At 67.4% G+C, this 56,910-nt stretch carries 53 protein-coding genes and 1 pseudogene (2 of these 54 only partly in view); 16 read left to right on the top strand and 38 right to left on the bottom strand.

The annotated features are described in order from the left end of the window. The 16 genes from AC5Y5W_RS05690 to AC5Y5W_RS05615 all read right to left on the bottom strand — a co-directional run. Window positions 1-438, bottom strand: partial view of a YggS family pyridoxal phosphate-dependent enzyme gene (locus tag AC5Y5W_RS05690; protein WP_500009113.1) — the 5' portion only. The gene continues 336 nt to the left of window position 1, outside the view; only the first 438 of its 774 coding nucleotides appear in the window; its start codon is at window positions 436-438; the stop codon falls past the left edge of the window. Further along, on the bottom strand, window positions 435-1,142 hold the full coding sequence (pgeF, locus tag AC5Y5W_RS05685; RefSeq protein ID WP_500009058.1) for a peptidoglycan editing factor PgeF: 708 nt from the start codon (window positions 1,140-1,142) through the stop codon (window positions 435-437). The genes AC5Y5W_RS05690 and pgeF overlap by 4 nt, the downstream gene beginning before the upstream one ends. Window positions 1,143-1,163: 21 nt before the next feature. Beyond that, window positions 1,164-2,309 (bottom strand): cell division protein FtsZ, encoded by a 1,146-nt coding sequence (gene ftsZ / locus AC5Y5W_RS05680; protein ID WP_500009112.1) that lies wholly within the window; start codon window positions 2,307-2,309, stop codon window positions 1,164-1,166. Between the two features lie 239 nt (window positions 2,310-2,548). Then, window positions 2,549-3,502, bottom strand: a complete 954-nt coding sequence (locus AC5Y5W_RS05675) for a cell division protein FtsQ/DivIB (RefSeq protein ID WP_500009057.1) — start codon at window positions 3,500-3,502, stop codon at window positions 2,549-2,551. Further along, window positions 3,496-4,956: a UDP-N-acetylmuramate--L-alanine ligase gene (gene murC, locus AC5Y5W_RS05670; RefSeq protein ID WP_500009055.1), complete on the bottom strand. Its 1,461-nt coding sequence runs from the start codon at window positions 4,954-4,956 to the stop codon at window positions 3,496-3,498. Before murC ends, AC5Y5W_RS05675 begins: the two co-directional genes overlap by 7 nt. After that, the gene (gene murG / locus AC5Y5W_RS05665; protein ID WP_500009054.1) at window positions 4,953-6,149 is read right to left on the bottom strand and encodes an undecaprenyldiphospho-muramoylpentapeptide beta-N-acetylglucosaminyltransferase; all 1,197 of its coding nucleotides are present in this window, start codon (window positions 6,147-6,149) and stop codon (window positions 4,953-4,955) included. Before murG ends, murC begins: the two co-directional genes overlap by 4 nt. Continuing rightward, the gene (gene ftsW, locus AC5Y5W_RS05660) at window positions 6,146-7,744 is read right to left on the bottom strand and encodes a putative lipid II flippase FtsW (RefSeq protein WP_500009053.1); all 1,599 of its coding nucleotides are present in this window, start codon (window positions 7,742-7,744) and stop codon (window positions 6,146-6,148) included. The genes murG and ftsW overlap by 4 nt, the downstream gene beginning before the upstream one ends. 6 nt (window positions 7,745-7,750) lie before the next feature. Further along, window positions 7,751-9,220 (bottom strand): UDP-N-acetylmuramoyl-L-alanine--D-glutamate ligase, encoded by a 1,470-nt coding sequence (gene murD, locus AC5Y5W_RS05655; RefSeq protein ID WP_500009052.1) that lies wholly within the window; start codon window positions 9,218-9,220, stop codon window positions 7,751-7,753. Window position 9,221: 1 nt separating this feature from the next. After that, window positions 9,222-10,301 carry a phospho-N-acetylmuramoyl-pentapeptide-transferase gene (gene mraY / locus AC5Y5W_RS05650; protein WP_500009051.1) on the bottom strand — a complete coding sequence of 360 codons (1,080 nt, stop codon included), beginning with the start codon at window positions 10,299-10,301 and terminating at the stop codon, window positions 9,222-9,224. Next, window positions 10,298-11,791: a UDP-N-acetylmuramoyl-tripeptide--D-alanyl-D-alanine ligase gene (locus AC5Y5W_RS05645; RefSeq protein ID WP_500009050.1), complete on the bottom strand. Its 1,494-nt coding sequence runs from the start codon at window positions 11,789-11,791 to the stop codon at window positions 10,298-10,300. The genes mraY and AC5Y5W_RS05645 overlap by 4 nt, the downstream gene beginning before the upstream one ends. Window positions 11,792-11,837: 46 nt before the next feature. Continuing rightward, window positions 11,838-13,370 carry a UDP-N-acetylmuramoyl-L-alanyl-D-glutamate--2,6-diaminopimelate ligase gene (locus AC5Y5W_RS05640; protein ID WP_500009049.1) on the bottom strand — a complete coding sequence of 511 codons (1,533 nt, stop codon included), beginning with the start codon at window positions 13,368-13,370 and terminating at the stop codon, window positions 11,838-11,840. Window positions 13,371-13,467: 97 nt separating this feature from the next. After that, the gene (locus tag AC5Y5W_RS05635) at window positions 13,468-15,366 is read right to left on the bottom strand and encodes a peptidoglycan D,D-transpeptidase FtsI family protein (RefSeq protein ID WP_500009111.1); all 1,899 of its coding nucleotides are present in this window, start codon (window positions 15,364-15,366) and stop codon (window positions 13,468-13,470) included. Window positions 15,367-15,431: 65 nt separating this feature from the next. After that, complete coding sequence (ftsL, locus tag AC5Y5W_RS05630) at window positions 15,432-16,478, bottom strand: cell division protein FtsL (protein WP_500009048.1); 1,047 nt, start codon at window positions 16,476-16,478, stop codon at window positions 15,432-15,434. Further along, complete coding sequence (rsmH, locus tag AC5Y5W_RS05625; protein WP_500009047.1) at window positions 16,478-17,488, bottom strand: 16S rRNA (cytosine(1402)-N(4))-methyltransferase RsmH; 1,011 nt, start codon at window positions 17,486-17,488, stop codon at window positions 16,478-16,480. Before rsmH ends, ftsL begins: the two co-directional genes overlap by 1 nt. A 265-nt stretch (window positions 17,489-17,753) precedes the next feature. Next, window positions 17,754-18,185 carry a division/cell wall cluster transcriptional repressor MraZ gene (gene mraZ, locus AC5Y5W_RS05620; RefSeq protein ID WP_499884621.1) on the bottom strand — a complete coding sequence of 144 codons (432 nt, stop codon included), beginning with the start codon at window positions 18,183-18,185 and terminating at the stop codon, window positions 17,754-17,756. Window positions 18,186-18,489: 304 nt separating this feature from the next. After that, window positions 18,490-18,891, bottom strand: coding sequence for an SCO2097 family morphological protein (locus AC5Y5W_RS05615; RefSeq protein WP_500009046.1), 402 nt, complete (start codon window positions 18,889-18,891; stop codon window positions 18,490-18,492). 203 nt (window positions 18,892-19,094) lie between these two features. Between AC5Y5W_RS05615 and AC5Y5W_RS05610 the strand changes: the two genes are divergently transcribed. Beyond that, window positions 19,095-19,688 carry a GNAT family N-acetyltransferase gene (locus tag AC5Y5W_RS05610; protein WP_500009045.1) on the top strand — a complete coding sequence of 198 codons (594 nt, stop codon included), beginning with the start codon at window positions 19,095-19,097 and terminating at the stop codon, window positions 19,686-19,688. A 24-nt stretch (window positions 19,689-19,712) separates the two neighbouring features. Continuing rightward, the gene (locus AC5Y5W_RS05605) at window positions 19,713-20,414 is read left to right on the top strand and encodes an LppM family (lipo)protein (RefSeq protein ID WP_500009044.1); all 702 of its coding nucleotides are present in this window, start codon (window positions 19,713-19,715) and stop codon (window positions 20,412-20,414) included. Here the strand turns inward: AC5Y5W_RS05605 and AC5Y5W_RS05600 are convergent. Then, window positions 20,411-21,307, bottom strand: coding sequence for a mycobacterial-type methylenetetrahydrofolate reductase (locus tag AC5Y5W_RS05600; protein WP_500009043.1), 897 nt, complete (start codon window positions 21,305-21,307; stop codon window positions 20,411-20,413). The two genes, AC5Y5W_RS05605 and AC5Y5W_RS05600, sit on opposite strands and share 4 nt — an antisense overlap. Before the next feature lie 207 nt (window positions 21,308-21,514). On the opposite strand from AC5Y5W_RS05600, the gene idsA2 reads away from it, so the two are divergent. Beyond that, window positions 21,515-22,594 (top strand): bifunctional (2E,6E)-farnesyl/geranyl diphosphate synthase, encoded by a 1,080-nt coding sequence (idsA2, locus tag AC5Y5W_RS05595; protein ID WP_500009110.1) that lies wholly within the window; start codon window positions 21,515-21,517, stop codon window positions 22,592-22,594. 5 nt (window positions 22,595-22,599) lie between these two features. Then, complete coding sequence (locus AC5Y5W_RS05590; RefSeq protein WP_500009042.1) at window positions 22,600-24,135, top strand: alpha-(1->6)-mannopyranosyltransferase A; 1,536 nt, start codon at window positions 22,600-22,602, stop codon at window positions 24,133-24,135. On the opposite strand, the gene AC5Y5W_RS05585 is transcribed toward AC5Y5W_RS05590, so the two are convergent. Continuing rightward, window positions 24,122-24,526 carry an Rv2175c family DNA-binding protein gene (locus AC5Y5W_RS05585; protein ID WP_499884154.1) on the bottom strand — a complete coding sequence of 135 codons (405 nt, stop codon included), beginning with the start codon at window positions 24,524-24,526 and terminating at the stop codon, window positions 24,122-24,124. The genes AC5Y5W_RS05590 and AC5Y5W_RS05585 overlap by 14 nt on opposite strands. Window positions 24,527-24,605: 79 nt before the next feature. Between AC5Y5W_RS05585 and AC5Y5W_RS05580 the strand changes: the two genes are divergently transcribed. Continuing rightward, entirely contained in the window at window positions 24,606-25,805 is a 1,200-nt protein-coding gene (locus AC5Y5W_RS05580) for a protein kinase domain-containing protein (RefSeq protein WP_500022218.1), read from the top strand. 10 nt (window positions 25,806-25,815) lie between these two features. On the opposite strand, the gene AC5Y5W_RS05575 is transcribed toward AC5Y5W_RS05580, so the two are convergent. From AC5Y5W_RS05575 to AC5Y5W_RS05565, 3 genes are read right to left on the bottom strand one after another with little or no spacing between them, the layout of a single operon-like run. After that, window positions 25,816-27,204 (bottom strand): class II 3-deoxy-7-phosphoheptulonate synthase, encoded by a 1,389-nt coding sequence (locus AC5Y5W_RS05575; RefSeq protein WP_499884156.1) that lies wholly within the window; start codon window positions 27,202-27,204, stop codon window positions 25,816-25,818. A 56-nt stretch (window positions 27,205-27,260) separates the two neighbouring features. Continuing rightward, on the bottom strand, window positions 27,261-27,755 hold the full coding sequence (locus AC5Y5W_RS05570; protein WP_499884157.1) for a polyadenylate-specific 3'-exoribonuclease AS: 495 nt from the start codon (window positions 27,753-27,755) through the stop codon (window positions 27,261-27,263). Window positions 27,756-27,791: 36 nt separating this feature from the next. Continuing rightward, window positions 27,792-28,688, bottom strand: a complete 897-nt coding sequence (locus AC5Y5W_RS05565) for a hypothetical protein (protein WP_500009040.1) — start codon at window positions 28,686-28,688, stop codon at window positions 27,792-27,794. Between the two features lie 61 nt (window positions 28,689-28,749). On the opposite strand from AC5Y5W_RS05565, the gene AC5Y5W_RS05560 reads away from it, so the two are divergent. Next, window positions 28,750-30,048, top strand: a complete 1,299-nt coding sequence (locus AC5Y5W_RS05560; protein WP_500009039.1) for a glycosyltransferase 87 family protein — start codon at window positions 28,750-28,752, stop codon at window positions 30,046-30,048. 18 nt (window positions 30,049-30,066) lie between these two features. On the opposite strand, the gene AC5Y5W_RS05555 is transcribed toward AC5Y5W_RS05560, so the two are convergent. The 5 genes from AC5Y5W_RS05555 to AC5Y5W_RS05535 all read right to left on the bottom strand — a co-directional run bounded on the left by AC5Y5W_RS05555 (window position 30,067) and on the right by AC5Y5W_RS05535 (window position 33,545). Further along, complete coding sequence (locus AC5Y5W_RS05555) at window positions 30,067-30,804, bottom strand: lysophospholipid acyltransferase family protein (protein WP_500009038.1); 738 nt, start codon at window positions 30,802-30,804, stop codon at window positions 30,067-30,069. Window positions 30,805-30,948: 144 nt separating this feature from the next. After that, window positions 30,949-31,332: a hypothetical protein gene (locus AC5Y5W_RS05550; RefSeq protein ID WP_500009037.1), complete on the bottom strand. Its 384-nt coding sequence runs from the start codon at window positions 31,330-31,332 to the stop codon at window positions 30,949-30,951. A gap of 46 nt (window positions 31,333-31,378) precedes the next feature. Continuing rightward, window positions 31,379-32,641: an ArsA family ATPase gene (locus tag AC5Y5W_RS05545; protein ID WP_500009109.1), complete on the bottom strand. Its 1,263-nt coding sequence runs from the start codon at window positions 32,639-32,641 to the stop codon at window positions 31,379-31,381. Continuing rightward, window positions 32,634-33,071: an SRPBCC family protein gene (locus tag AC5Y5W_RS05540; protein ID WP_499899166.1), complete on the bottom strand. Its 438-nt coding sequence runs from the start codon at window positions 33,069-33,071 to the stop codon at window positions 32,634-32,636. The genes AC5Y5W_RS05545 and AC5Y5W_RS05540 overlap by 8 nt, the downstream gene beginning before the upstream one ends. Window positions 33,072-33,155: 84 nt before the next feature. Continuing rightward, on the bottom strand, window positions 33,156-33,545 hold the full coding sequence (locus tag AC5Y5W_RS05535; protein ID WP_500009036.1) for a polyketide cyclase / dehydrase and lipid transport: 390 nt from the start codon (window positions 33,543-33,545) through the stop codon (window positions 33,156-33,158). A gap of 164 nt (window positions 33,546-33,709) precedes the next feature. Between AC5Y5W_RS05535 and AC5Y5W_RS05530 the strand changes: the two genes are divergently transcribed. After that, entirely contained in the window at window positions 33,710-35,509 is a 1,800-nt protein-coding gene (locus AC5Y5W_RS05530; protein WP_500022217.1) for an AMP-dependent synthetase/ligase, read from the top strand. 15 nt (window positions 35,510-35,524) lie between these two features. Here the strand turns inward: AC5Y5W_RS05530 and pimB are convergent, their stop codons facing one another. The 4 genes from pimB to AC5Y5W_RS05510 all read right to left on the bottom strand — a co-directional run bounded on the left by pimB (window position 35,525) and on the right by AC5Y5W_RS05510 (window position 39,007). After that, window positions 35,525-36,661 (bottom strand): GDP-mannose-dependent alpha-(1-6)-phosphatidylinositol monomannoside mannosyltransferase, encoded by a 1,137-nt coding sequence (gene pimB / locus AC5Y5W_RS05525; protein WP_500022216.1) that lies wholly within the window; start codon window positions 36,659-36,661, stop codon window positions 35,525-35,527. A 20-nt stretch (window positions 36,662-36,681) separates the two neighbouring features. Continuing rightward, complete coding sequence (locus AC5Y5W_RS05520; RefSeq protein ID WP_500022233.1) at window positions 36,682-37,482, bottom strand: hypothetical protein; 801 nt, start codon at window positions 37,480-37,482, stop codon at window positions 36,682-36,684. A gap of 31 nt (window positions 37,483-37,513) precedes the next feature. Next, window positions 37,514-38,647 (bottom strand): peptidoglycan hydrolase RipC, encoded by a 1,134-nt coding sequence (ripC, locus tag AC5Y5W_RS05515; RefSeq protein WP_500022215.1) that lies wholly within the window; start codon window positions 38,645-38,647, stop codon window positions 37,514-37,516. Window positions 38,648-38,773: 126 nt separating this feature from the next. Continuing rightward, the gene (locus tag AC5Y5W_RS05510; RefSeq protein ID WP_500022214.1) at window positions 38,774-39,007 is read right to left on the bottom strand and encodes a hypothetical protein; all 234 of its coding nucleotides are present in this window, start codon (window positions 39,005-39,007) and stop codon (window positions 38,774-38,776) included. 139 nt (window positions 39,008-39,146) lie between these two features. Here AC5Y5W_RS05510 and AC5Y5W_RS05505 point away from each other — a divergent pair. Further along, window positions 39,147-40,931, top strand: a pseudogene (locus tag AC5Y5W_RS05505) (DEDD exonuclease domain-containing protein); the annotation flags it as partial. On the opposite strand, the gene trpD reads toward AC5Y5W_RS05505, so the two are convergent. Then, the gene (trpD, locus tag AC5Y5W_RS05500; protein WP_500022232.1) at window positions 40,869-41,879 is read right to left on the bottom strand and encodes an anthranilate phosphoribosyltransferase; all 1,011 of its coding nucleotides are present in this window, start codon (window positions 41,877-41,879) and stop codon (window positions 40,869-40,871) included. The pseudogene AC5Y5W_RS05505 and the gene trpD overlap by 63 nt on opposite strands. 158 nt (window positions 41,880-42,037) lie before the next feature. On the opposite strand from trpD, the gene ctaE reads away from it, so the two are divergent. The 4 genes from ctaE to qcrB are packed head-to-tail and all read left to right on the top strand — an operon-like array spanning window position 42,038 to window position 46,393. Then, entirely contained in the window at window positions 42,038-42,649 is a 612-nt protein-coding gene (gene ctaE, locus AC5Y5W_RS05495) for an aa3-type cytochrome oxidase subunit III (RefSeq protein ID WP_499884169.1), read from the top strand. After that, window positions 42,646-43,497: a cytochrome bc1 complex diheme cytochrome c subunit gene (gene qcrC, locus AC5Y5W_RS05490; protein ID WP_499884170.1), complete on the top strand. Its 852-nt coding sequence runs from the start codon at window positions 42,646-42,648 to the stop codon at window positions 43,495-43,497. Before ctaE ends, qcrC begins: the two co-directional genes overlap by 4 nt. A gap of 47 nt (window positions 43,498-43,544) precedes the next feature. After that, window positions 43,545-44,756 carry a cytochrome bc1 complex Rieske iron-sulfur subunit gene (gene qcrA / locus AC5Y5W_RS05485; RefSeq protein WP_500022231.1) on the top strand — a complete coding sequence of 404 codons (1,212 nt, stop codon included), beginning with the start codon at window positions 43,545-43,547 and terminating at the stop codon, window positions 44,754-44,756. After that, window positions 44,753-46,393 carry a cytochrome bc1 complex cytochrome b subunit gene (gene qcrB, locus AC5Y5W_RS05480; RefSeq protein ID WP_500022213.1) on the top strand — a complete coding sequence of 547 codons (1,641 nt, stop codon included), beginning with the start codon at window positions 44,753-44,755 and terminating at the stop codon, window positions 46,391-46,393. Before qcrA ends, qcrB begins: the two co-directional genes overlap by 4 nt. A gap of 74 nt (window positions 46,394-46,467) precedes the next feature. Here the strand turns inward: qcrB and AC5Y5W_RS05475 are convergent, their stop codons facing one another. The 4 genes from AC5Y5W_RS05475 to ctaC form a co-directional block, all read right to left on the bottom strand. Continuing rightward, complete coding sequence (locus AC5Y5W_RS05475; RefSeq protein ID WP_500022212.1) at window positions 46,468-47,106, bottom strand: DUF2561 family protein; 639 nt, start codon at window positions 47,104-47,106, stop codon at window positions 46,468-46,470. Then, entirely contained in the window at window positions 47,106-47,975 is an 870-nt protein-coding gene (locus tag AC5Y5W_RS05470) for an MmpS family transport accessory protein (RefSeq protein WP_500022211.1), read from the bottom strand. The genes AC5Y5W_RS05475 and AC5Y5W_RS05470 overlap by 1 nt, the downstream gene beginning before the upstream one ends. 184 nt (window positions 47,976-48,159) lie before the next feature. Beyond that, complete coding sequence (locus AC5Y5W_RS05465; protein WP_500022210.1) at window positions 48,160-48,579, bottom strand: cytochrome c oxidase subunit 4; 420 nt, start codon at window positions 48,577-48,579, stop codon at window positions 48,160-48,162. A gap of 8 nt (window positions 48,580-48,587) precedes the next feature. After that, complete coding sequence (gene ctaC, locus AC5Y5W_RS05460) at window positions 48,588-49,640, bottom strand: aa3-type cytochrome oxidase subunit II (protein WP_500022209.1); 1,053 nt, start codon at window positions 49,638-49,640, stop codon at window positions 48,588-48,590. A gap of 216 nt (window positions 49,641-49,856) precedes the next feature. On the opposite strand from ctaC, the gene asnB reads away from it, so the two are divergent. Further along, on the top strand, window positions 49,857-51,824 hold the full coding sequence (gene asnB / locus AC5Y5W_RS05455) for an asparagine synthase (glutamine-hydrolyzing) (protein WP_500022208.1): 1,968 nt from the start codon (window positions 49,857-49,859) through the stop codon (window positions 51,822-51,824). 19 nt (window positions 51,825-51,843) lie between these two features. On the opposite strand, the gene AC5Y5W_RS05450 is transcribed toward asnB, so the two are convergent. Next, window positions 51,844-52,818: a carbohydrate kinase family protein gene (locus AC5Y5W_RS05450; protein WP_500022207.1), complete on the bottom strand. Its 975-nt coding sequence runs from the start codon at window positions 52,816-52,818 to the stop codon at window positions 51,844-51,846. Between the two features lie 169 nt (window positions 52,819-52,987). Between AC5Y5W_RS05450 and AC5Y5W_RS05445 the strand changes: the two genes are divergently transcribed. Next, window positions 52,988-53,665 (top strand): Rv0361 family membrane protein, encoded by a 678-nt coding sequence (locus AC5Y5W_RS05445; protein WP_500022206.1) that lies wholly within the window; start codon window positions 52,988-52,990, stop codon window positions 53,663-53,665. 19 nt (window positions 53,666-53,684) lie between these two features. Here the strand turns inward: AC5Y5W_RS05445 and AC5Y5W_RS05440 are convergent, their stop codons facing one another. Both AC5Y5W_RS05440 and AC5Y5W_RS05435 read right to left on the bottom strand, forming a co-directional pair. After that, window positions 53,685-54,041 (bottom strand): HesB/IscA family protein, encoded by a 357-nt coding sequence (locus tag AC5Y5W_RS05440; RefSeq protein ID WP_499884179.1) that lies wholly within the window; start codon window positions 54,039-54,041, stop codon window positions 53,685-53,687. Window positions 54,042-54,126: 85 nt separating this feature from the next. Further along, window positions 54,127-55,203: a glycerate kinase family protein gene (locus AC5Y5W_RS05435; protein WP_500022230.1), complete on the bottom strand. Its 1,077-nt coding sequence runs from the start codon at window positions 55,201-55,203 to the stop codon at window positions 54,127-54,129. Window positions 55,204-55,307: 104 nt separating this feature from the next. On the opposite strand from AC5Y5W_RS05435, the gene AC5Y5W_RS05430 reads away from it, so the two are divergent. Together AC5Y5W_RS05430 and cobT are read left to right on the top strand one after the other, a co-directional pair. Then, the gene (locus AC5Y5W_RS05430) at window positions 55,308-55,976 is read left to right on the top strand and encodes a DUF3043 domain-containing protein (RefSeq protein ID WP_500022205.1); all 669 of its coding nucleotides are present in this window, start codon (window positions 55,308-55,310) and stop codon (window positions 55,974-55,976) included. Window positions 55,977-56,008: 32 nt separating this feature from the next. Further along, on the top strand, window positions 56,009-56,910 hold the 5' portion of the coding sequence (gene cobT, locus AC5Y5W_RS05425) for a nicotinate-nucleotide--dimethylbenzimidazole phosphoribosyltransferase (protein ID WP_500022229.1). It continues 157 nt past the right edge of the window; the window shows 902 of its 1,059 coding nt (coding positions 1-902); its start codon is at window positions 56,009-56,011; its stop codon lies off the right edge, out of view.

Here is a 56,910-nt window from a genome sequence, read left to right as displayed (position 1 = left end):
CAGCGGTGCCGTTCGGCGATGCTCACGCAGCGCCGCACCAACGGCGCGGTCGAGGGCATCGACTATTCGGGCGCTGCTGACCGAATGGGCGGTGTGCGCCCAGTTGGCCAGCGACCCGACCTTGTTGCGCTGAATCTGGCCCACCATGTGCCACTCCACCCCGGGTCGATCGCGGCCCAGCAATCCGGCGACTTCATCCACCTTCGCCGCGGCCTCCTGCTCGCGGGATTCGCCAAAGGCGCGACACCCCAATCCCGACAAAATCGCCACATCTGTTGCGGGAAAGAATTTGGTTATCGGCAGCAGTTCAATTCCGTCCACATTCCGTTCAGCCGCGTCCGCGGCTGCCGCAAGCCGCGCCCGCAGTGCACGCAAAGCGTCGGCCAATTCCGATTCCCGCTCCCGGTGCGGTGAGAAGTTTGCCGCCGCCGCACTCATTGCATCCACACCACCGACGCCAGCCGCCCGGTGGGCGCGTCACGGCGATGGCTGAACAGGCTGGGGTCGTCCACCGTGCAGCGCGGGTCGACGTCGATGGCCGTTACGCCCAAATTCTTGAGCTGGCAAGTGATTCCGGCTCGAAGGTCCAATCCGGGCGTGCCGGCCGAGGTGGTGGTCCGACTGCCCGGCAGCGCCGCTTCGACCTCGTCGGCCATTGCGGCGGGCACTTCGTAGTTGCGGCCGCTGACCGCCGGGCCCAGCAGCGCGGAAACGTCCTTGGTCTGCGCGCCGAGGGTCAGCATGGCTTCCAGCGCACGGGCCACGACGCCGCCCGCCGCACCGACGCGTCCGGCATGCACGGCAGCGACCACCCCGGCACGCGCGTCGGCCATCAACACCGGCACGCAATCGGCACTCAACGCGGCCAGCGCCAGCCGCGGCGTTTTGGTCACCAAGGCATCGGTGTCGTTCACCGGTAAGCTGCGCGGCCCGTCGACCACCTCGACCCGGTCACTGTGCACTTGATTCATCCAGATCACCCGATCGGCACCGAGGCCGAGCGCTGCGGCCAGCCGGGCCCGATTGGCGGCCACCGCAGCGGGGTCGTCACCGACATGGTCACCGAGGTTGAAGCTGTCGAACGGCGGCGCCGAGACACCGCCCGACCGGGTGGTCGTCACGCGCCGGATGCGAACGCTCACCTGCCCAGTATCGTCGGCGGGCTAGCGCCGCATGAAAGGCGGCACGTCGACGTCCTCGTCGTCGTCGCCGCCGATATCCAGCGTCGAACCGTTGGTCTGCAACGGCATGCTGAGCGCGTCGGCCGGCTCGAACAGCGACGAGGTGACCTTGCCCGCCTTGGCCGACGCGATGGTCTGGGCTTGCGCCTGACCGCTGCCGACGATCGGTTTGCGACCCGGTCCGGTGGCGTCGAAGCCCGCTGCGATGACCGTGATGCGCACTTCGTCGCCCAGCGAGTCGTCGATGACCGTGCCGAAAATGATGTTGGCGTCTTGATGGGCAGCGTCTTGCACCAGCGAGGCCGCCTCGTTGATCTCGAACAGGCCCAGATCGCTGCCGCCGGCGATCGACAGCAGAACGCCCTGCGCGCCCTCCATCGAGGCTTCCAGTAGCGGAGAGTTGATCGCGACCTCGGCAGCCTTGAGCGCCCGGCCTTCGCCGCGGGCCGAGCCGATGCCCATCAGCGCGCTGCCGGCGCCGGACATGACGCCCTTGACGTCGGCGAAGTCGACGTTGATCAGCCCCGGGGTGGTGATCAGGTCGGTGATGCCCTGCACCCCGTTGAGCAGTACCTCGTCGGCGCTGCGGAAGGCATCCATCAGCGACACGGCGGCGTCGCCCATCTGCAGCAGCCGGTCGTTGGGGATCACGATCAGGGTGTCGCAGCTTTCCCGTAGTGCCGCGATGCCGTTTTCGGCTTGGGTGCTGCGTCGCTTGCCCTCAAACGAGAACGGCCGGGTGACGACGCCGACGGTCAGCGCCCCGAGCTTGCGCGAGATGCTGGCCACTACTGGAGCTCCGCCGGTGCCGGTGCCGCCGCCTTCACCGGCGGTGACAAACACCATGTCGGCGCCGCGGAGCAGCTCTTCGATCTCGTCTTTGGCGTCCTCGGCCGCCCGTCGCCCGACCTCGGGGTCGGCGCCGGCGCCCAGGCCGCGGGTGGAGTCGCGGCCGACATCGAGCTTGACGTCAGCGTCGCTCATCAACAGCGCCTGGGCGTCGGTGTTGATGGCGATGAACTCCACGCCTTTGAGGCCCTGTTCGATCATCCGGTTGACGGCGTTGACACCACCGCCGCCGATGCCCACGACTTTGATGACGGCCAGGTAGTTGTGCGGGGGGGTCATCATTGCGTCTTCCTCCCTAGATGGGACTCGGCTTGGTGTGGCGGTCCACTCCTGGCAAACCTCAACCTCAACTAGAGGCTTAGAGTTATGTCAAGTTGTTTCGCGCAAACAGAACGGTATGGGCACGGCGGACGCGATCGACGCAGGCGCGCCGAAACGTTGCGGGCGAATTTCGGCCAATTTTTGCCGGACCATGCCGAGCGTTGGAGTGGCGCTGCGGGCTGCGTGGCGGGTCGCGACTACTTGACCGTCGGCAGATCTGGGCTGGATACGTCGTAGGTCCGCCCCGGCTGGGTCAACAGCGCCGCCAGCTTCTCGGCCTTTTCCTCGGTGCGGTCGGTGGTCCCCCAGATCACCGTGCGCCCGTCGGCCAGCGTCAGCGTGATCGAGGCGACGGACGGCGCCGCGATCCGGCCCACCTGACCGGCCACCTCGGGGCGCAACGCGGTCAGTACCTCGAGCGCCGCCTTGGTGGCCGGGTCGTTCGGCCCGGGGTTATCGACGTCGATATAGGGCAACGCCGGCGGCGGCGGCGCGGTGGCGAAGTCGACCCCGTCGCGGTCGTAGAGATGCGGCCCGTCGGGAAAGTCTTTGACCACCACCGGAACCCGCTCGACGATCGTGATCCGCAGCGCCGACGGGTATTGGCGCTGCACCCGCGCGCTGGCCACCCGCCGAATCGCGGCCACCCGGTCGGCGACCCCGTCGGTGTTGATCTGCAGCAGCGGGGTTCCGAGTCGGACCTTCGCCGCGTCGAGCACCTCGTCGCGCGTCACCGCCCCGATCCCGGTCACGATGATGCTGCGCGCAGACATCACCGGCGTGAAGTAGAGGATCAGCCCCAGCCCGGTGGCGGCCAGGGCCACCAGCACCGACGCGAGCACCATTTTCAGTCCTCGAACCGCGCCCCGCGGAACGGGTTTGGGTTCGCTGAGACCGCCTCCGCGGGCCCGCCGCTTGGCCTCTCGTCGGGCCTGCTCGATCGCGGTGGCGCGGGCCTGCGCGGCGCGACGTTCGGCGCGTTCCCTGCGTGCGCGTCGCCGCGGACCCTCGACGGGCTCCGGTTGCCCGGCTTGCCCTTCGCCGCCCGCATCGTCGCCGGCCTGCTCGACCGGTTCCTGGTCTGACGCCGTAGCCGCGATCGGTTCGGTGACCGCCTCAGAAGTCGGGCTGTCGTCTGGTTCGCTCACCACAGCACCCCCGGCCGGCCCGGCGCGCTGCGGTTGGCCCGCACCCGCAGCGCCGTCACGATCTCCGGCCCGAGCATCGTCACGTCGCCGGCACCCATGGTGACGACGACATCGCCCGGGCCGGCCGCCGCGGCCACCACCTCGGCGACGGCCGAGAAATCCGGCAGATAGTGCACCGGCACGCTGACATGCTCGGCGACGCTGGCCCCGCTCACGCCGGCCAGCGGCTGCTCACGGGCGGCATAGACGTCGAGCACGAAAACCTCGTCGGCGCCGTTGAGTGCGCGGCCGAACTCGGCAGCGAAATCCTTTGTCCGCGAATACAGATGCGGCTGGAAAACCACCAACGATCGGCCGCTGCCGGCCTGCTCGAGCAGGGTGCGCACGGCCGCCAGCGTCGCGCCGATCTCCGTCGGGTGGTGTGCGTAGTCGTCGAATACCCGCACCGACCCCGCGGTCCCGATCAACTCGAATCGGCGGCGCACACCCTCGAAACCGGCCAGCCCGTCGAGCACCGCGTCGGGCGGCGCGCCGATCTCGACCGCGGCCAGCAGCGCGCCTAACGCGTTGAGCGCCATGTGCCGGCCCGGCACCGCCAGCCGCATCACCCGCGGATGGGCTTCCCCGGCCAACTGGACGTGGGCGACTGCGCCGGTGCCCTGCTGCTCCCACGACAGCAGCGCACCGCTCAACTGCTCCGGAGCGCCGCTGCCATAGCGAAGCACCCGAATGCCCAGCGGCGCAGTGCGTTCGGCCAACGCCGACGCGCCGGGATCGTCGGTGCAGACGACGAGTGCTCCGCCCGGGGCAAGACGCTCGACGAACGAGTCGAACACCGCGGCGTAGGCATCGGCGCTGCCGAAGAAGTCCAGATGGTCCGCCTCGATGTTGGTGACGACGGCGACGTTGGGCGTGTACTCCAGCAGCGAGCCGTCACTTTCGTCGGCCTCGGCGACAAAGCAGTCGCCGCTGCCGTGGTGGGCGTTGGTGCCCGCCTCACCCATCTCGCCGCCGACCGCGAAGGACGGGTCGCACCCGCAATGCTGCAGCGCGACGATGAGCATCGACGTCGTCGTCGTCTTCCCGTGCGTGCCGGTGATCATCAGCGTGGTGCGCCCGGCCATCAGCTTGGCCAGCACCGCCGGGCGCAACACCACCGGAATGCCGCGCCGGCGGGCTTCGACGAGCTCGGGGTTGGTTTTCGGGATCGCGGCATGCGTGGTGATGACCGCGGTGGCGCCGCCGGGCAGCAGATCCAGCGACGACGCATCGTGGCCGATCCGGATCAGTGCGCCGCGGGCACGCAGCGCCCGCACCCCGCGCGACTCCTTGGCGTCGGATCCCGACACTTTCCCGCCGCGGTCGAGCAGGATGCGGGCGATCCCCGACATGCCCGCTCCCCCGATGCCGACCATGTGGACTCGCTGCAGGTCGGGTGGCAGCGACTCGGCGCTCATCGCCGCCCCCGCCCGGTTCTGGCGCGCTTTCCGTCCCGCGCCTCGCGCGCGACGTCCAGCGCGGCGCGCGCCACCTGCTCGGCCGCGTCGGGGTGTCCGGCCAGCGCCGCGGCAGCCGTCATCGCCGACAGCCGCGGCGCGTCGTCCAGCAGTGCGGCTACCTGCTCGGCCACGAACCCCGGCGTCAGGTCGGCGTCGGCGACCAGCAGTCCGCCGCCGGCGTTGACCACCGGGAGCGCGTTGAGCCGCTGCTCGCCGTTACCGATCGGCAGCGGCACGTACACCGCGGGCAGGCCCACCGCGGAGACCTCGGCCACCGTCATCGCCCCGGAGCGGCAGATCGCCAGGTCGGCCGCCGCATACGCCAGGTCCATCCGGCTCAGGTAGGGCACGGCGACATATGGCGGGTCGCCGGGCGCTGGGGTGCGCAGCTCGATGGTGTTCTTGGCGCCGTAGGCGTGCAGCACCGCCACTCCGGCGGCGGCCAGCTCTGCGGCGGCCGCCGCGACGGCCCGGTTGATCGACGCGGCGCCCTGCGAACCGCCGAACACCAGCAGCACTCGGGCATCGTCGGCGAAGCCGAAATGCACCCGCGCCTCGGCCCGCAACGCCGTGCGGTCCAGGGCGGTGATCGCCGCGCGGACCGGCACGCCGACCACTTCGGCGCGCGGCAAGCCGGGGTCGGGCACCGCCGAGAGCACCCGCCGGGCGTTGCGGGCGCCGACCCGGTTGGCCAACCCGGCACTGGCGTTGGCCTCGTGAATCACCACCGCAACGCGACGGCGACGGGCGGCGAGGTAGGCGGGCAGCGCGACGTATCCACCGAATCCGATGATCACATCGGCATTGACATCGTCGAGCACCGCGCGGGTTTGGCGGACAGCGCGCATCACCCGCGCCGGCAACCGGACCAGATCTCCGGTCGGCTTGCGCGGCAACGGCACCGGGGTGATCAGCTCGAGACGGTAGCCACGCTCGGGCACCAGCCTGGTTTCCAGGCCCCGCGCGGTTCCCAAGGCGGTGATCCGGACCTGCGAATCCAGTGCGACCAGCGCGTCAGCGACGGCCATCGCGGGCTCGACGTGCCCGGCGGTGCCGCCGCCAGCGAGCACCACCGACAATGACCGGCCACCGGGCCGGCTTCCCGAGTCGCTGTTCACCCCGCTGGTCGGCTCTGTGACAGAGTCGTTCACCCGTAACGCTGACCTTCCAGTGCGCGAGCGCGCTTGCCGCGTAGCTGACGCTGGTCGGCGAAGCGCTGTTCACGTCCATAATGCCGCCCCCGCAAGCGGGCGGCGGCGCCTGCCTCCGGGTGCTGGCCCCCGGACCGGCGGGCGGCGCTTCCGGACCCCCGGACCCGCCGATCCATTTTCGGGGGTCTGCCCGATCGGCTGGCCGACGGGGCCCGGTCAGCTTTGCGCTGCTGCTTGGGTGGTTGCGGGCGGGACCGCAGGCGGTCGCGCAGCGCCTCAACGCGGGTGGGCGAATACGGCTCGGGCAACGGCAGTCGCAACAGCCGGTTCATCCGGTCGTCGCGCCCCGCGCGCAGGGCGGCAACGGCCTCGGGTTCGTGCCGGGCCGCGTTGGCCATCACTCCGATCATCAGAAGTGTTGTGGCCGTGGATGTCCCACCAGCTGAGATGAGTGGTAGCTGGATCCCGGTGACCGGCAGCAGCCCGATCACGTAGCCCACGTTGATGAACACCTGACCGGCGATCCACAAGGTGATGGTGGCGGTCAGCAGCCGCAAGAACGGGTCGGCCGAGCGCCGCGCGATCCGCATGCCGGTGTAGGCGAACAATCCGAACAGCGCCAGCAGTCCAAAGGCGCCGACGAAACCGAGTTCCTCGCCGATGATCGCGAAGATGAAGTCGTTGTGGGCATTGGGCAGATAGTTCCATTTGGCGGCGCCCTGACCCAGGCCGTCGCCGAATACGCCGCCGTTGGCCAGCGCATACTTGGCCTGTTTGGCCTGGTATCCGGAGCCCTGTGAGTCGGCGCCGGGATTCAGCCAGGATTGGACCCGGTCGGAGCGGTAACCCTCGGACACCGCGAGGATCGACGCCGCCACCATGACCGCGAGCAGCGAGCTGCAGAACACCCGCAACGGCAACCCGGCGTACCACAGCAGGGCCAGCAGGATGATGCCCAGTGACACCGTCTGCCCCAGGTCGGGCTCGGCGACGATCAAGGCCAGTGCGATCACCGCGGCCGGTACCAGCGGAATCAGCATTTCCCGCAGCGTGGCGCGCTCCATGCGTCGAGCGGCCAGCAGGTGCGCACCCCAGATGGCGAAGGCGATCTTGGTCAGCTCGGAGGGCTGCATCGAGAATCCGTGGATCACGAACCACCCGCTGGAGCCGTTGGAGATGGTGCCGATGCCCGGGACAAGCACCAGCACCAGCAAGACGATGGTGAATGCGAAGCCCGCGAAGGCGACCCGGCGCATGAACTGCACCGGCATCCGCAGCGCCACATAGCAGGCGATCAGGCCGACCACCGTCCACAGCACTTGCTTACCGAAGATGATCCAGGCTGACCCATCGGCGTCATAGGAGTGCACGCCAGACGCCGAGAGCACCATGGTCAGGCCGAGCGTGGTCAACAGCGCTGCCACGGCGATGATCAGGTGAAACGACGTCATGGGCCGGCCCAGCCAGGCGCCGAACCGGGTCCGCGGACCGCGTGACGCGCTGGTGGCGGCGGCGACCTTGTCGGGTGCGTCCGCCTCCGCCGTCTCCCCGCCCTTCGTGCCCCGGCGCAGTAACCGGGTCAGCGCGTTGCTCACCAGTGGCTACCGAGTCGTGGCACGTGCGGCGGCCGCGAATGCGTCGCCCCGGTCGGCATAACCGCTGAACTGGTCGAAGGATGCGCCAGCCGGCGCCAGTAGCACGGTGTCGCCGGGAGCGGCCAGATCGCGCGCGGCGGCCACGGCCGCGCTCATCACGCGACTGCCGACGGCCTCGTCGGGCACCTGAACAACTCTTGTCACAGGAGTAACAGAAGACTCAGCAGTCGCATGCATATCAATATCCTCGCCTGTCACAACCTGTACGACGGGGACATCGGGCGCGTGTCGTGATAACGCCTCGGCAACCGCGGCCCGGTCACGACCGATCAGCACCGCTCCGACCAGGCGATTTGCGATCCTGGCCACGGTCGTGTCGATCGACGCACCCTTGAGCAGACCGCCGGCGATCCACACCACCCGCGGGTAAGCCAGCACCGACGCCTCAGCGGCGTGCGGGTTGGTGGCCTTGGAATCGTCGACGTAGCTGATTCCGTCGACGACGGCGACGACCTCTGCGCGATGCCGGCCAACCTGAAACCTCGCCAGGGCGTCGGCGATCGCGTCGGCGCCGACCCCGACGCTGCGGGCCAGCGCCGCAGCGGCCAGCGCGTCGAGCACGCCTACCGGACCGGGCACCGGTATTGACGCGGCGGGCGCAAGCGCCAGTCCGTCGGAGCTGGCGGAGAAGAAAGCTCGGTCGATCAGCATGCCGTCGCGTACGCCGAGCTGCCCGACGGCGGGTTCGCCGAGGCGGAATCCGACGTGCACCGGGGCCGGCGCGCTGTCCAACAGCGCGGCCGCCCGGATGTCGTCCAGCCCGACGACGGCCACCCGACCGCCGAGCACCTGCGCCTTGGCGGCGGTGTAGTCGGCCATCGTGGCATGCCAGTCGAGGTGGTCCTCGGCGATGTTGAGCACCACGCCGGCCTCGGGCCGCACCGACGGCGCCCAGTGCAGCTGAAAGCTGGACAGTTCGACGGCCAGCAGGTCAGCGGGCTCGCGGAGCGCGTCCAGCACCGGTTTGCCGATGTTGCCGCAGAGCCGGGCGTCCAGCCCCGCGGCGCTCAGCATGGCCTGCAACATCGACGTGGTGGTGGTCTTGCCGTTGGTGCCGGTGACAGCCAGCCAGCGCCGGGGCGGCCCGTAATGACCGGATGCGTCGAGCCGCCAAGCCAGCTCGACGTCGCCCCAGATAGGGATGCCGGCCGCGGCGGCGGCCACCAGCACCGGCGCGGTCGGCCGGAAACCCGGGCTGGTGATCACCAGGGCGTAATCGCCAATACGCTCGGCGGCCGCCGACGGCGTCACGGTCGCCACTCCGGCGTCGGCGTGTAGCTGCCGGGTGGTCGGGTCGTCGTCGCACAGGATTGCCGTCGCACCCAGCGAGGCCAACGCGGTCAGCACCGACTTTCCGGTGATACCGCCGCCGGTGACTAGTACGGAGGCACCGGCAAACAGCGGGTCGAGCGTCACGTCAGTCGCCAGCGGCCGCGAGCCATTCGCTGTAGAACAGCGCCACACCCAGGCCGCAACTGATCGCGGTCAACAGCCAGAACCGGATGATCACCGTGGTTTCGGCCCAGCCGACCAACTCGAAGTGATGGTGAAAGGGCGCCATCCGGAACACCCGCCGCCCGGTAGTGCGAAACGTCAGGATCTGCAGCACGACCGAGACGATCTCGGCGACGAACAACGAACCGAGCACCACCGCGAGGATCTCGGTCCGGCTGGTCACTGACAGCCCGGCGATGATGCCACCCAGCGCCAGAGATCCGGTGTCGCCCATGAAGATCTTGGCCGGCGCGGCGTTCCACCACAAAAAACCGATACAGGCGCCGGCCGTTGCGGCAGCGATCAGTGCCAGGTCCAGCGGGTCGCGCACGTTGTAGCAACCCAGGCCCGGCGCGGTGGCGCAGGCGTTGCGGTACTGCCAGAACGTGATCAGCACGTACGCCGCGGTGACCATCGCCATCGCCCCGGCCGCCAGCCCGTCCAGGCCGTCAGTGAAGTTCACCGCATTGGACCAGGCGCTGACCATGACCACGCAAAACAGCACGAACAGCCCGGGAGCCAGTGTGACGGTGGCGATTTCACGCACATAGGACAGATCGGCGCTGCCCGGTGTCAGGCCGGCACTGTTGCGGAACTGCAGCACCAGCACCCCGAACAGCAGGGCAGCGGTGATCTGCCCCACCGTTTTGGCCGTCTTGTTCAGCCCGAGGTTGCGCGAGCGGCGGATCCCGATCAGGTCGTCGACGAATCCGACGGCGCCCAGTGCGGTGGCCAAGAACAGCACCAGCAGGCCCGATGCGGACGGCCCCCCGCCGTCGAGCGCCAGGCCCACGACGTGGGTGCCCAGGTAACCCGCCCAAATGCCAGCCAGAATCGCCACCCCGCCCATCGACGGGGTGCCGCGCTTGGTCTGGTGGCTGGGTGGGCCGTCCTCGCGGATCTCGTGGCCGAATCCCTGCCTGGTGAAGATCCGGATCAACAGCGGGGTGAGCACGATGGAGACCGTCAGCGCGATGCCGACGGCGATGAGGATTTGAATCATCGGCCAGCGCCCCGGGCGCCTGCCGTCAGCGCGTCGGCGAGCGCCCCCAGCCCGGCGGCATTAGAGGCCTTGACCAGCACCACATCTCCGGACTGCAGTTCGGCCCGCAGCAGTGCCAGGGCGGCATCGGCGTCGGCGACGATGCTGGCCGCTCTTTCGCCTTCTGAGCCCCGTGCTCCCTCCATGACCGCGCCGTGGTGCATGGCGCTCATAGCCCTCCCTGTTCCCACGACAATGAGTCGAGTCACATCTAAGCGCACCGCTAGCCGGCCGATGCGGTCGTGCTCGGATATGGCGTCTTCACCGAGTTCGGCCATCTCGCCCAGCACCGCCCAACTGCGCCGTCCACCGCGGGCCATCCAAGCCAATGCCTGCAGGCCGGCTCGCATCGAATCCGGGTTGGCGTTGTAGGCATCGTCGATGACGGTCACCCCGTCGTCGAGGCTGCTCACCCGCATGCGGTGCTGCGACACCGGGTGTGCACCGGCCAGCGCGGTGGCCACCTGTTCGACGGTGGCCCCGCACTCCAGCGCGACCGCTGCCGCGCACAACGCATTGCTGACGTGGTGGTCGCCGTGTACGGCCAGCCCGACATCGACGGCGTGCTCGCCGGCATGCAGCGTAAATTGCGGCCGGGCCAACTCGTCGAGGGTGACAGGGCCGGCCCATACGTCGGCGGGCTGTCGGCTGACCTTGACTACCCGGGCTGCGGTTTTGTCGGCCATCGCCGCCACCGCCGGATCGTCGACATTGAGCACAACCACCCCAGATTGTGGAATAGCTTGTGGTAGTTCAGATTTAGTGTCAGCAATGGCTTGCCGGGAGCCGAACTCGCCCAAGTGCGCGGTGCCGACATTCAGGACCACCCCGATGGTGGGCGGCGCGATCGCGGCCAGCGCGGCGATGTTGCCCGGGTGGCGTGCCGACAGTTCTAAGACCAAGTAGTCGGTGCTCTCGCTGGCACGCAGGACGGTCCAGGGATGGCCCAGTTCGTTGTTGAACGACCCGGGCGGCGCGATCACCTCGCCCAGTGGGGCGAGCACGGCAGCCAGCAGGTCCTTGGTCGACGTCTTGCCCGACGAGCCGGTGATCCCCACGATGGTCAGTCCGTGCGCGACGAGTTCAGCCGCCACCGCCGCGGCGAGCTTGGCCAGCGCCGCCAGCACCGCCGCGCCCGATCCGTCGGTGTCGTACTCGAGCACGCTGGCTTGGCGGACGGCGTTGGCGTCGGGACGCACCACAATCGCCGGCACGCCGACCGGCCGCGCGGCCAGTACCGCGACCGCGCCCGCCGTCACCGCCGCCGCGGCATGGTCGTGCCCGTCGGCACGGGCCCCCGGCAGAGCCAGAAACAAACCACCGGACGTGATCTTGCGGGAGTCGAATTCGACCGTTCCGGTCACGTGCAAAGCTGCGGCGGCCTCCGGCGAGATGTCGACCAGCTCGCCGCCGACGATCTCGGCGATCTGCGCGACGGTCAGGGCTATCACAGGCGGGGCTCCTCCTCATCGCTCCGCTCTGCATCGTCGCCGGCGGTCACCGCCGCGCCTCCAGGGCGGCGGCCAGTTCGATCCGGTCATCGAACGGGCGAGTGTGCCCGCCGCCGCTCTGTCCGGTTTCATGGCCCTTGCCGGTGATCAGCACGACGTCATCGGGGCCCGCCCAGGCAACGGCATGCCGGATCGCCGCGCGCCGGTCGCCGATTTCGACGATCTCCGCCGCGCTGGCGGCGTCGGCGGCGCCGGCGAGGATCTCACGGCGAATCGCGGCCGGGTCCTCCCCGCGCGGATTGTCGTCGGTGACGACGACCAACTCGGCCAGCTCCGCGGCGATTCTGCCCATCGGTGCCCGTTTGCCCGGGTCACGGTCGCCGCCGGCCCCGAAGACCACCGCCAGCCGGCTGCCGGGGCGGCGCAGCGATTGCAGCACTGCACCTAGCGCGCCCGGCTTGTGGGCGTAGTCGACCAGTGCCAGGAAGCCCTGGCCACGGTCGATCTGCTCGAGCCGCCCCGGGACCGCGGTGTCGCGGAGGCCGGTCGCCGCCTGCTCGGGGGATACCCCGAGCGCATCCAGGATGGCCAGTGCGAGAAGGGCATTGGCGATGTTGTAGCTTCCCGGCAGCCGAATGCCCACCCGGTGGTGCACGCCGGCCGGGTCGACGGCGGTGAACTGTTGCCCGGCGCCGTCCGCGGCCACGCCCTCGGCGCGCCAGTCCGCGGCCCGGCCCGCAGCACTGAGCGTGACCACGCTCTGCGCGCGCTCGGCCATTACCCGGCCGGCGTCGTCGTCGATGCAGACCACCGCGGTACGGGCGTGCACCGGTGAAGCGGCGTCGAACAATCGTGCTTTGGCCTCGAAATACTCGGCCATGCTCGAGTGAAAGTCCAAGTGGTCGCGAGACAAGTTGGTGAAACCCCCGACGGCGAAGGTGGTTCCGTCGACCCGCCCCAGGGCCAGTGCATGACTGGACACTTCCATCACCACGGTGTCCACACCGCGTTCGGCCATCACGGCGAGCTGGGCCTGCAGCGCGGGCGCCTCGGGTGTGGTGAGCGCGCTGGGAACGTCGGCCCCGTTGATGCGGATGCCGATGGTCCCGATCAGCCCGACCGCGCGTCCGGCGGCCCGTAAACCGGCCTCAAGCAGATAGGTCGTCGTGGTCTTACCCGACGTTCCGGTGATCCCGACGACGACGAGCCGATCGGAGGGCCGTCCATAGACGGTGGCCGCCAGCTCCCCCAGGACGCGCCGCGGATCCGGGTGAATCAGCACCGGCACGCGTCCGAGGACCGCGGCACCCAGTTCGGCAACACCGTCGGCATCGGTGAGCACCGCCACCGCGCCGCGCTCGACCGCGTCGCCGGCATAACGGGCGCCATGTGTGGAGGAGCCCGTCAATGCTGCGAACAGGTCTCCGAACTGCACGTCCTGCGCCCGCAACGTCACGCCGGTGATCTGCACCTGCGGGACGGCGCTGCCCTCGGCCGGCACCGCGCCTACCTGGGCGGCCAGCGTCGGCAGCGGTACTGCGTCGACGGTACTGGGCCGCACTACCGTAGCCACCGTCATCACCTCCGTCCGCCATGGTCTGAAGCCGCCACGATCAGCGATGACACCTTATCGAGCCACCTGCCGATAAGGGGCTTCGCCGGGTAGCGCTGGACGGCTACAGCGCTTGCAGTGTCAGCGGCGGCCCGGGATCGGCTGACAGCGGAACATTCTCGCGCTGCAACAGCCAGCCCGCGATGTTGTGGAACAGCGGAGCGGCCGATGTCCCGGGCGAGCCGTCGGCGGCATGGTGCGGGTTGTCCATCATGATGCCGATGACATACCGCGGGTTGTCGGTGGTGGCCATGCCGGCGAAGGTGATCCAGTAGACGTCGTCGAAGTAGCAGCCGCAGGCGGGATTGATCTGTTGGGCCGTACCGGTCTTGCCGGAGATCTGGTAGCCCTCGACGGCGGCCGCCGGCCCGGTGCCCTGCTGGTAACCCATCGGGTCTCGCTGCACGACTGCGCGCAACATGTTGCGCACGGTCTGCGCGGTCTGCGACGAAACCACCCGGACGCCTTGCGGGCGCGGCTCTTCGGTTCGGGTGCCGTCGGGCGCGATGGTCGCCTTGACGATGCGCGGCGGCATCCGCAGCCCGTCATTCGCGATGGCCTGGTACATACCGGCCATCTGCAGCAGGGTCATCGAAAGTCCTTGCCCGATAGGCAGGTTAGAGAAGGTGCTGCCTGACCATTGGTCGATCGGCGGCACCAGCCCCGCGCTCTCACCAGGCAGGCCGACACCGGTGCGCTGACCCAGACCGAACTTGCGAAGCATGTCGAACCAGCGATCCGGGCCAACCCGCTGGGCCAGCATGAGTGTGCCCACGTTGGACGACTTCCCGAACACACCTGTCGTGGTGTAGGGCGTCACGCCGTGGTTCCAGGCGTCGTGCACGGTGACACCGCCCATGTGGATCGAGCCGGGCACCTGCAGAACCTCGTCTGGGTTGCTCAGGCCGTGTTCGATGACTGATGACGCGGTGATGATCTTGTTGACCGAACCCGGTTCGAACGGTGAGGAAACCGGCAGGTTGCCCATCTGCTTGTCGCCCTGGCGTCCGATGTCCTGGGACGGGTCGAAGGTGTTGTCGTTCGACATCGCCAGTACTTCACCCGTTTTGGCGTCGAGCACGACGGCCGAGACGTTGTGGGCTCCGGACAGATTCTTGGCTTGCTGCACCTGTTGCTGGACATAGAACTGGATGTCGTCGTCGATGGTGAGCTGAACGGTCGATCCGTTGACTGCCTTGTGCTGGTTGCGGTAGCTGCCCGGGATCACCACGCCGTCGGACCCGCGGTCGTAGGTGATGGAGCCGTCGGTTCCGGCCAGCGCGGCGTCCAGCGAGTCCTCCAGGCCAAGCAGGCCGTGACCGTCCCAGTCGATGCCGCCGACGATGTTGGCCGCCAGCGATCCACCCGGATATTGGCGCAGGTCCTGTCGTTCGGCGCCCACCTCCGGGTAGTTGGTGGTGATCGCGCTCGCGATGGCCGGGTCGACAGCGCGCGCCAGGTAGACGAACGTTTCGTCGCTCTGCAACTTCTTCAGCACCGTGGCCGAATTGGGTTTGTTGTTCAGCCGCGCGGCGACTTCCTTGGCGATATCGCGCAGTCGCTGCTGCGGGTCGGGGCTGCTGGGCTTCTTCTGCTTGGCCTCGGCAAGCTGCTTGCGGATCTTGCGCGGCTGGAAGGTCAACGCGCGGGCTTCGATGGTGAATGCGAGCTGGTTGTTGTTGCGGTCGACGATGCTGCCGCGAACCGCCTCTTGGACGTCGGTGACCTTCAGCTGCCCGGCCGCTTCGGCCCGCAGGCCGGCGGCGCGCGGAACCTGCAAGTAGAAAAGCTGCACGGCCGCCACGATCAGCGCCAAGAAGATGACCACGTTGCCGGTCCGGTGCCGGAACACGAATGACGCGCCGCGTACTCCCATATCCACTGCCTGCCGGGTACGCCGGACCCGCGCTGAGTGGCCGTTGGGCGTGCTTTTGGTCCGTGCCGCCGCTTTCGGCTTTTTGATCCGTTTGGCCCGCTCGGCTTCGGTTGCCCGCCTTGGCTTGCGGGTGCCTGAGCGGCTTGCGCCCTTCACCTGGGGCCACCGGGGGTTGTGACGGCCAGCGGGCCGAACTGCTCGCCGTTAGTCGGCGGAGCGGCCGGGGCCGGCGGCGCAGCGGGCACAGCAGCTGCCGGCGGCGCGGGCACGACAGCTGCCGGTGCCGGAAGCGGACCCGGCGGCGGAACCACGACCGGTGCGCCGGGCGCGCCGGGCACCGGGGGTGCGGCATTGGTGGGCAGGTGCTGGATGCCCAGGGTCGTTGCCCCGTTGGGATCGCGGACCAGAACTTGCGGCCCCGACGTTCCGGGCCCGATCGGCGCGCCATTGCCCGGGGAGACCTGCACCGGCACTTCCAACCTTGCCGGCGGAGGCACCGGTTTCTCATCCGGCAGCTTGGTGTTCAGCGGCGGGGGCGGCGCACCCTCGGCCGGCTTGGGCGTGCCGACCACCACCCAGGCTCCCGTTTGGTCCTGAATCAAGTGGGCGGTGTCTTTGGTCGGGATCATTCCAAGATCGCGGGCTTCTTCAGCCAACGCCGGCGCCGCCTGCGCTTCCAGCACGTCGCGTTCGAGCGCTTCTTTTTGTTGCTGCAGTAGCTGATTCGTCTGGCGCGCGGCGCCCAACTGGTAGGAGCGCTCGGCGGAGTCGGTCGACAACCACAGCGTGACGCCCAGCCCGGCACCGAGCGAGCCGATGACCAGCACCACGAACGGCACCCTGGCCGCCAATGTGCGCGGCCGCAGATCGATCGAGGCCAGCCGGGTCAATACCCGGTCGCGCAGTGGCGGCCGAACAACTTTAGGCGCTTTCGCTTTCCGCGCTTTCGCCCGGGCTTTCGCCTGGCTGGCGGTCTTCGGCCGGGCCACCCGCTCGGCGGGCCGAGACATCGGCGTCGTTTGCGGTGCTGATCGTGACACTCGCGGCTCTCGGGCCGGCGCCGAGCCCTTCCCCGTCCGCGCCCGGGTGCGGCGTCCCGCCGGGAATTCAGCCGGCCGGCGCCTCACCTTGCGGCGGGCATCGTCGTGCGCACGACGGCGATTGCCGCCGCGCTGTGGCGCTTCGCGTTTGGCCTTCATCAATCACCCCTCCTTGCTGCCCGTCGCCGAGGTTCAGTTCGTTGCAGGGCCCGCAGCCGTACGGCGGCGCTCCGCGGATTGCGTGATATCTCGGCATCGCCGGAACGTTCGGCGCCACGCGTCAAAGACGTGAATTGCGCTGAGTGCTCGGGAAGTTCGATCGGCAGACCGGATGGCGTGCGCGAGGAGGTCGCTTCGGCGAAGGCGCGTTTGACGATGCGATCTTCCAGCGACTGATACGCCAGTACCACGATGCGCCCACCGACAGCGAGGGCCTCCAACGCAGCCGGCAGGGCGTTGGCCAACGAATCCAGTTCGGCATTGACCGCTATCCGCAACGCCTGAAACGTCCGTTTGGCCGGGTGACCGCCGGTGCGCCGGGCCGGGGCCGGAATCGCTTGATAAATAAGCTCTACCAACTCGCCGGTGGTCGTGAACGCCGCGGCGCCGCGCCGCCGGACAATTTGTGCGGCGATGCGGCGCGCGAACCGCTCCTCGCCGTAGCGGCGCAGGATATCGGTGAGCGTGCGCTCGTTATAGCTGTTGACGATGTCGGCCGCGGTCAGCGGAGACGTCGGGTCCATCCGCATGTCCAACGGCGCGTCTTGGGCGTAGGAGAAGCCTCGCTCGCTGCGGTCCAGCTGCATGGACGAGACTCCGAGGTCGAAGAGCACTCCGTCTACAGAACCCGTTGGCAGGTAATCCGATTCAGCCAAAGCAGCGGTGATGCCGTCATACCGGGTGTGGACAAGCTTGACCCGGTCGATGAAGCGCGCCAGCCGGGCACCGGCGATGTCGAGCGCAGTGGGATCGCGGTCGAGGCCGATCAGGCGCAGCCCCGGCAGTGCGCTGAGGAAACGCTCCGCATGCCCGCCGGCGCCGATGGTGGCGTCGACGAGAGTCGCCCCTGTCCCGTCGGAATGATGTCTGGTCAGCGCCGGGCTGAGCAACTCAACACAGCGGTCGGCCAGCACCGGTACATGGCCGAAATCGTCTGTGGCGTCAGGCATGGCATCAACTCCCCGACGAATGACCGGTCGGTCGGCGACCCGCCGCGGCCGGGCGGTCGCCTGGCCGATCGGCGCGCGACCCGCGGCGCCCGGCTTCGCCGCGCTTGCGATCGCCCGACCGGTCGGCGCGCGACCCGCTGCGCCCGGCTTCGCCGCGCTTGCGATCGCCCGCACATCGAGGTCCCTGTCCGATAGCGCGAACCTGGCGTTGGGGAAGTACGTCAGGGTCGGTTCGGGCAGAGGCCACGGTGCACGGGCATGCGCCTCAGATGATGTCGCCGAGTGCTTCATCGCTGGCCGCGGAGAAGTTCTCTTCGTGGGTCTGTTGGTAGTCGTTCCAGGCCTGCGCGTCCCAGATCTCGAGGTAGTCCACCGATCCGATCACCACACAATCCTTCGACAGGTTGGCGTAACGGCGATGGTCGGCCGATAACGTAATCCGGCCTTGGGCGTCGGGATGTTGTTCGTCGGTCCCGGCGGCTAGGTTGCGCAGGAACGCCCGAGCCTCGGGGTTGCTTCGTGACACTTTGCTTGCCCTGCGCGCGAGTTGCTCGAATTCCGCACGGGGGTAGACGGCGAGGCTGTGGTCTTGGCTCTTGGTGACCATCAACCCCCCTGCCAACGCGTCGCGAAATTTGGCGGGCAGCGTGAGCCGCCCCTTGTCGTCGAGCTTGGGCGTGTAGGTGCCCAGAAACATCTGGCCACCTCCCACCGTGCGGAGTCTGGGACCCTCCTCACCCCGACTTCAGCCACCATACCCCACAATCCCCCACTTTGCCCCATTTGTTGCGACGTGAATCCGAGTTTCTTAGCCACTGCCCTCTCGGGGTCGGCCATACAGGTATCTCGCGCACCGTGGTCTAAACAAGAAATCACCAGTTCAGCGGTCAGATTTTGGCGGGTGGGGCGTTGTGGGGGCCACTGCCCTACCGGTCGTAGATGTGACCGCTGTGAGGCAGCAAAAAAGGGGCGGCCGAGGCCGCCCCTTGATCAGTTAGCTGTTAGTCGTCGAAGCGGCGGCGAAACCGGTCTTCCATCCGGCTGGTGAAGGACCCGCCAGTCCCCTTGGAGCGGCGCTGGCGCACACTCGGCGTCGATCCCGGGTGGTCACGGCGACCGGATAGCCGCGGGCCGGTGATGGCGAAAACGACACCGCCGAACATGACGACGAACCCCAGGACGGACAAGATCGGGAGCCCGATCATCCAGGTTGCCTTGAACGCCACCCCCGATACCAACATCGCCAGCCCCACGACGAACAGCGCCACGCCCTGTACGCGCCGCCGCGCAGTCGGCGCTCGGAATCCGCCGCCACGGACGCTCGATGCAAATTTGGGGTCTTCGGCATAGAGAGCGCTCTCGATCTGGTCGAGCATCCGCTGCTCATGATCGGAGAGTGGCATTCGTCCCTCCTTGCCGACAAGCTGTTGCGTGACGATGCCCTTGCGTGGGCACCTAACTCAGATGATACGAGGTGGATCTACGCCATACCACTGGTTCGACAGCTGATTGTAGCCGCGCTGATTAGCGGTCGGCACGAGACTGCCGGTCCGATAATGACGGGTGGAAGCAGTGCACCAAATGACCCCTGAGGAGGCACCGCGAGGTGGCGACATTCTTCATCGACCTGCCACCGCACGAGATGGAGCGCCGACTCGGTGACGCCTTAGGCGTGTACGTCGACGCGATGCGGTATCCGCCCGGCACCGAAAACCAGCGCGCCGCAGTCTGGCTGGAACACTCGCGACGCCACGGGTGGCAGGCCGTGGGCGTTGTGGAAGTAGCCGGCGCCGACCGTCCGTCGACCGCCGATCTGGGCGCGGCGCCGCTTCTCGGCGTTGCCTATGGCTATTGCGGCTCGCCGGACCAGTGGTGGCAGCAGCAAGTGGTGGCGGGTTTGCAGCGCGGAGGTTTTCCCGGCCCGCAGATCGCCAGCCTGATGGGCAGCTACTTCGAGCTGACCGAACTGCACATACACCCGCGAGCCCAAGGTCGCGGTCTGGGTGAGGCGCTGGCGCGACGGCTACTGGCCGGCCGCGAGGAGGCCAACGTGCTGCTGTCCACGCCAGAGATCAACGGCGAGGCCAATCGTGCCTGGCGGTTGTACCGGCGGCTCGGCTTCACCGATCTGATCCGCGGCTACCATTTCGCCGGCGACCCACGGGCGTTCGCAATCCTGGGCCGCAGGCTGCCGCTGTAGCCGTGCGTCTGGCACGATGACCTGGTGCGCGCCCAGTTGCTGACCGGACGGCTCATCGGACGTCGCGTTCTGACGGTGGCGCTGCTGCTGTTGGTGGTGCCGCTGGCAGCCGGATGCCTGCGGGTCAAGGCGTCGATCACGATCTCGCCGGACGACACGGTCTCCGGGAGCATCATTGCCGCGGCTAAACCACGCTCCGACAAGGACGCCGGACCGCAACTCGACTCGAACCTGGCCTTCAGCCAGAAGGTGGCGATCTCCAAATACGATCGCGACGGCTATGTGGGGTCCCAAGCGGTGTTCTCCGATTTGACCTTCGCCGAAGTGCCGCAGCTGGCGAGCATGAATCCCGATGCCCAGGGCGTGAACTTGACGTTGCGCAGGGCGGGCAACCTGGTGATTCTGGAAGGCCGGGCCGATTTGACGTCGCTGACCGACCCCGACGCGGACGTCGAACTGACGGTCGCCTTCCCCGGCCCAGTGACCTCCACCAACGGCGAGCGGATCGATTCGGAGCTGGTCGCGTGGAAGCTCAAGCCGGGCATCGTCAGCACCATGACCGCCCAGGCCCGGTATATCGATCCCAGCACCCGCTCCTTCCGCGGCGCCGCGTGGTGGCTGGGCCTGGCCTCGCTCGGAGTCGCCGGACTAGTGGCGGTGCTGGCCTGGTTGGGTCGCGACCGCTCCCCCCGGTTCGCCGAACCCAGCGACCGATCGTCCAGCTAAGCCGTGGCCGGGGGCGACCAGTAGTCCAGCATCTCTGCGAAGGTCTCGAATGCCGCCGCGGAGACGCCATACGTCGCCTCGAAATGAATGCTCAACGGATAGCCCAGCTCGGCGACACCATCGATCACCCGCTGGTAGAGGTCGACCATCAGCTTGCGCCGTTGAGCAGGTTCACTGTTCGCCAATGTCTTGACGAAGGCCTGCTCATCAGCGACCGCGGCGTTGCCCGGGTCCTGGATGAGCCAATTGATCAGGCCGATCCGGTTTTCGACCTTCGGCACGAAACCAAACGAGAGCAGGATCTCGGGCCGGTGGTCGGTCTGCTTGGCGAAGTCGGTCAAAAACCCCACGATCGCGTCGGAATACAACAGCTGGGTCAAGGCGAACGTCGCACCCTGATTGCACTTGAAGTTAAAGCGCCCGGCTTCCTCGGCCCGAGTGGGAATCATGATCACGCCGCGGTTAGCCATCTGCTCGCGATAGATCGATAGGGCGTCGGTAGGCGCGACGCCGGAGCCCTCGCCGTCCTGCATGGTGCGGGGCACACCGACGAAGACCACGCCCTCGATGCCGGCATCAACCAGATCGCTCAGCCGTCGGCTCAGAGATAGCTCGTCGGAGAACGCGGTGACCTGGGTGCACAGCCCACGTACCCCGGGTAACTCCGGCGTGATCGCGCGCCAGAAGTCCAGTACGTCGAGCTTCGGTTTCATCTCGACAGGCCGATCGTCCTCCTCGGCGATCATCCCGGGCATCATCACGTGCTCGATTCGGCCGCCGATGCCGGCGTCCGCAGAGAACTGCAGCACTTTGCGGGCATCGTCGATTGCCTGTTGCGGGCCACGATCCACGTTCGGCGGTACCAGCTCGAGCGCGATGGTGTTGAGAGTCACAAGGTCGCTCCTCGTCGAATGACTACTTTTTGCAACGGCAGTCTTTGCCGCGCCGCGCCTCGCCGCGTCTTCTCGAACACCGGGCGACCTTGCGCAGGTTTCAGGCCAGCATAGGCGGCAGATAGTGAGCCTGTCGAAGCAACTGCCCTGCGTCGAGCGACATAGACTGTCGGCCCAGGGCAGCTAATAGCAGAAAGGGGCGCGGCGCTGAGCGTCGAAGCAGCGGCAACCGTCGAGTTCGCCGACGCCATCACCGATCAGTTGCGGGCGTATCTGCGCGAGCGCCGCAAGGGCGCCGCCCATATCGGCAGCGAGTACGAGGGTCTGATCGCCGGCTTGGAGGAGTTCGTCACCAGCGGCGGTAAGCGAGTACGGCCGGCGTTCGCCTATTGGGGGTGGCGCTCGGTATCCACCGAAACTCCCGGAACCACTGTGCTGCTGCTGTTTTCGGCGTTGGAATTGTTGCACGCTTCGGCGCTGGTGCACGACGACGTGATCGACGCGTCGGCCACCCGCCGTGGCCGACCCACCACCCACATGAAATTCGGTGCGCTGCACCATAGTCGGCGCTGGCAGGGATCGTCCGAGTGGTTCGGGACGTCGGCAGCCATCCTGCTCGGCGACCTGGCGCTGGCGTGGGCGGACGACATCGTCGCCGGCATCGACCTGCCGTCGGATGCATGCCGTCGGGTTCGGCGCGTGTGGGCCGATATCCGCACCGAGGTGCTCGGTGGCCAGTATCTGGACATCGTGGCCGAGGCCAGCGGCGCGGAGTCGATCGCTTCGGCAATGACCGTTAATACGTTCAAAACCGCGTCTTACACCGTCTCGCGGCCGCTGCAGTTAGGTGTCGCGGCCGCCGCGGACCGGCCAGAGGTGCACACCCTTTTCCACGACGTCGGCACCGATTTGGGGGTGGCTTTTCAGTTGCGCGACGACGTGCTCGGCGTGTTCGGGGATCCGGCCGTCACCGGCAAACCCTCCGGTGACGACCTGCGGGCCGGTAAGCGGACCGTGCTGCTCGCCGAGGCAATCGGGTTGGCCGACAAGTCCGATCCGGCGGCGGCCAATCTGTTGCGCACCTCGATTGGCACCGATTTGACCGACGCACAGGTGCGCGACCTGTGTGGCGTGATCGAAGCCACCGGCGCTCTGACAATCGTGGAAGACCGTATCGAGCGGCTGACCCAGCGCGCACTGGCCGCCCTGGCATCGGCGCCAATCGAAGCTGCCGCCAAGACCGGGCTGTCCGAGCTGGCCCGACTGACCGCCAACCGAACCGCCTGAGCTTGATGTCCACGTCCACGCCAGCACCGACAGAAGACTCGGCCGGTCTTGCCACGCAGAGTTTTTCGCGACTACGCGAGTTTGTCGCCAGCCCAGATGCACGTCCGGCACTGCAGGGCTGCCTGGGAGCGGTACTGATCACCACGGGCGGACTCGGGGCGGGCAGCACCAAACCGCACGACCCACTGTTGGAGTCGATGCACTTGTCCTGGCTGCGGTTCGGCCACGGGTTGGTGTTGTCGTCGGTCCTGCTGTGGCTGGGTGTCGCGCTGATGTTGATCGCATGGCTCGGGCTGGGCCGTCGGGTGATTGCCGGCACCGCGACCGAATACACGATGGTGGCCAGCACCGGTTTCTGGCTGGCACCGTTACTGCTATCGGTACCCGTCTTCAGCCGTGACACCTACTCTTATTTAGCCCAGGGCGCACTGCTGCGCGACGGCCTGGACCCCTATGCGGTGGGCCCGGTGGACAACCCGAACGCGTTGTTGGACAACGTCAGTCCCATTTGGACCATCACCACCGCACCCTACGGTCCGGCGTTCATCCTGATCGCGAAGCTCGTCACGATGTTGGTGGGCAATCATGTGATCGTCGGCACCATGCTGTTGCGGTTGTGCATGTTGCCCGGGCTGGCGCTGTTGATTTGGGCCACACCACGCATCGCCCGACATCTCGGCGCCGACGTCCCGACAGCACTGTGGATCTGCGTGCTCAATCCGCTGGTGATCATCCATCTGATGGGTGGCGTACACAACGAGATGCTGATGGTGGGCTTGATGGCCGCCGGCATCGCCCTGACCCTCGAGCGCCACCCTGTCGCCGGCATCGCGGTGGTCGCCGTCGCCGTTGCGGTCAAGGCGACCGCCGGCATCGCACTGCCGTTTTTGGTGTGGGTATGGATGCGCCAGCTCGGCGACCGGCGCGGATATCGGCAGCTTCGGGCCTTCACCGTGGCCGCCATCGTTTCGGTACTGGTCTTCGTCGCGGTCTTCGTGGTGTTGTCGGCCGTGGCCGGCGTGGGTCTCGGCTGGCTCAGCGCGCTGGCCGGTTCGGCGAAGATCATCAATTGGCTGACCGTGCCGACAGCGACGGCCAATCTGGCGCATGCCATCGGCGGATGGTTTTTCCCGGTCAACTTCTACGCGGTGCTACAAGTCACGCGCATCGCCGGCATCGTGATCATTGCCGTCTCACTTCCGCTGTTGTGGTGGCGATTCCGGCGCGATGACCGCGCGGCGCTCACCGGCATCGCGTGGGCGATGCTGATCGTGGTGTTGTTCGTGCCCGCGGCGTTGCCCTGGTATTACACCTGGCCGCTGGCAGTAGCGGCCCCGCTGGCCCAATCACGTCCGGCGGTCGCGGCGATCGCCGGGTTCTCGACGTGGATCATGGTGATCTTCAAACCCGATGGTGCCCACGGGATGTACTCGTGGGCTCATGTCTTCATCGCGACCGGCTGTGCGCTGATCGCGTGGTACGCGCTGTATCGGACGCCGCAGTCAGACGGCGAAACCGCCGAAAGTGTCAGTACGCCATAGCCTGTGCTCGGCGTAATACTTCGCGCGCCTGGTGGGCGTGCAGGGCATCGACGGGACGGGCGTTGTTGATGGCATCACGCGTCCCGTCGCGGGTGACTGTCAGCGATGGGTCGGGTGTGAACAGCCAACGCAGGATTTCGGTATCGCGGTAACCGCCGTCGTGCAGCACCATCAGCAAGCCGGGCAAGCTCTTGACCACGTGGCCGGATTCGGTGAAAAAGATCCGCGGCACCAGCACATCGCCGGCACGTCGCACCGCAACCAAATGGCCTTCGCGCAATTGTTGGTGCACCTTGGTGACCGGCACACCCAAGAGTCGGGCGACGCCAGGCAGATCGTAGGTAGGTTCGTCAGGCTCCAGAACGTCGTCGCCAGCCGGAATGCTGCTCATCGCGCCCAGTCTAGAACCGATTCCGGCACGCTGAGTGCACGTTTCGGGCGGAATTCTCACCGCCGCCTACGATGGCTCCGTGAGGGGAGCGGGCGCCGGGGACGACCTGGAGGGCACATTGCTCGACGGGCGGTACCGCGTTGCGACCAGGATCGCCACCGGCGGGACCTCGACGGTGTACCGGGGGGTGGACCTGCGGTTGGACCGGCCCGTCGCGCTGAAGGTGATGGATTCCCGCTACGCCGGCGACGAGCAGTTCCTGACCCGCTTCCGGCTCGAGGCCCGCACCGTGGCACGGCTCAAGGACGCCGGCCTGGTCGCGGTTTACGACCAAGGTCTCGACGCTCGGCACCCCTTCCTGGTGATGGAGCTCATCGAGGGCGGCACCCTGCGCGAGTTGCTGTCCGAGCGGGGCCCGATGCCGCCGCACGCTGTTGCCGCAGTGCTGCGCCCGGTGCTCGGCGGGCTTGCGGTCGCGCACCGCGCCGGACTGGTCCATCGCGACGTCAAGCCGGAAAACGTGCTGATATCCGACGACGGCGAGGTCAAAATCGCCGACTTCGGGTTGGTTCGTGCCGTGGCAGCGGCCGGGATCACCTCGGCCAGTGTCATTCTCGGCACGGCGACCTACCTGTCTCCCGAACAGGTCCGCGACGGCGACGCCAGTCCGCGCAGCGATGTCTATGCGGTCGGAATCATGGCTTTTGAGCTACTGACCGGGGAGCCGCCGTTTTCCGGCGACTCGCCTTTGTCGGTGGCTTACCAGCGGCTGGATGCCGATGTGCCGGCGCCCAGTACGGTGATCGACGGGGTGCCAGGCGAATTCGACGCGTTGGTGGCACGTGCGACCGCGCGCGATCCCGTCGACCGTTACGCCGACGCAGCCGACATGCGCGCCGAGCTGGACGACATCGCCGAGGCGACGGGGCTGCCGGAATTCCGGGTGCCGGCACCCCGCAACTCCGCCCAGCATCGGTCAGCCGCCGCCTCTCACAGCAGAATTGAGGAAGACCAGACCACCGATCAGCATCGGCGCTCGGCCGGGCCGACACCCGTGCACCACCCCACCCGCCAACTGGCCCGCGACGACTGGCCGGAGGAACCCGAAAACCTTGATGAGCCGGAGCAATTCGCTGGCATCGAGATGGGCGAGTTCGTGTGGGCCCGCCAGCACGCCCGGCGGATGGTGCTGATTTGGCTGGCAGTGGTATTGGCGGTCACCGGCCTTGTTGCGGCCGCGGCATGGACGATCGGCAGCAACCTGAGCGGCCTACTGTGAGCCTCGGTAACTAGTCGCGCAGCATTTCTGCAACGAGGAATGCCAGTTCCAGCGACTGCTGGGTGTTCAGCCGCGGGTCACACGTCGTCTCGTAGCGACCAGCCAGGTCGGTGTCCGAAATGTCTTGCGCCCCACCAAGACATTCGGTGACATCCTCGCCAGTGATCTCGACGTGGATGCCGCCCGGGTAGGTGCCCAGTGCGCGGTGCACCTCGAAGAAACCCTGAACCTCGTCGACGATGCGGTCGAAATGCCGCGTCTTGTAGCCGTTGGACGACTCGTGGGTGTTGCCGTGCATGGGGTCGCACTGCCAGATCACCTGATGCCCGGTGGCCTGCACCTTCTCGATGATCGGCGGCAACAGATCACGCACCTTGTTGTTGCCCAGCCGACTCACCAACGTCAACCGGCCCGGCTTGTTGTGCGGGTCGAGCCGCTCGACGTATTCGACGGCCAGCTCCGGTGTCGTCGTCGGCCCGATCTTGACGCCGATCGGGTTGGCGATCACCTCGGCGAACGCGACGTGTGCGCCGTCGAGTTGCCGGGTCCGGTCGCCGATCCACAGGTAGTGGGCCGACAGGTCGTACAGCTGGGGTTCGCCGTCCTGGCCGTCCGACATCCGCAGCATGGCGCGCTCGTAATCGAGCACCAGCGCCTCGTGGCTGGCGTAGATCTCGGCGGTCTGCAGATTCCGGTCGGCCACCCCGCAGGCGCTCATGAACTGGAGGCCACGGTCGATCTCAGCCGCCAGCGCCTCATAGCGGGCGCCTGCCGGTGAGGTTCGGACGAATTCGCGGTTCCAGTCCTGCACCAAATGCAGCGAGGCCAGTCCCGACGAGGTGAGTGCGCGTACCAGGTTCATCGCCGCGCTGGCGTTGGCGTAAGCCCGCACGAGTCGCGACGGGTCGTGTTCGCGCGCTGCGGCCTCCGGGGCGAACCCGTTGACCATGTCACCGCGGTAGGAGCGCAACCCCAGCGCGTCGAGATCGGCCGATCGCGGCTTGGCGTACTGCCCGGCGATGCGGGCCAGCTTGATCACCGGAAGGCTGGCACCGTAGGTGAGCACCACGGCCATCTGCAGCAGCGCGCGGATGTTGGCGCGGATGTGCGGTTCGGTGTTGTCGACGAACGTCTCCGCGCAGTCACCACCCTGCAACAGGAACGCCTCACCGCGCGCGACCTGCGCCAACATCTCCTGCAGCCGCACGATCTCGGATGCCACCGTTATCGGTGGGACACTCTCCAGAACGGTGCGCATCGCCTTGGCCTGGTCGATCGGCCAGCTCGGCTGCTGAGCGGCGGGCTTGGCCAACGCGGTGTCGAGTTGGGCGCGCAGATCGGCCGGCAACGGTGGCAGCGACGGCAGCTGCTCGATCGGTACGTCAACGGTCCAGTTCACCCGTCTATGGTAACCGGGCGCTGCAGCCCCCTGACCAGCGCAGTTCACCAGGGACGCTAACCGCCCGGATCACCGTCGGCGGTAATGATCCGAAACCGCCGCAGCTGGTCGCGGGCGTCGACCAGGGCGTCGTGGACGTCCGCCGGCCGGCGCGGCATCCGAGGCCGTCCCCGCTCCTCCCATAGCTGGCGCAGCTCACGGGTGAACTTGGGCATCGCCGCCGGTAGTTCCGTCATCGCTCCCCATAGCTGACATAACGCCACATGGTCGTAGGCGCCTACCCAGGCCCACAGCTCGATCGGCTCGTCGTCGTCGACGCCGAAGAACGCCTCCAGATCCGACCGGATCCGAGCGCGGCTGCGCCACAATTGCGACGCCGGCGGCGGCAGCTTGGGCAGGACGTGGGTGCGCACCCAGCTGCCTGCCCGCTCCGGGTCGAATTCGGTCGACACCGCGTAATATTCGCGGCCGTTCTCGGCCACGACCCCGATCGAGATCAAATCGATCGTGCGGCCGTCCTCGATGAACTCGGTGTCGTAGAAATACCGCACGCCGGGGAAGCCTAGCCCGTTGCACCGTTGCCGAACTCAGCCCGGCTCGCCCGCCGCCAGCGCGCGCTGGGTACCGTCCGGCGGCGGCGCGGCATGGACCTCACGGTCCAGCTGTGCGTCGACGGTGCGATCGTCGGGGCGGCGAGGCGTGCCGGCGATCGCCGACTGCAGCGACAGCTTGGCCCGGACCACCGGCCGGCGCAGCATGCGTTCCCGCAGCAGCGATTGCCGCATCTTGTCCAGATGGCGGTTGTAGCGCCACCGCGCCCACGGGGCGTGCGGGCGCGACAGCCGGATCGCGCCGATGACCAGCAGCGGAACGAAAAACATCCCGATCAGGCCCGTCCACACCTTGCCCTTGAGCAACACCACCACCGCCAGCGGCGGCATCAGCACCAGCCCCAGGATCACCGCACCATGCAGCACCAGCGAGTGGGTGTCCTGCCAGAACGAGAGGAAGAACATCAGCGGATGTAAACCCAGCACCAGCAAGCCGCCCACGGCGATGGCAGCGAAGACGGCATCGACCGAGGTGCGACCGTCCTCCTCCCAGTAGACATCCGAGAGATGCAGGATCAACGCGTACTCATCAAGAACAAGTGCTGCGCCGGTACCGAAAAGTGTTGCTGCTAAAGTAAATTCGATGCCACGGCTGTAGACGTCCAGTGACACCAACGCGATACCGGACACCATCACCAAGATCACCCCGACCACCACGTGGTGGATGTGCAGTGCTCCGATGTGGATATTTCGCGGCTCCCACCATCTGGGTGGCACCCCCCGGTCTGCGCGATAGCGGATATAGCGCACAAAAGATCGGGTGACAAAGAAGGTCAAGATGAAGGCGACCAGACAACACAGCAACGGCAGTCTGCCGCTATTGATGATGTCGTCTTGCAACCACCTGAGCACCTTAAAAAAGTACGCCGTCATCCAACGCGCCGCCCGCCACGACACCGCGTGAGGCCCACGGCACCGATAAGCTGTGTCGGACATGAATACGAGGCGGTCGCCCGACGTGGGCAATCGGCGGGGGCTGGTAGCCATGCGGCCGGTCGTTGTGTGGGGTCTACTCGGTGCCGCAGCCGCGGCGGCGCTCGGCTATGCGGCCTGGCGGCTGCTCGGGCACACGCCATACCGCATCGACATCGACGTCTATCGGATGGGCGGCCGGGCCTGGCTGGACGGCCGCCCGCTGTACGGGGACGGCGTGCGGTTCCGCACGTCGGCCGGGCTGGACCTGCCGTTCATCTACCCGCCGCTGGCGGCCATCGTGTTCTGCCCATTCGCCTGGCTGGGGCTGCCGGCCGCCAGCGCGGCGATCACCCTGACAACGTTAGCCTTGTTGCTCGTCTCGACCATGATCGTATTGACCCGGCTCGACGTGTGGACCACCTCGCGCCGGGTGTCCGGACCGCCCTGGTTGCGCCGATGCTGGCTGGCCACGATCGTTGTGGCCGCGGCGGCGACCTGGCTGGAACCCATCACGTCGAACTTCGCCTTCGGCCAGATCAACGTTGTGCTGATGACTTTGGTGATTGCCGATTGCGTGCCGCGTCGCACGCCCTGGCCTCGCGGGCTGCTGCTTGGGCTGGGAATCGCCCTGAAACTGACCCCGGCGGTGTTTCTGCTTTATTTCCTGCTGCGTCGCGACGGCCGCGCAGCGCTGTGGGCAATTGCGTCGTTCGGGGCGGCGACTCTGGCCGGTTTCGTGCTGGCCTGGCACGACTCATGGGAGTACTGGACCGACACGGTGCGCAACACCGATCGTCTCGTCGGGCCGGCATTGAACACCAACCAGAACATCGGGGGCACGCTTGCCCGGCTGGATCTCGGCGAGCCCGAGCATTTCGTGCTGTGGGTGCTCGGCTGCCTGCTGGTGCTCGCCGCAACGGTATGGGCGACCCGGCGGGTGCTGCGCGCCGGTGAACCGACCATGGCGGTGATCTGCATCGCGCTGTTCGGGTTGGCTGCCTCGCCGCTGTCGTGGTCGCACCACTGGGTGTGGATGCTGCCGGCCGTGCTGGTGACCGGAGTGCTGGCCTGGCGGCGTCGCGTCGCGGCGCTGGCCGCGGTCAGCGCCGCGGGTGTGGCGCTGATGGTGTGGACGCCGATAAACCTGCTTCCCGCACACCACGAGACGGCCGCGGCGTGGTGGCGCCAGCTCGCCGGGGTGTCTTACCTGTGGTGGGCGTTGGCGACAATCCTTACCGCCGGACTGACCCTCACCGCTCGCACCATGCCGCCGAAATCGACCGTCCCCGAACCTGCTGCGGTCTCGGCGGTCGGCTGACCACTCATATCGGCGGAGCTATCCCGCGGCTGTCTCGGGGATCCGGGTTGGCGGCTTGTCGGCCGCCAGCGGCTCGGCACCGTTGCCGTGGTCTTTGGCACTGGCGGCGTAGATGTCGACGTATTCCTGACCGGATAGCCCCATCAGGTCGTAAATCACCTCATCGGTGACGGCACGCTCGATGAAGCGATTACCGGCCAGCCCATCGAACCGGGAGAATTCCATCGGCTTGCCGAACCGCACCGTCACCCGGCCGAACCGCCACATTTTGCTACCGGGCGGATTGACGACGTTGGTGCCGATCATCGCCACCGGGATCACCGGGACGCCGGTGTGCAGCGCCAGCCGGGCCAGCCCGGTCTTGCCTTTGTACAGCCGGCCGTCGGGTGAGCGGGTGCCCTCCGGGTACATGCCCAGCAATTTGCCTTCGGCCAGCAACCTCGCTGCAGTGTTCAAAGCGGCCTCGGCCGTGTCGGCGTCGGTGCGGTCGATCGGAACTTGTCCGGTGGTGCTGTAGAACCAGCGGATGAACCAGCCTTTGATCCCGGTGCCGGTGAAGTATTCGGATTTGGCCAGAAACGTGATCCGGCGGCGCACCACCAACGGCAGGTAGAAGCTGTCGGCCACCGCCAAGTGGTTACTTGCCAGTATGGCCGGTCCGGACTGCGGGATGTTCTCCAGTCCTTCGACCCTTGGCCGCCCGAGCATGGCAAGCAGTGGGCCCATGAAGATGTACTTGAAAAGCCAGTACCACATGGCCCTCCCTCTCGCCCGCCCCGGATAGTGTTCTGCGCCAAGAGTACCCATCGAGTCTGGATGCGACCATAGGACCGCGGTGGCTTGCCCAGCTCCTGGGGCGGCGGGCCGTCGCGCCTGGCTTCGCCACGCCGGCGTTCGCCGTTACTCCTCCACGGTAACCGAGATGGGCTGATAGCGGCTTTTTGTGTTCGGCGCAGCTTCGGGTCCGGCAGCAGCCGCACCGCCGGACGGACCGTCCGGCGGCGGAGGCGGCACCGACTGATCCACCTCCTCGATGACGGCCCGGATCACCGCCAGCAGCGCGACGCTGTGTTCGGCGATGACGGTCAGCAGCGGGTGCTGTTCACCGCTCACCAGCGCCGCAAGCGCACAGACCGGACACCAGAGCTGTTGACATTTCCCCGTGCCCGGGCCGCCGCCCGACGCCCGCATCGCCGCGGCGCGCACTGCGGGGTCGATTCCATCGAGGATGCTCTGCGCAAGTTTTCGCAATTCCGGACCGATGTCGGGGTGAACGCCGCTCATATGCGCCGCTCCTCCCTATCGCTTCGCTTCGCATCGTCGACGGCGGTCACGTCGGCCAAACGCTCGGATCAGGCCGGAAACGCACCGTGAGCTCACTGCCTCGAAGGTGGGCGTCCAGCACCGTGCAGCGCCGCAGCACTGAGGCCAACCGAACTCGGCGCCGCATTCCGCCGGCACTGATGATCAGGTCGTCGTCGACCCGGCCCAGCGCGAGCCCGCCGGAATCGACTTGCGGCAACTCTAGTCGCAATCGGTAGATCGACTGCAGGCCTGATCCGGATTCGAGGTCGACGACGGGGCGCAGCGGTCCCGGCGGCGCCGCTCCGCCGCGCCGGCGCGCACTGTCCATCAGTTCACCCAGCGCCTTCGGGCCGATCGGCTCGCCGGCCAAGTGCGGAACCAGCACGAGCGCCACATCGCCGATGGTGGTATCCAATTCGTCCAGCACCGCGCGCTGTTCACAGATGCGTTCGGCATACCAATCGAAAGCAGGATGATCCGGCAGATTTCGATACTCGTACGAATCATCTTGCACCAGAATCTGATTGACGATCAGCTCCTCGACACGCACACCCATCAGCGCCAATGAGCCCAGTGTCCGGGCAGCTTCAGCGGCGACCACTCGTTCGGCGGTCAGGACCAGGTGGGCACCGACCAGCGCAGGGTCGGTCAACAGGGCGCTGAGCCGTTCGACGCCGACGCTGATCCGCTCCAGCAGCGCCACCACCGCGGTGGACTGCGCATCGTCAGTAGCGGTGGAGAGCCGGCGGTGTCGCGGCCAAGCGCGCTCCACGTAGAGCGTGAACGTGGCCGGCAGCGTCAGCATTCGCAAGGCGTCGGCGGTCGAGGCGCAGTCGACCACGACGTGGTCCCACTGTCCGGCCGCGGCCAATTCCCCGACCTCGTGCAGCCCGAGAACTTCCTGGATGCCCGGGAGGGCCGAGAGCTCTTCGGGGGCAATGGTGTTCAGCTCCGACTCGGGAAAGCGCCGGCCGACGGTGTCGACCACGTCGCGCCAGCGCGCCTCCAGGAGCGCCAAGGTGTCCATCGCCAGCGCATCGAGGAACCCGCCGCCCATGTCAACGTCATCGGCGAGTACCCGCACGGGATCGCGGCGGCCGGTCGGCGGGACCGGGATGCCCAGCACGTCACCAAGTGAATGCGCCTGATCGGTGGATACCACCAGCACCCGTTGCCCGGCGCGGGCATCGGTGACCGCCGTGGCGGCCGCCAGGGTGGACTTTCCTACCCCGCCCTTGCCGACGAAGAGACTGATCCGGGCCAGGGCGGGCGCTGCCGACTCACTCAGCCTCGACTCGTTTCTTCAGATCCTTCAACGCGCTGTCGGTCAGCCTGCGCTCAGCTTTGCGCTTGAGCAACCCGATCATCGGCATAGCCAGGTCGACCGTGAGCTCGTACGTGACGTCGGTACCAGACCCCTTGGGCGACAAGCGGTATACGCCGTCTAGGGCCTTGAGCAACGAGCTGGAGACCAGCGACCAGTGAACCGAGCGGCGGTCTTTCGGCCAGTCGTAGGAAAACACCAGGGTGTCTTTGAGGACGGTGGTGTCCAGCACCATGCGCGCCACTTTCGGGTAGCCGTCGGCGTCGGCCTCGAGCACCTCGGTCTCCTTGTACTCCGAAACCCACTCCGGGTAGGAACCGATATCGGCGATCACGTCCATCACCGTGCCGGGGTCGGCATCGATGTGGATCGTCTGCGTCGTCTTCTCCGCCACCTGGCTGCTTCCCTCTCCCCCGTAAGCGGGCGCTACCCCCGGTCTCGGTCAGAAACGGTACTCCCCGTACCAACCCGGATGGGCTCAAGCCACCGGAGAAACCCCGACCGGGCGGGACCGCTCCAACTGCGCTTTGACCTCGAAAGCCATTTTCTTTCCCGCCACCCGGCGGCGGTGGGTCATTCGGGCGAGATTCATCCGAGCCAGCTGCCAGGCAGCGACCCCGGACGGTTCGGCGTGCAGGAAGTAGTGCAGCAGCACGCCGTCGAGCAATGGCTCCAGCCAGATCTCCATGGTGCCGGTCAGCGGTCCGGTCACCGCCCATCTGATGCCCTTGTCAGCCCGGTCTTCGATGACCTCCAGCCACAGATCAGGCCACCAGCGCCGCCAGTTGGCCCGGTCGGCCACCGTAGCACCGACTCGCGCGGCGTCGGCGGCGACGAAGGTCTGATCGGCAACTTGAACACTGTGCACGGACCTAGCTTCACATATCCGGCTCCTCCGCAGACCGTGCCGGTCTGCATCGTCGCCAGACTAGGTTCGATCGTCCGGCTCCTCCGCAGACCGTGCCGGTCTGCATCGTCGCCAGACTAGGCTGGCGGACACCAGGCCCAGAGACGTCAAGCGAGGTCAGAAGAGTGCGTGAATTGAGTGTTCCTGCCCCATTCGAGGTAGGTGAGCGCGACAACATCGCCGCCGCGGTTTTCGAGCATGAGCGCGACGATCCCAAACTGGTGATCTTTCAGCGCCTGATCGACGGCACCTGGAGCGATGTCACGTGCGCCGAGGCGGCCGCCCAAATCCGTTCGGTGGCTCTCGGTTTGATCGCAGAGGGAGTACAGGCCGGCGATCGGGTGGCGATCTTCTCTGCGACCCGCTACGAATGGGCGATCCTCGACTTCGCGATCCTGGCGGTGGGCGCGGTCACCGTGCCGATTTACGAGACGTCGTCGGCCGAGCAAGTGCGCTGGGTCCTGCAGGACTCCGAGGCAATACTGGTATGCGCCGAAACCGACGCCCACGCCACCATGGTCACCGAGCTGACCGGCGAATTGCCCACGCTACGCAGGGTGTTTCATATCGACGGTTCCGGCCCCAAAGCGCTCGACCAGCTTGCCGAGGCCGGCGCGTCGGTGGACGCAGCGGAGCTGACCACCCGGGTCGATGCGCTGCGCGCTGCGGACCCGGCCACGCTCATCTATACCTCGGGCACCACCGGACGGCCCAAGGGCTGTCAGCTGACGCACTCCAACCTGGTCTACGAGATGCGAGGCGCCAAAGAAGCGTTGCCGACGCTGCTGGCCAAGGGTGAGCGCCTGCTGATATTCCTGCCGCTGGCCCACGTGCTGGCCCGCGCGATCACCTTGGCCGCCTTCGCCAACAAGGTCACCGTCGGGTTCACCAGCGACATCAAAAACCTGGTGCCGATGTTCGCGGTGTTCAAGCCCACCGTCGTGGTGTCGGTGCCGCGAGTGTTCGAGAAGGTGTACAACACCGCCGCCCAGAACGCCGCCAACGACGGCAAAGGCCGGATCTTCGAAATGGCCGCCCAGACCGCCGTCGACTGGAGTGAGGCCCGCGACCGCGGCGGTCCCGGCCTGCTGTTGCGGGCGAAGCACGCGATATTCGACCGGCTGGTCTATCACAAGCTGCGCGCTGCGCTGGGCGGCGATTGCCGCGCCTCGGTCTCGGGAGGCGGGCCGCTGGGCGCACGGCTGGGCCACTTCTACCGCGGTGTCGGCCTGACCATCTACGAGGGCTACGGATTGACCGAGACCAGTGCGGCCATCACGGTCAATCAGGTGGGCGGCCTGAAGATCGGCACCGTCGGAAAGCTGTTGCCGGGCAACAGTATGCGCATCGCCGACGACGGCGAGCTGCTGGTGCGCGGCGGGGTGGTGTTCAGCGAGTATTGGCGCAACGAGCAGGCCACCAACGACGCGATGGCCGACGGGTGGTTCAAGACCGGTGATCTGGGCGCCATTGACGAGGATGGCTTCTTGACGATCACCGGCCGCAAGAAGGAGATCATCGTCACTGCCGGCGGCAAGAACGTCGCGCCGGCGGTATTGGAAGACCAGTTACGGGCACATCCGCTGATCAGCCAAGCGATGGTCGTCGGCGACGCCAAACCGTTCATCGGGGCGCTGATCACCATCGACCCCGAGGCGTTCGAAGGCTGGAAGCAGCGCAACAGCAAGGCGGCGGGTACGTCGGTGGGTGATCTGGTGACCGACCCTGACCTGGTCGCCGAAGTGGATGCCGCCGTCAAACAGGCCAACCAGGCGGTCTCGCATGCGGAATCGATCCGCAAATTCCGTATTCTGCCCGTCGACTTCACCGAGGACACCGGCGAACTGACTCCGACGATGAAGGTCAAGCGCAAGGTGGTGGCCGAAAAGTTCGCCGACGACATCGAGGCGATCTACACCAAGTGAGACGGCGCGCGCTCGTTAGCCGCGCAGCAGGTCGGCCAGCCGCGCGGCCAGCATGTCCCAGCGCCAGTGCGCCGTCACCCAGTCTCGCCCGGCGGCTCCCATGGTGGCGGCACGGTCGGGGTCGGACAGCAGCTCGGTGACGGCGTCGGCGACCTGATCCTCCGACCGGCCGTCGACCACCAAACCGGTCTCGCCGTGCCGCACGGTCTCCGGCGCACCGCCCGAGCGCCCAGCGATCACCGGTACGCCGGTGGCGGAGGCCTCCAGGAACACGATGCCCAGACCCTCGACGTCCAGCCCGGCGCCGCGGGTGCGGCACGGCATTGCGAACACATCGGCCATCGCATGGTGCGCGGGTAACTCGTCGGCGGCCACTCCGCCGGTGAACGTGACGTGTTCGGCTACCCCGCAGCCGTCCGCCAACCGGCGCAGCGCCGTCACATGCGGGCCGCCGCCGGCAATCACCAGCGCCGCGCCGTCGACGCGCCGCCGGATTTGCGGCAGTGCACGGATCAGCATGTCCTGGCCCTTGCGCGGAACCAGCCGAGACAAGCACACGACGGTGGGCCGCTGGCCCAGCCGGTAGCGGGCACGCAGTTCGGTGCGCGCGGCGTGATCGGGGTGGAACCGATCGGTGTCCACACCGGGTGGCACGTGCTCCAACGAGGCGGCCGGGCCGAACGCCGACGCGAACCGCGCCCGGGTGTATCGGCTGACGAAGGTGACCACATCGGTGCCGTCGCCGATGCGACGCAGCACCGACCGCGCCAGCGGAAGCATCGACCAGCCCACTTCATGGCCGTGCGTGCTGGCCAGCACCCGGGTAGCGCCCGCCTCCCGGGCGCGCTGCGCCAGCAATGCCAGCGGTGCGGCCGCCCCGAACCAGACGGTGTCGATGCTCTGGTCTGTGATCAGCCGGCGCATCCGGGTGTCGACGGTGGGGCCGGGCAACATCAGAGTTCCGGGATGGCGCACCACCTGGTAGCCGGTCGCGTGGCCGTCGAAGACGTCGGCGCCCTTCCACTGTGGCGCGTAGACCATCACCTCATGCGCCCCGGAACCGGCGATCCGATCCACGAGCTCGCCCAGGTAGGACTGGATGCCGCCGCGTCGAGGAGGAAAGTCGTTGGTTACCAGCAGGACCCGGGACACCTGGGTAGGCTAGCCCGGCGTCAGGACGAGCGGGTCAGCCACTGCTGCCAGTGGGCAAGGAGGCCGGCCATGTCGGTGCCCAGCACGTCACGCACGGCGCTGGGCACGTCGACATGCCCAACACCGCACGCGGCCCGGTAGAAACCGGCCAGCGTCGCGGTCCCGTAACTGTCGGCGACGAAGCGGGCGAACCACCATGCCCGGTCATAGGCCAGTGAGCGCTGCGGTCCGGGCGTGTCGAGGTCGGCGTCGGATGGCACAGCGGTGGGCAACAGTGTGCCCGCGGGCACCACGGTCGGCGGGCGTGCCACAAAGTCAGCCACGCCTTCGGTCAGCCAGCGCGGCGCGTCAAGCGCCGTGGCTGCGCGGGTGGCGTAGTGGAAAAGCTCGTGGCTCAATACAATTCGCAGCGCCGGTTCGCTCATTCCGGCCGCCCCTGGCGCGAAGACGATCCGCTGGCCGACGGCCACCCGGCGGACCGGATCGACCTCGTCGGCGACGGCGATCGCCGCGATATCGGCCCACTGCGCCGCCGATCCACCACCGGCCTCGGCCTCGAACTGGTGCTGCGAGCCGGTGCCCACGATGGTGATATCGCGCGGCCAGTCGGCACCCCAGAACGTCTGCACCGCGTCGACGGCCGTACCCATGTTCGCCGCGACGCGCCTCAGCAGCGAGTCGGTATCTGGACCGCCGAGGTTGACCAACCGGATGGTGCGCCCGTCGACAGTCAGCGGCGCCGCGGCAGGTGCAACTCGTAGGGCACCGATCAGCACCACGACAGCCAGGGCCAACTCTGCGACAAGGGCCGATGCCAGCAGCATCGACGGCCACCGCCGGCGAGGCTGGGCGTCAGTAGCGGCGAGCGTTGTAAATCGGGCCGGACGAGGTCATCGGCACCACCCGCACCGGCTGACCGTAGGTGGAGGAATGGACCATCAGACCGTCACCAACGTAGATGCCGGCATGTGATGCGTCGGAGTAAAAGGTGAGCACGTCACCGGGCTGCAGGTCCGACAGCGCAATGGGCTGCCCGCCGTGAGCCAACGCCTGGCTGGAGTGCGGCAGCGCGATGCCGGCCTGCTGGAACGCCCACATCACCAAGCCAGAACAATCAAAGCCCCCGGGCGCGGCGCCACCCCACGAGTACGGCGCACCGACCTGGGTCAACGCCGCCTGCACGGCCGTCGCCGCCTGGCCGCTACCCGGCGCGCCGCCGGGAAACGCCTCAGGCGCATCTGCGCCAGGCCCACCACCATTGGGCGGCAGCGCTTCCGGCGCGGGAGCGGCTACCAGCGCAGCGGGCTGCGGGGCCGGCCCCGGTTCGGCCAGCGCGGTGCGCTGACCCGGCGACAGAGAGAGGTACTGCGACTTGACGACAGCGATCTGCACCTGCAGCTGACTTTGCTTGGACTGCAGACTCGCCCGCACCGCGGCGGCCTGCTCGGCGGCGGTCTTGGCGTCTGCCGCCGATTTCGCCGACGCCTGCTCGGCTTTGGCGGCCTGCTCTCCGGCTGTCCGGTAACTGGCCATCTGCGCGGACATCTCGGTGGCGATCACCCGCTGCACGGCCAGCTTGCCGATCAACTGCTGAGGCGACTCGGCGGTCAGGATCGCGTCCATGCCGTCAGTTCGGCCGCCCATGTACATCGCGGCAGCAAACTTATTGACACCGGCCTGGAAGGTTGCCAACCGGGCTTTGGTGGCTTGCGCGGCGGCTTGGTCGTCCGCGTGCCTCTTGTCCGCGGCGCGCTGCGCAACCAGTTTGTCGTTGAGGTCGAGCTGGGCGCTGTGCATCGCCTCGGTTGTCTGTTCCGCCTGGCGAGACAGCTCATTGAGCTTTGCCATGGCGTCATCGGCCGGATCGGCCAGCACATTGCCGGTAACCGCGCCGGAGAAGATGGTGATAAAGCCCGCTATCGCGGCGACGGCAAATCGCTTGTGAGTGCGTCCAGCCCAGCGTCTACCGTCATGCCCCGACCCCAAAATTTCGTATCCTTTAAACCCGTCGACAAGACGTCGAATTTGCTTTAGGTCTCAGACAGGTTACGAAACGGTATAGGCATTGTCCAACAGCGGAACATTAAGAAATCAGCAAGATTTTGACGGCCGTCAGGCCACTCCGGGGCGATGAATGGGCACCAGCCGCAGCCTGGGTGCCATACCCGCGTCGGCGAGTACCTCCAAAGCGGCCCGCTCGTCGGCCAGCAAAGTTTCCGGTACCCCGAGTAGCACGCTGACGACGCAGTCGCGGCATCCAGGTCCGCGGACTGCGCAGTCGTCGCAGTCGATGATCACCGGTCCGGGCGGCCCGGCCTGGCTGTCGGGCCTGGCGGTTTCTGCCATCTGGCTGGTCCTTTCGCTCTGGTCGATCGATCTCCCCGCAGGCTAACGGCCACCACCGACAAGGTTCGCCGCGGTGATCGCGCCCGACGCGCCGCGCCGGGTACGCCGCCTGTCGGTGGCGCTGCCTAACGTCTCGGCCATGGGTGTGCCGGCCCCCGAGCAGTTGAGCTTCGCTGGTCTCGACGAGCTCAAGGACGTGTCGCTGCGCGAGACCACCTTCGTCGTCGTCGACCTGGAAACCACCGGCGGGCGTGCGGCAGCCGACGAGATCACCGAAATCGGGGCAGTCAAGGTTCGCGGCGGTGCGGTGCTGGGTGAGTTCGCCACTCTGGTCGACCCGCAGCGCAGCATCCCGCCACAGATCGTGCGACTGACCGGTATCACCACCGCGATGGTGTGTGATGCGCCGACGATCCGCGCGGTGCTGCCAATGTTTCTCGAGTTCGCCCGCGGCTCGGTACTGGTCGCCCACAACGCCGGATTCGACGTCGGGTTCCTGCGTGCCGCCGCCGATCGCTGTGGGATCCCCTGGCCCCGGCCGCAGGTGCTGTGCACGGTCCGGCTGGCCCGTCGGGTGCTCACCCGCGAGGAAGCCCCCAGCGTGCGGCTGGCCGCGTTGGCCCAGCTCTTCGTCGTCGCCAATGAGCCCACCCACCGGGCCCTCGACGACGCCCGCGCCACCGTCGAGGTACTACATGCGCTGATCGAGCGAGTGGGCAACCAAGGGGTGCACACCTACCCCGAGTTGCGGTCGTATCTGCCCGGGGTGACGACGGCTCAGCGCCGCAAACGGGTGCTGGCGCAGGACCTGCCGCACCGGCCGGGCGTCTACCTGTTTCGCGGGCCGTCCGGCGAGGCGCTCTACGTCGGCACTGCAACCGACCTGCGGCGCAGGGTCACCCAGTACTTCAACGGCTCTGACCCGCGCGGTCGCACCAAGGAGATGGTCGCGCTGGCCAGCGCCGTCGATCATGTCGTATGCGCGCACCCACTGGAAGCCGGCGTTCGCGAACTGCGGATGCTGGCCGCGCACGCCCCGCCCTATAACCGTCGCTCGCGATACCCGCACCGGTGGTGGTGGGTTGTGTTGACCGACGAGGCGTTCCCCCGCCTGACGGTGGTGCGGGCGCCGCGGCACGAGCGTGCGGTCGGCCCGTTTCGTTCCCGGGTCGACGCTGCCGACACCGCGGCGCTGCTGGCGCGGTTCACCGGCGTGCGCACCTGCACCGCCCGGCTGGCGCGTTCGGCGCTGCACGGTCCGGCGTGTCCACCGCGGGAAGTGTCGCCGTGTCCGGCCGGCCGCGAGATCACCGCCGCGGAATACCTGCCCACGGCGCAGCGCGCCGCCGCGTTGATCGACGGTGCCGACAACGCCGCGCTGGGGGCGGCGGTAGCCCAGATCACCGCCCTGGCCGAGCGGCACCGCTACGAGAGCGCCGCGCGGCTACGTGACCACACCGGTGCTGCGGTCGAGGTGCTCTGGCGTGGCCAGCGCCTGCGGGCGCTGGCGGCGCTGGCCGAGTTGGTGGCCGCCGCACCGGATGGACACGGCGGCTGGCAGCTCGCCGTCATCCGCTACGGGCAACTGGCTGCGGCCGGCACTGCGGCCCGCGGCGTGCCGCCGATGCCCGTCGTCGACGCGCTGCGGGCGGGCGCGCAGGTGATACTGCCGGCGTCCGCCCCGCTGGGCGGGGCGCTGGTCGAGGAGACGGCACTGATCGCGCGCTGGCTCGGCGGGCCCGGAGTGCGCATCGTGGATGCTGCTGCGGGCTGGTGTTCGCCGTTGAGGTCCGCCGGATCGTGGGCTGCGTGGGCCGCTTCGGCCCGCTCGGCACGGGTTGCCGCCGAGCAGGCCAGCGACTCAGATCTGCTGGCCGAACCGCACCCATCGCGCGAGCAGCTGTTCGGCCGCACCGCTGTCGATGGCGGCAGCGGCACGGTGCAGCCCGTCTTCCCACGCCGGCAACCACTCGGCGCGGCTGGCTAGCCCGGTGTGGGCCACGATGGCGCCAGCGGCGTTGAGCACCACCGCATCTCGCACCGGGCCCTTGGCGCCGGCGAGCACCGAACGGGCTTCGGCCGCGTTGGCGGCCGCATCGCCGCCAAGCAGGTCGGCGAGTTCGGCGCGCGCGAAGCCAAACCCGGCAGGGTCGAACGTCAGCTTGTCCACCGTGCCCGCCTGTACCCGCCAGATCGTGCTGGTCGTTGTGGTGGTCAGCTCGTCGAGACCGTCGTCACCGTGCACCACCAGGACGCTGGACCGGCGTGCGGCGAACACCCCGGCCATCACCTCGGCCAGATCGGCGAACGCGCAGCCGATCAAACCTGCTCGCGGGCGGCCCGGATTCGTGAGCGGCCCAAGCAGATTGAAGACCGTGGGAACGCCGACCTCGCGTCGCACCACCGACGCATGCCGATACGACGGGTGAAACTGCGGCGCGAAGCAGAACCCGATCCCCACTTGGGCGACACTGCGGGCGACCTGCGCGGGGTTCAGGTCGATGCGCACACCTAAGGCTTCGAGCGTGTCGGCACCGCCGGACAGCGACGAGGCCGCGCGGTTACCGTGCTTGACCACCGGTAGGCCGGCGGCGGCCACCACGATTGCAGCCATCGTGGACAGGTTGACGGTGGATACGCCGTCGCCACCGGTCCCAACCACATCGACGGTGTCGGTGCCGATCGCGTCGACGGGCAGCCGATGCACGTGGTGGAGCATGACCTCGGCCAGCTCGCTGACCTCCGCGGCAGTGGGAACCTTCATCGTCATCGCGACCGCGAACGCGGCGATCTGCGACGGCGCCGCGGCGCCGGTCATGATCTGCTCCATCGCCCAGGCGGCCTGTCCGCGCGCCAGGTTCTGGCCGGCCATCAGACCGCCGAGCACCCGCGGCCAAGACGACCCGGAAGATGACTCCGCCACGCGCCGATGGTCCCACACCGGTAACTGGTGGCAGCTTATGCGGCAGCGACTCGCCAATTGCCGCCCCGGGTGGAGTTCGACAACTACAAAGCGTCATACTTGCGGATGTGACGAGTGCGGTGGGAACCTCGGGTACTGCTATCACGGCGCGCGTGCATTCGCTCAACCGGCCCAACATGGTCAGCGTCGGCACCATTGTGTGGCTTTCCAGCGAGCTGATGTTCTTTGCTGGGTTGTTTGCGATGTACTTCACAGCGCGCGCTCAAGGCGGCGGTGACTGGCCGCCCCCGCCGACGGAATTGAACCTCTACCAGGCGGTTCCGGTCACGCTCGTGCTGATCGCCTCGTCGTTCACCTGCCAGATGGGAGTGTTCGCCGCCGAGCGCGGCGACGTCTTCGGGCTGCGCCGCTGGTATTTCGTCACGTTCTTGATGGGGCTGTTCTTCGTCCTGGGCCAGGCCTACGAGTACTACCACCTGGTGGGCCACGGCACCACAATCCCCAGCAGCGCCTACGGCAGCGTCTTCTACCTGGCCACCGGCTTCCACGGCCTGCACGTCATCGGCGGGCTGGTCGCCTTCATCTTCCTGCTGGCCCGCACCACGATGAGCAAGTTCACGCCGGCGCAAGCAACCGCGTCGATCGTCGTCTCCTATTACTGGCACTTCGTCGACATCGTCTGGATCGCGCTGTTCGCCACGATCTACTTCATCCGATGACCAGCCGCCTGACGAACAGGAGTGTTCGCTTGAAGACACTGGGGAGTAATCGCTCGCGACGGCGGCTTCGTCGCCGGTTGTCGGCCGGACTGCTGCTGTTGATGGCGCTGGCGGTCGCCGGCGGGCTGGCCGCGGTGCTGACCCCAACTCCCCAGGTGGCCGTGGCCGACGAGTCCTCCTCGGCGCTGCTGCGTACCGGCAAGCAGCTGTTCGATACCTCCTGCGTGACGTGTCACGGTGCCAATCTGCAGGGTGTGCCGGATCGCGGCCCGAGCCTGATCGGCGTCGGTGAGGCGGCCGTCTACTTCCAGGTGTCCACCGGACGGATGCCCGCCGCACGCGGTGAAGCACAGGCGCCCCGAAAGGAACCGATCTTCGACGGCGGGCAGATCGACGCGCTGGGCGCCTACGTGCAGGCCAACGGTGGCGGCCCCACGGTGGTGCGCACGCTGGACGGCAGCCCGGCGATGCAATCGCTGCGCGGTTACGACCTGGGCCGCGGCGGCGACTTGTTCCGGCTCAACTGCGCGTCGTGCCACAACTTCACCGGCAAGGGCGGCGCATTGTCGTCGGGGAAATACGCCCCGGACCTGGAGCCGGCCAACGAACAGCAGATTCTCACCGCCATGCTGACCGGGCCGCAGAATATGCCCAAGTTTTCTGACCGTCAGCTGTCCTTCGAGGCCAAGAAGGACATCATCGCCTATGTGAAAACCGTCAGCGAAGAACGTCAACCAGGCGGCTACGGTCTGGGCGGCTTCGGACCGGCGCCCGAGGGCATGGCGATGTGGATCATCGGGATGGTTGCCGTGATCGGCACGGCATTGTGGATTGGGGCGCGATCATGAGCGCCGGCGACGATGCAGAGCGACGCGATGAGGAGGAGCGGCGCCGGATGAGAGACGGGGTCAGCGGAGAGGGCAAGGGCACCGACACCCCCGGCCAGCAAGGTGCTCCGGGTCAGCCCAGCGATGCCGAACTGAACGCGATGTCGCGCGAGGAGCTCGTCGAGCTTGGTGGCCGGCTCGACGGTGTCGAAACGGTCTACAAGGAATCTCGTTGGCCGGTCGCGGGAACCAAAGCCGAGAAGCGCGCCGACCGCGGAATTGCGTTGTGGTTCTTGGCCGGTGGCGGTTTCGGGTTGGCGCTGCTTTTGGTGTTCCTGTTCTGGCCCTGGGAGTACAAGCCGATGGAGGCTGAGGGCAGCTTCTTGTACTCGCTGACCACCCCGCTCTACGGTCTGACATTCGGGCTGTCCATTCTCGCGATCGCGGTCGGCGCGGTGCTGTTCCAGAAACGGTTTATCCCCGAGGAGATTTCGATCCAGGAGCGCCACGACGGCGACTCCCCGGAGATCCACCGCAAGACAGTGGTCGCCAATCTGACCGATGCTTTCGAGGGCTCGACGCTGCGGCGTCGCAAGCTGATCGGAATGTCGTTGGGATTGAGCCTCGGAGCTTTCGGCCTCGGCACTCTGGTCGCATTTATCGGCGGTCTGATCAAAAACCCGTGGAAACCGGTGGTGCAGACCGCCGACGGTAAAAAGGCCGTGCTGTGGACCTCGGGCTGGACGCCGCGGTACCGCGGCGAGACCATCTATCTGGCCCGCGCTACCGGTGAGCACCTGGGATCGCCGTTCGTCCGGATGCGTCCGGAAGATGTCGACGCCGGCGGAATGGAGACCGTCTTTCCGTGGCGGGAATCTGACGGCGACGGGATCAGCCACGAATCACGTGAACAACTGCGCAAGATCATGATGGGTGTGCGCAACCCGGTGATGCTGATCCGCCTCAAGCCAGGTGACATGTCGCGGGTGACCAAACGCAAGGGTCAGGAGAGCTTCAACTTCGGCGAGTTCTTCGCCTACACCAAGGTTTGCTCGCATTTGGGTTGTCCCTCATCACTTTACGAGCAGCAGTCCTACCGCATTCTGTGCCCGTGCCATCAGTCGCAGTTCGACGCATTGCAGTACGCCAAACCGATTTTCGGTCCGGCGGCGCGTGCGCTGGCGCAGCTGCCCATCACCATTGACAGCAACGGTTATCTGGTCGCCAACGGCGACTTCATCGAACCAGTCGGGCCGGCATTTTGGGAGCGCACCTCATGAGTCCGAAAATCGATATCGGCAACACCCTCGCCCGTCAAGCGCAGGACATCGACACCCGCTATCACCCGTCGGCCGCGGTGCGGCGCCAGCTCAACAAGGTCTTCCCCACCCACTGGTCGTTCCTGCTTGGCGAGATCGCGCTGTACAGCTTCATCGTTCTGCTGATCACCGGCGTATACCTGACGCTGTTCTTCGACCCGTCCATGGCCGAAGTCACCTACAACGGCGTCTATCAACCGCTGCGCGGGGTGGAAATGTCGCGGGCCTACGAAACCGCGCTCAACATCTCCTTCGAAGTCCGCGGCGGGCTGTTCGTCCGCCAGATCCACCACTGGGCCGCGCTCATGTTCGCCGCGGCGATCATGGTGCACCTGGCGCGCATCTTCTTCACCGGCGCATTCCGTCGGCCCCGTGAAGCCAACTGGGTCATCGGTTCGCTGCTGCTGATCCTGGCCATGTTCGAGGGCTACTTCGGCTACTCGCTACCCGACGACCTGCTGTCGGGTATCGGGCTGCGGGCCGCCTTCTCGTCGATCACGCTGGGCATGCCGGTGATCGGTACCTGGTTGCACTGGTTGCTGTTCGGCGGTGACTTCCCCGGCAACATCATCATTCCGCGGCTGTACGCGCTGCACATCCTGCTGATTCCCGGGATCATCCTGGCGCTCATCGGGGCGCATTTGGCGCTGGTCTGGTTCCAGAAGCACACTCAGTTCCCCGGGCCCGGGCGCACCGAGAAAAACGTCGTCGGTGTGCGGGTCATGCCGGTCTTCGCGGTCAAGTCCGGCGCCTTCTTCGCGCTGACCACCGCCGTCCTGGGCCTGATGGGCGGCCTGTTGCAGATCAACCCAATCTGGAACCTGGGGCCCTACAAGCCATCTCAGATATCGGCGGGCAGCCAGCCGGACTTCTACATGATGTGGACCGAAGGCCTGGCCCGGCTCTGGCCGGCCTGGGAGTTCTACTTCTGGCACCACACGATTCCCGGACCGGTCGGCGTGGCGTTGATCATGGGCTTGGTTTTCGTGCTGCTGACCATCTACCCGTTCCTGGAGAAGAGGTTCACCGGCGACTACGCGCACCACAACCTGCTGCAGCGCCCGCGGGACGCCCCCGTTCGTACCGCGATCGGCGCCATGGCGATTGCGTTCTACATGGTGTTGACTCTGGCCGCGATGAACGACATCATCGCCTGGAAATTCCACATCTCGCTGAACGCGACGACCTGGATCGGCCGCATCGGGATGGTGGTGCTACCGCCGATCATCTACTTCGTCACCTATCGGTGGTGCATCGGGTTGCAGCGCAGCGACCGTGCGGTGCTCGAGCACGGCATCGAGACCGGCATCATCAAGCGTTTGCCACACGGTGCCTACATCGAATTGCACCAGCCGCTCGGCCCAGTCGACGGCCATGGCCATCCGATACCGCTGGAATACCAGGGCGCCCCGGTACCCAACAAGATGAACAAGCTCGGCTCGGCCGGCTCGCCCGGCTCGGGCAGCCTGCTGTTCGCCGATCCGGCGTCCGAAGACGCCGCACTGCGGGAGGCGGCGCACGCCGGCGAACAGCGCGCCCTCACCGCGCTACGCGAGCACCAAGACGGCACCAACGGTTCTCACGACGGCGAGCACTAGGGCCCGTCGCCGCGGGTTGACGTGGCTTGACGCCCTATTACGTACTCGACGGCTCGGCCGGTGCTTGCGCGCAATTAGCGTTCGTCGAGCATCCGGCGTAGCTGCCGCACGTGTCGCCAGGGGATCACCGGCATGGCAACCGTGACGATGCCGGCGATCACGTACGCCGTCCAGGCCGCGGCCTGGTGGCCGATGGCCATCAGGTAAGTCGCCGTCGCGACAGCGACCAGCGCAACCCCCATGGCGGTCACCAGTTCGACGGTGCCGCGTAACCAGATGCGATCTATGGTCGCGTCTGTGAAAGCGCTGGCCGCCCGCAGCGCGGTCAACCGCTCGGTCTGGCCGGCCGGGCCGCGAGCCGGCGGATACTCCGCCCTGATCGGTGGCGCGGCCGCAGCACGAGCCGTGATGTGCTCCGATTGCGCCGCGGGCTCGACCCGAGTCGTGCGCCGGGCACGCAGTAGCACCGGGATCGCGCCGACGATGATCAACGCCGAAATGACGATGATGACGTAGAGCACCGACGAGGTGTGCGGGTTGCCCGCCGTCTCGTGAAAGCCCCGTCCCAAATCGATCAGCGCGACAGTGGCCGCCACGCTCACACCGATCAGCACCAGCCAGATCGCGGCGCAGACCCCAACCAGAATGCGATCGCCGGTGGTCGACGACGCCATAGCCCACCCACCTCGGCTGTCCGAATATCTGTTGACCATCAGCAGTTCGTCTGCGGTGCGTTGTTCTCGTTCGACGACAGCACGGCTCCGTCGCTGGTGGTGATCGTGCAGTTGAGTCTGCTGACCCGGAAAAGACTCGACGCCTCCACTGAGCCGACTTCAGACTGCGAGATCGGGGTGACCGTGATCGACCACGGGATATAGACGTTGTGTTGGGTGCGCCGCCGGCCAGAGGCATCGATGTAGGTCACCGAGATGATGTCGCCGGGCGCCTTGGTGCCGGTTACCGAATAGGTGACCTGCCGAGGACCGGCCGGAGCGGTGGTCGTCGGTGGTGGTGGCGGCGGTGGAGCCGCGACGGGCGGCGGCTCCGGGGCCGGGGCCGGCTCCGGAGCCGGCGGCGGTGGAGCCTCGGCGGGGGGCGGCGGGGGCGGTGGGGGCGGCTCACTGGTGGATGGCGGAGGGGGCGCCGGCGGCGGAGTGGTGACGGTGATCTCGTCCTGAATCGGCGGCGCAGACGAGGGCGCAGTTTCCGGGGTGGCCAGATCCTGTGTGTCGGTACGCGCGAATAGCAACGACACCGACACCACGAGGGCGATCGCCGCGACGATCGCGGCCACACCGACAACCCACGGCCAGCGTGGCGGGTGGGGTTCGTCGCCCTCTGCCTCGTGGTAGCTGTCGTAGTCGTAGAGGTCGAGGTCGATGGGCACATAGGGACCGCTGGTGAAGTGTTCAGACTCCGGAGCCGAATAGGCCTGCGAATAGGCATCCGTCTCGCTGGTCGGGTCACTTTCGCCGGTCTGCTCCCCCAGGTGCTCGCCGGCGAAATCGTTGTCGTCGTCGCTGAGCTCGCTGCCGGTCTCCAGTTCGCCAGGTTCCGGTCCTGGGGGATTCGGCCCGCTCATGTTCGTCTGTCCTGTCCAACTACGTCACCAGTGCAGGCGACAACGCGCCTGCATTGCCCAGCGCACGCTCCGCAATTCCACATTGTGCCTCGCAAACCCTACCCAACCGGCAGGTGCACGGCATTCCCGGCGACCTGGTGACGGGTCAACTGATGCCCTGATTGTGACCTTGTGCGCGACCTGATCAGTGCTTCTCGGGCCCGAGGTAGTACTCGAAGACCAATCCGCCTGCCGACGCGAGGACGAACACCACGCCGGCGGCAATCAACCACGGCAACCACAGCCCGATACCGACGGCGGTCACCGAACCCGCCAGGGCGATCATGATGGGCCACCAACTGTGCGGACTGAAAAAGCCTAATTCGCCTGCACCATCGCTGATCTCGGCGCCCTCGTAGTCTTCCGGACGGGTGTCGAGCCGGCGCGCCACAAACCGGAAAAAGGTCGCGACGATGATCGCCAGACCGGCGGTCAGCACCAGCGCGGTGGTGCCGGCCCATTCCACCCCACCGGTGGCGAACAACGTCGTCAGCACGGCGTAGATCACGGCGACCACGATGAAGAACGCGGCGATGAATTCGAACAGCCTGGCTTCGATATGCATAGGTGTCCCTACTTGCTCGCCGCCGGCGACAGCTGTCCGCGGCGGGTTTCGAACGGATGCGTTGTGACCGCGACGGGAGACTGGTTGATCGCCTGCAGCGCCTGGGCGTTCGTCTTGCCGCCGATCCGCTGGTCCAAATAGGCCTTGAAGTCGTTGGGCGCCACCACCCGGACCTCGAAGTTCATCATCGAGTGATAGGTGCCGCACATCTCGGCGCAGCGGCCGACGAATGACCCGATTTGGTTGATCTCGGCGACCTGGAATCGGTTCACCGAGTTGTTGGCCTGGGGATGGGGCATTACGTCCCGCTTGAACAAGAACTCCGGCACCCAGAACGCATGCACGACGTCAGCCGACGCCAGTTGGAATTCGATCCGCTTGCCCTTCGGCAGGACCAGGACCGGGATTTCGGTGCTGGTGCCCAATGTCTCGACCTTGTCGAAGTTGAGATAGGTGCGGTCCTCGGTGTTGAGGCCGGCCACTGGGCCGACCAGTTCCTCGCCGTGCTTGTCCTTGCCTTCCGGCTTGGACACCATCGCCGCCTTCTTCGCAGGGTCGGCGCCGTCGTATTTGAGCGTGCCGTCCTTGAAATCGACCTTTTGGTAGCCGAACTTCCAGTTCCACTGGAACGACGTGACGTCGACGACGACCTCGGGGTCGGACGCCAGATGCATGATCTTTTCCTGCACCACCACGGTGAAATAGAACAGCACCGAGATGATCAGAAACGGTGTGACAGTCAGCACCAGCTCTAGCGGCATGTTGTAGCCGAACTGGCGCGGCAACTCGGTGTCACTGGCCTTTTTGCGGTGGAACGCCGCGGCCCAGAAGATCAGGCCCCACACGATGACCCCTACCACCAACGAGGCGATCACCGCGCCAAGCCACAGCTGCCGGTTGGCATCCGCTTCGGGGGTGATCCCGCGCGGCCAGCCCAGGCCCAGTGCCTCCTGCCAGCTGCATCCGCTCAGGGTGACCGCCAGGACGCCCAGCGTGCCGGCCAATACCAAGAGCCGAAGCCGACGGGAGCCTGCAGAACGGCTTGGCCCGCGGAGTGTCACGTTGGCGCCTCCTGTATCACAAGCTGGGCCGACGGGAGTCGGCCGACTCGCCGCAGCTGTCGAATACTACTACGCAGCGTAGACCACGTGTCCTGGCGAGCCGCGCAGACTCCCCCGCGCCGTCCCCTCGCAGGCTGGGGTCCCCGCCGCGCTGGCGCTACCCCTTGCCCGTCGCCCGATCAGCCTATTCGCGAGGGTGCGGCATACTTGGGCGCGATGTGTGGACTGCTGGCCTTCGTGGCCGCCGCGGCCGGCGATGTTCCGCCCGGTTCTCCCGCGGCCGACGGCGCCGACGGAGCCACCGACGCGATCGCCCGCGCTTCGCATCTGATGCGTCACCGCGGGCCCGACGAGCCGGGGACTTGGGCTGACCCCGATGGGACGGCCGCGCTGGGCTTCAACCGGCTGTCCATCATCGACATCGCCCACTCACACCAGCCGCTGCGCTGGGGACCGCCGGAGACACCCGAGCGGTATGTGCTGGTGTTCAACGGCGAGATTTACAACTACCTGGAGTTGCGTGCAGAGCTGACCGCCGAGCACGGCGTCGCGTTCACCACCGACGGCGACGGCGAGGCCATCATCGCCGCCTACCACCACTGGGGCCCCGGCGCGTTGGTGCGGTTGCGCGGCATGTTCGCGTTTGCACTGTGGGACACCGTCACCGGCGAATTGTTCTGCGCCCGAGACCCATTCGGTATCAAGCCGCTGTTTGTGGCGACCGGATCCGGCGGTACCGCGGTAGCCAGCGAGAAGAAGTGCCTGTTGGATCTGGCCGACCTGGTGGGCTTCGACACCCGACTCGACCTTCGGGCCGTGCAGCACTACACGGTGCTGCAGTACGTACCCGAGCCGGAGACACTGCACCGCGGGGTGCGCCGGCTCGAGTCGGGCTGCTACACCCGGATTCGCCCCGGGGACCCTGCACCGCAGACCACCCGTTACTTCGTGCCGCGATTCGCCGCCACCCCGATCACCCGGGATACCGCGCAGGCTCGCTACGACGAGATCACCGCGGTGTTAGAGGACTCGGTGGCCAAGCACATGCGCGCCGACGTCACGGTCGGGTCGTTTCTGTCCGGCGGCATCGACTCCACGGCGATCGCGGCCCTGGCCATCCGGCACAACCCGCGGCTGATCACCTTCACCACCGGCTTCGAGCGGGAGGGATTCTCCGAGATCGACGTGGCCGTCGCTTCGGCCGAGGCGATCGGTGCACGGCATATCGCCAAGGTGGTCAGCCCGGCAGAGTTCGTCGCCGCCCTCCCGGAGATTGTCTGGTACCTCGACGAACCGGTAGCCGACCCGGCGCTGGTGCCGCTGTTCTTCGTCGCGCGCGAAGCCCGCAAGCATGTCAAGGTGGTGCTCTCTGGCGAAGGCGCCGACGAACTGTTCGGTGGCTACACGATCTATCGGGAACCGCTGTCGCTGCGGCCGTTCGATTATCTGCCCGCCCCGCTGCGTCGGTCGATGGGCAAGGTGTCCAAGCCGCTGCCCGACGGCATGCGCGGCAAGAGTCTGCTGCACCGCGGATCGCTGACGCTGGAGGAGCGCTACTACGGCAACGCGCGTAGTTTCTCCGATGCGCAGCTGCGTGCCGTGCTGCCCGGGTTTCGTCCGGACTGGACCCACACCGATGTGACGGCCCCGATCTACGCCGAATCGGCCGGATGGGATCCGGTAGCCCGCATGCAGCACATCGACCTGTTCACTTGGCTACGCGGCGACATCCTGGTCAAAGCCGATAAGATGACGATGGCCAACTCGCTGGAACTGCGAGTGCCGTTCCTGGACCCCGAGGTGTTCGCGGTGGCTTCGCGGTTGCCGCTGGAAGCCAAGATCACCCGCACTACAACGAAGTATGCGCTGCGCCGCGCGCTGGAGTCCGTCGTCCCCGCGCATGTGCTCAACCGGCCCAAGCTGGGCTTCCCGGTGCCGATCCGGCACTGGCTGCGCGCCGGCGAACTGCTGGAGTGGGCCTACGCCCTGACGGACTCGTCACAGGCCGGCGAGTTCGTCGACGTCGCCGCGGTACGCCGGATGCTCGACGAACATCGTTGCGGTACAACCGATCACAGCCGCCGATTGTGGACCGTGCTGATTTTCATGCTGTGGTACGCGATCTTCGTCGAGCACAGTGTGGTGCCGCAGATCAGCGAACCGCACTACCCGGTGCAGTTGTAGCGCCGAGCAGACGCGGCGCTTAAGCCAGCGCCGCGGCGATCTCGGCAGCGGCCTCGTCGCCGTAGGCACCGGCCAGCCGGCTCACCGCGGACTCGCGGTCCCACTCCCATTCCTGGGTGCCGGTCGACTCCAGCACCAGCACTGCGACCAGCGATCCGAGCTGGGCAGAACGCTCCAGGCTCAAACCCGCGCTGCGGCCGGTCAAAAAGCCGGCCCGGAACGCGTCGCCGACGCCGGTGGGGTCGACCTGGCTGGTCTCCGGCACCACGCCGACGTGGATGGTGGCGCCGTCGCGGTCGACGATGTCGACCCCTTTGGCACCCAGCGTGGTTACCCGCAGCCCGACCTGGGCCATCACCTCGGCCTCGGTCCAGCCGGTCTTGGACAGCAGCAGATCCCATTCGTAGTCGTTGGTGAACAGGTAGGTGGCGCCATCGATGAGCCGGCGGATCTCCTCGCCGGTCAACCGGGCCAACTGCTGAGACGGGTCGGCGGCAAACGCCAGCCCGAGCTTGCGGCACTCCTCGGTGTGCAGGAACATGGCCTCCGGGTCGTTGGCCCCGACGATCACCAATTCCGGTGTGCCGACGTCATCGACGACCTTGGCCAGGGAGATGTTCCGCGCCTCCGACATGGCGCCCGGATAGAACGAGGCGATCTGGGCCATCTCGGTGTCGGTGGTGCAGACGAAGCGCGCGGTGTGCGACGTCGTCGAGATCAGCACGTTGTCGCACTTGACGCCGTGGCTTTGCAGCCATTCGCGGTAGTCACCGAAGTCGTCGCCGGCAGCGCCCACCAGCGCGACATCGCCGCCGAGCACGCCGATGGCATAAGCCATGTTGCCGGCCACCCCGCCGCGGTGGATCACCAGATCGTCGACCAGAAAGCTCAGCGAAACCTTCTGCAAGTGATCCGCGAGCAGTTGTTCGGAAAACCGGCCCGGAAAGCGCATCAAATGGTCAGTTGCAATCGAACCGGTCACCGCAATCGTCACGAAAGATCCACCCTTCATTTTCTAAGCTCGTCTAGCGAAGACTACGCGCGGTAGCGGTGGCCGTTGCACCGCGGCCAGCCGTCAAGGGTGCGTTAGCCTGCCTAGAGCAACCCGATGGCTGCTGACGGCGACCGTCCGCCGTCTCATCCACAGCGTAGGAGAACCCTTGATGCCCGGTCCCTACTCGCCGAACCACCCTCTCGGCGCCGACGGGCCGCCGTTCACCGATCCGCATCCCAGCCAGCCGATTCCGACGCCGCCCGACCACCCCGACTCAACAGGGGCAGGAAATACGCAGGCAGCGCCGCCCGCGGCCGCTTACCCGGGCCAGTTGCCCCCGCCGGTGCCCTATCCAACGCGGCAGCGACGACGGTGGATCATCGGAGCGTTGGTGGCTGTGGCACTGATCGCCGTGATGACTGGGGCGATCGTGTACGGGGTGCGGAGCGACAAATCGGCCACTACCGGTGCCGTATTTTCCGAGGCGACGGCCAAATCGGCGATCCAGGGCTATCTGGACGCGCTGGAGCACCGCGATACCGAAGCCATCGCCCGCAACACGTTGTGCGGTATTTACGACGCCGTCCGGGATCGACGGCCGGACGAGGCGCTGGCCAAACTGTCCAGCGACGCCTTTCGCAAGCAGTTCTCCGCCGCCCAGGTGACCTCGATCGACAAGATTGTCTACTGGTCGAACTACCAGGCGCAGGTGCTGTTCACTATGCGGGTCACCCCCGCAACGGGCGGGCCCCCGCGCGACGAGGTGCAGGGTATCGCGCAGTTATTGTTCCAGCACAACCAAGTGCGCGTGTGTTCTTACGTGCTGCGAACAGCGGGCAGCTACTAACCCGCCGAAGACGACGGCCTCAGTTGAACGAGTCGCCGCAGGAGCACGAACCGCCCGCGTTGGGGTTGTCGATCGTGAAGCCCTGCTTTTCGATCGTGTCGACGAAGTCGATCGAGGCACCTTGCAGGTAAGGAGCGCTCATTCGGTCGACAGACAGCTTCACACCACCGAACTCTGCGGTCAGGTCACCGTCGAGGGAACGGTCGTCGAAAAACAGGTTGTACCGCAGACCGGCGCACCCGCCCGGCTGAACCGCGATGCGCAGCGCCAGGTCGTCGCGGCCTTCCTGGTCCAGCAGTGACTTCGCCTTGGCCGCTGCGGCGTCGGTCAAGATCACGCCGTGGGTGGTGGCGGTCGACTGGTCCTGAACAGTCATTGCGTCTCCCTATATGTGCCTACATGCCGAAATTCGCTGGGATGGGCCCGCTCGGCGCTGAGCGTCCGATTAAAAACCCACCTAGTCAAAGGTACCTTGTCCGGCCGCTATTCCCGAGTTGCGCGGCTGCCGCCGAAGCCAAACCCATCAGCTGGTTGGCGGCATCGACAAGCGCCAGCCGGACCGAACCGGCGTAGTCGGCGATCGCGTACGCGGCGGTTATGCCCGCCGACCGCTGCGTGAAGCCGTCGAGACCGACCTGACCGGCCAGCACCAGCACCGGGATCTGCCGCGAGCGCGCGGCGGCGGCCAGCGCCCCAACGACCTTGCCGTGCAGTGATTGCTCGTCGAGCTGGCCTTCTCCGGTGACGACGAGATCTGCGACGGCAATGTCATCGGCCAGCCCGGTGTGCTCAGCGATGATTGCCGCGCCCGATTCCCGCCGGCCGCCCAGCGCCAGCAACGCCGCCCCGATCCCGCCCGCCGCACCGGCGCCGGATTCGGCGCTCACCTGACGCCCGGCCGCCGCGTCCAGTTCGGCTGCCCAGCCGCTGAGCCGCTGTTCCAGCGCGACAACCGTCTCAGCGTCGGCGCCTTTCTGCGGTCCGAACACCCGCGCGGCGCCCCACGGCCCCAGCAGCGGATATTCGACATCGGAGGCAGCGACCAGTTCCACCCCGGCCAGCCGTTTGCGGGCGACGTCCAGACCGCCGAGCTCGTCGATGAGTCCGCGACCGCCGTCGGTGCTGGCGCTGCCGCCCAGCCCGACGACGATGCGCGTCGCGCCCGCCTCCAGCGCCGCTTCGATGAGCTGGCCGACTCCCCTACTGCCGGCGGCCAACGCAGTCTGCGCTGTCGGCGGACCGCCGAGCTGGGCCAGACCGCAGGCTTCCGCGCAGCCCAGATATGCGGTCATCGATTCCGGATCAAACACCCAGTCGGCCTCGACTTCGTCGTCCAGCGGTCCGACGACCCGTAGCCGGCGCGGTTCCCCGAGCCGGTCAGCCAATACCGTGACAAAGCCCGGTCCGCCGTCGGACTGCGGCGCGATGGTGAACTGATCATGTGGCCGCGATCGGTTCCAGCCGGTGGCGATGGCGGCTGCGGCTTGCACGGCGGTCAACGTGTCGCCATAACTATCCGGGGCAATCAGCACGCGCAGCACGTCCGGGCCGCTCATCTCAGCGAGCGTAAAGGCTCGCCGGCACGTGTGCTCGCCGAAGACTGTTTACCGATCGAAACTCGCTGCACAGTAACCTGGCGACTGTGAAGCTGCTGGGCCGCAAAAAGGACGTCGGTGTCGCCCCGGATGAGAACGAGGCACCGGCGGACCAGGATGACGTCGTCACTTCCGGGGCTGCTCGTCAAGCCACCGCGCCCAAAGGGCGACCCACACCGAAACGAAGCAACAAGCGGCGGGGTCCGGTCGCACCGGCGCCCATGACCGCAGCCGAGGCCCGCGCCCGGCGCAAGGCGATGGCCGGCCCGAAACTGTCCCGCGAGGAGCGGCGGGCTGAGCGGACCGTACGCCGCGCGCAGATGACCGAACGGCGGGAACGCATGATGTCCGGCGACGAGGCCCATCTGCTGCCGCGCGATCGGGGCCCGGTGCGCCGGTTCGCCCGCGATGTGGTGGACTCGCGTCGCAACGTGCTGGGATTGTTCATGCCGTTGGCGTTGACACTGATGTTCATCATGTTCGGCGTACCGCAGCTGCAGCTGTACATGTCGCCCGCGATGCTGGCGTTGATGGCTCTGATGATGATCGACGGGGTCATCCTGGGCCGCAAGGTCACCAGGATGGTAGACGAGAAATTCCCCGACAATACCGAAAGTCATTGGAAGTTGGGCCTTTACGCCGCTGGCCGGGCTTCGCAAATGCGCCGGATGCGCGCTCCTCGCCCCCAGGTCAAGCGCGGCGAAAGCGTCGCCTGACCGCCGCCGGTGCCGAGCACACCCTCGGGGTTCTGATGACCTTTCCGCCGGTGACGCCCCCCGACGCGGATGTCGCCGCGGCGGCCCGCGCCCGGCAGGACACCCTGACCAAGCCGGCGGGATCGCTGGGTCGCATCGAGGACTTGGCGGTCTGGCTTGCGTCGTGCCAGGGTCATTGTCCGCCACAGCAATTCCGGCGCGCCCGGGTGGTCGTCTTTGCCGGTGACCATGGTGTCGCGCGGTCTGGCGTATCGGCGTACCCCCCGGAGGTCACCGCCCAGATGGTCGCCAATATCGAGACCGGCGGCGCGGCGATCAACGCATTCGCCGAGGTCGCCGGGGCGACCGTGCGGGTCGCCGACCTCGCCGTGGATGCCGGTGCGCTGTCACCGCAGATCGGTGCCCATAAGGTGCGCCGCAGCAGCGGTGACATCGCGGTGCAGGACGCGTTGACCGACGACGAAACCACCGCCGCGATCAACGCCGGCCGGCGGATCGCCGACGAGGAGGTCGACGCCGGCGCCGACTTGCTGATCGCCGGCGATATGGGCATCGGAAACACCACGGTGGCAACCGTTCTGGTTGCGGCCCTGACCGGCACCGAGCCGGTCGCAGCAGTCGGCTACGGAACCGGTATCGACGATGCTGGGTGGGCGCGCAAGACGGCAGCAGTCCGCGACGCGCTGTTCCGGGCCGAGCGGGTGCGCTCGGATCCGCTTGCATTGCTGCGGTGTTGCGGCGGCGCGGATCTGGCCGCGCTGAGCGGCTTCTGTGCGCAGGCCGCAGTTCGGCGCACTCCACTGCTGCTGGACGGCCTGGCGGTCACCGCAGCCGCACTGGTCGCCGACCGGTTGGCGCCGGGCGCGCGGCTGTGGTGGAGGGCCGGTCACCGGTCCACCGAACCGGCGCACCAACTGGCGTTGGCTCAGTTGGA

Source organism: Mycobacterium sp. NGS51 (assembly GCF_059812525.1).
Note: the sequence above shows the minus strand (reverse complement) of the source record. Positions and strands in the feature narration are given on the sequence as shown.

What these genes read in the sequence shown, in the direction of transcription:
- qcrB (WP_500022213.1), top strand. Translation starts at nt 44,753, where the DNA reads ATGAGTCCGAAAATCGATATCGGCAACACCCTCGCCCGTCAAGCGCAG.
- AC5Y5W_RS05475 (WP_500022212.1), bottom strand. Translation starts at nt 47,106, where the DNA reads ATGGTCAACAGATATTCGGACAGCCGAGGTGGGTGGGCTATGGCGTCG.
- AC5Y5W_RS05555 (WP_500009038.1), bottom strand. Translation starts at nt 30,804, where the DNA reads ATGTGGTACTGGCTTTTCAAGTACATCTTCATGGGCCCACTGCTTGCC.
- ftsZ (WP_500009112.1), bottom strand. Translation starts at nt 2,309, where the DNA reads ATGACCCCCCCGCACAACTACCTGGCCGTCATCAAAGTCGTGGGCATC.
- AC5Y5W_RS05445 (WP_500022206.1), top strand. Translation starts at nt 52,988, where the DNA reads ATGCCCGGTCCCTACTCGCCGAACCACCCTCTCGGCGCCGACGGGCCG.
- AC5Y5W_RS05465 (WP_500022210.1), bottom strand. Translation starts at nt 48,579, where the DNA reads ATGCATATCGAAGCCAGGCTGTTCGAATTCATCGCCGCGTTCTTCATC.
- ftsL (WP_500009048.1), bottom strand. Translation starts at nt 16,478, where the DNA reads ATGAAGGCCAAACGCGAAGCGCCACAGCGCGGCGGCAATCGCCGTCGT.
- AC5Y5W_RS05640 (WP_500009049.1), bottom strand. Translation starts at nt 13,370, where the DNA reads ATGACGGTGGCTACGGTAGTGCGGCCCAGTACCGTCGACGCAGTACCG.
- AC5Y5W_RS05565 (WP_500009040.1), bottom strand. Translation starts at nt 28,688, where the DNA reads ATGACGGCGTACTTTTTTAAGGTGCTCAGGTGGTTGCAAGACGACATC.
- AC5Y5W_RS05550 (WP_500009037.1), bottom strand. Translation starts at nt 31,332, where the DNA reads ATGAGCGGCGTTCACCCCGACATCGGTCCGGAATTGCGAAAACTTGCG.
- trpD (WP_500022232.1), bottom strand. Translation starts at nt 41,879, where the DNA reads ATGGCCGGCCAGAACCTGGCGCGCGGACAGGCCGCCTGGGCGATGGAG.
- murC (WP_500009055.1), bottom strand. Translation starts at nt 4,956, where the DNA reads ATGAGCGCCGAGTCGCTGCCACCCGACCTGCAGCGAGTCCACATGGTC.
- AC5Y5W_RS05585 (WP_499884154.1), bottom strand. Translation starts at nt 24,526, where the DNA reads ATGAGCAGCATTCCGGCTGGCGACGACGTTCTGGAGCCTGACGAACCT.
- AC5Y5W_RS05470 (WP_500022211.1), bottom strand. Translation starts at nt 47,975, where the DNA reads ATGAGCGGGCCGAATCCCCCAGGACCGGAACCTGGCGAACTGGAGACC.
- qcrC (WP_499884170.1), top strand. Translation starts at nt 42,646, where the DNA reads ATGACCAGCCGCCTGACGAACAGGAGTGTTCGCTTGAAGACACTGGGG.
- AC5Y5W_RS05440 (WP_499884179.1), bottom strand. Translation starts at nt 54,041, where the DNA reads ATGACTGTTCAGGACCAGTCGACCGCCACCACCCACGGCGTGATCTTG.
- mraY (WP_500009051.1), bottom strand. Translation starts at nt 10,301, where the DNA reads ATGATTCAAATCCTCATCGCCGTCGGCATCGCGCTGACGGTCTCCATC.
- asnB (WP_500022208.1), top strand. Translation starts at nt 49,857, where the DNA reads ATGTGTGGACTGCTGGCCTTCGTGGCCGCCGCGGCCGGCGATGTTCCG.
- rsmH (WP_500009047.1), bottom strand. Translation starts at nt 17,488, where the DNA reads ATGCCTGACGCCACAGACGATTTCGGCCATGTACCGGTGCTGGCCGAC.
- AC5Y5W_RS05560 (WP_500009039.1), top strand. Translation starts at nt 28,750, where the DNA reads ATGAATACGAGGCGGTCGCCCGACGTGGGCAATCGGCGGGGGCTGGTA.
- qcrA (WP_500022231.1), top strand. Translation starts at nt 43,545, where the DNA reads ATGAGAGACGGGGTCAGCGGAGAGGGCAAGGGCACCGACACCCCCGGC.
- AC5Y5W_RS05615 (WP_500009046.1), bottom strand. Translation starts at nt 18,891, where the DNA reads ATGCCACTCTCCGATCATGAGCAGCGGATGCTCGACCAGATCGAGAGC.
- mraZ (WP_499884621.1), bottom strand. Translation starts at nt 18,185, where the DNA reads ATGTTTCTGGGCACCTACACGCCCAAGCTCGACGACAAGGGGCGGCTC.
- AC5Y5W_RS05590 (WP_500009042.1), top strand. Translation starts at nt 22,600, where the DNA reads ATGTCCACGTCCACGCCAGCACCGACAGAAGACTCGGCCGGTCTTGCC.
- AC5Y5W_RS05510 (WP_500022214.1), bottom strand. Translation starts at nt 39,007, where the DNA reads ATGGCAGAAACCGCCAGGCCCGACAGCCAGGCCGGGCCGCCCGGACCG.